At 41.7% G+C, this 54,777-nt stretch carries 65 protein-coding genes (2 of these 65 only partly in view); 40 read left to right on the top strand and 25 right to left on the bottom strand.

The window, feature by feature from the left end; all coding sequences use genetic code 11:
• A protein-coding gene (locus CYL18_RS07470; protein WP_104848869.1) for a 2'-5' RNA ligase family protein crosses the window boundary here: on the bottom strand, positions 1–390 show its 5' portion. Its footprint begins 126 nt before the window's first position; the window shows 390 of its 516 coding nt (coding positions 1–390); the start codon lies at positions 388–390; its stop codon lies beyond the left edge, outside the window.
• 54 nt (positions 391–444) lie between these two features.
• Complete coding sequence (locus CYL18_RS07465) at positions 445–1,461, bottom strand: endonuclease I family protein (RefSeq protein WP_104848868.1); 1,017 nt, start codon at positions 1,459–1,461, stop codon at positions 445–447.
• A 221-nt stretch (positions 1,462–1,682) separates the two neighbouring features.
• Between CYL18_RS07465 and CYL18_RS07460 the strand changes: the two genes are divergently transcribed.
• Both CYL18_RS07460 and CYL18_RS07455 read left to right on the top strand, forming a co-directional pair.
• The gene (locus tag CYL18_RS07460) at positions 1,683–2,090 is read left to right on the top strand and encodes a hypothetical protein (protein WP_104848867.1); all 408 of its coding nucleotides are present in this window, start codon (positions 1,683–1,685) and stop codon (positions 2,088–2,090) included.
• A gap of 265 nt (positions 2,091–2,355) precedes the next feature.
• Positions 2,356–2,844 carry a BsuPI-related putative proteinase inhibitor gene (locus CYL18_RS07455; protein WP_104848866.1) on the top strand — a complete coding sequence of 163 codons (489 nt, stop codon included), beginning with the start codon at positions 2,356–2,358 and terminating at the stop codon, positions 2,842–2,844.
• 49 nt (positions 2,845–2,893) lie between these two features.
• Here the strand turns inward: CYL18_RS07455 and pepT are convergent, their stop codons facing one another.
• Entirely contained in the window at positions 2,894–4,126 is a 1,233-nt protein-coding gene (gene pepT / locus CYL18_RS07450; protein WP_104848865.1) for a peptidase T, read from the bottom strand.
• A gap of 241 nt (positions 4,127–4,367) precedes the next feature.
• Here pepT and CYL18_RS07445 point away from each other — a divergent pair, with 241 nt between their 5' ends.
• Positions 4,368–5,297, top strand: coding sequence for an aromatic acid exporter family protein (locus CYL18_RS07445; protein WP_104848864.1), 930 nt, complete (start codon positions 4,368–4,370; stop codon positions 5,295–5,297).
• Positions 5,298–5,385: 88 nt separating this feature from the next.
• Here the strand turns inward: CYL18_RS07445 and CYL18_RS07440 are convergent, their stop codons facing one another.
• Positions 5,386–5,805, bottom strand: coding sequence for a hypothetical protein (locus CYL18_RS07440; RefSeq protein WP_146102827.1), 420 nt, complete (start codon positions 5,803–5,805; stop codon positions 5,386–5,388).
• A 300-nt stretch (positions 5,806–6,105) separates the two neighbouring features.
• Here CYL18_RS07440 and CYL18_RS07435 point away from each other — a divergent pair, with 300 nt between their 5' ends.
• Positions 6,106–7,593: an aldehyde dehydrogenase family protein gene (locus CYL18_RS07435; protein ID WP_104848862.1), complete on the top strand. Its 1,488-nt coding sequence runs from the start codon at positions 6,106–6,108 to the stop codon at positions 7,591–7,593.
• Between the two features lie 57 nt (positions 7,594–7,650).
• Here CYL18_RS07435 and CYL18_RS07430 read toward each other — a convergent pair whose 3' ends face one another.
• Entirely contained in the window at positions 7,651–8,067 is a 417-nt protein-coding gene (locus CYL18_RS07430; RefSeq protein ID WP_104848861.1) for an organic hydroperoxide resistance protein, read from the bottom strand.
• 117 nt (positions 8,068–8,184) lie between these two features.
• On the opposite strand from CYL18_RS07430, the gene CYL18_RS07425 reads away from it, so the two are divergent.
• From CYL18_RS07425 to CYL18_RS07415, 3 genes are all read left to right on the top strand, one after another.
• The gene (locus CYL18_RS07425) at positions 8,185–8,916 is read left to right on the top strand and encodes an NUDIX hydrolase (protein WP_104848860.1); all 732 of its coding nucleotides are present in this window, start codon (positions 8,185–8,187) and stop codon (positions 8,914–8,916) included.
• Between the two features lie 73 nt (positions 8,917–8,989).
• Entirely contained in the window at positions 8,990–9,271 is a 282-nt protein-coding gene (locus CYL18_RS07420) for a hypothetical protein (protein WP_104848859.1), read from the top strand.
• 48 nt (positions 9,272–9,319) lie between these two features.
• Positions 9,320–9,937, top strand: coding sequence for a pyridoxamine 5'-phosphate oxidase family protein (locus tag CYL18_RS07415; RefSeq protein ID WP_104848858.1), 618 nt, complete (start codon positions 9,320–9,322; stop codon positions 9,935–9,937).
• Positions 9,938–9,994: 57 nt separating this feature from the next.
• On the opposite strand, the gene CYL18_RS07410 is transcribed toward CYL18_RS07415, so the two are convergent.
• The gene (locus tag CYL18_RS07410; protein ID WP_104848857.1) at positions 9,995–10,924 is read right to left on the bottom strand and encodes an ATP-grasp domain-containing protein; all 930 of its coding nucleotides are present in this window, start codon (positions 10,922–10,924) and stop codon (positions 9,995–9,997) included.
• Positions 10,925–11,082: 158 nt separating this feature from the next.
• On the opposite strand from CYL18_RS07410, the gene coaA reads away from it, so the two are divergent.
• From coaA to CYL18_RS07380, 6 genes are all read left to right on the top strand, one after another.
• Positions 11,083–12,018, top strand: a complete 936-nt coding sequence (gene coaA / locus CYL18_RS07405; RefSeq protein WP_236636310.1) for a type I pantothenate kinase — start codon at positions 11,083–11,085, stop codon at positions 12,016–12,018.
• 27 nt (positions 12,019–12,045) lie between these two features.
• Positions 12,046–12,627, top strand: a complete 582-nt coding sequence (locus CYL18_RS07400) for a maltose acetyltransferase domain-containing protein (protein WP_104848855.1) — start codon at positions 12,046–12,048, stop codon at positions 12,625–12,627.
• 153 nt (positions 12,628–12,780) lie between these two features.
• A complete protein-coding gene (gene pssA / locus CYL18_RS07395; protein ID WP_104848854.1) occupies positions 12,781–13,524 on the top strand; it encodes a CDP-diacylglycerol--serine O-phosphatidyltransferase in 744 nt (247 codons plus the stop codon).
• A 187-nt stretch (positions 13,525–13,711) separates the two neighbouring features.
• The gene (locus CYL18_RS07390; RefSeq protein ID WP_104849066.1) at positions 13,712–15,466 is read left to right on the top strand and encodes an ABC transporter ATP-binding protein; all 1,755 of its coding nucleotides are present in this window, start codon (positions 13,712–13,714) and stop codon (positions 15,464–15,466) included.
• A complete protein-coding gene (locus CYL18_RS07385) occupies positions 15,447–17,264 on the top strand; it encodes an ABC transporter ATP-binding protein (RefSeq protein WP_104848853.1) in 1,818 nt (605 codons plus the stop codon). Before CYL18_RS07390 ends, CYL18_RS07385 begins: the two co-directional genes overlap by 20 nt.
• Before the next feature lie 113 nt (positions 17,265–17,377).
• Positions 17,378–17,896 carry an NUDIX hydrolase gene (locus tag CYL18_RS07380; protein WP_104848852.1) on the top strand — a complete coding sequence of 173 codons (519 nt, stop codon included), beginning with the start codon at positions 17,378–17,380 and terminating at the stop codon, positions 17,894–17,896.
• A gap of 117 nt (positions 17,897–18,013) precedes the next feature.
• On the opposite strand, the gene CYL18_RS07375 is transcribed toward CYL18_RS07380, so the two are convergent.
• Positions 18,014–19,342: an MFS transporter gene (locus CYL18_RS07375; RefSeq protein WP_104848851.1), complete on the bottom strand. Its 1,329-nt coding sequence runs from the start codon at positions 19,340–19,342 to the stop codon at positions 18,014–18,016.
• Between the two features lie 95 nt (positions 19,343–19,437).
• A complete protein-coding gene (locus CYL18_RS07370; protein ID WP_104848850.1) occupies positions 19,438–20,580 on the bottom strand; it encodes a winged helix-turn-helix domain-containing protein in 1,143 nt (380 codons plus the stop codon).
• Positions 20,581–20,900: 320 nt separating this feature from the next.
• Here CYL18_RS07370 and CYL18_RS07365 point away from each other — a divergent pair, with 320 nt between their 5' ends.
• The 7 genes from CYL18_RS07365 (at position 20,901) to CYL18_RS07335 (ending at position 25,768) form a co-directional block, all read left to right on the top strand.
• Positions 20,901–21,248 carry a hypothetical protein gene (locus CYL18_RS07365; RefSeq protein WP_104848849.1) on the top strand — a complete coding sequence of 116 codons (348 nt, stop codon included), beginning with the start codon at positions 20,901–20,903 and terminating at the stop codon, positions 21,246–21,248.
• Between the two features lie 381 nt (positions 21,249–21,629).
• Complete coding sequence (locus CYL18_RS07360) at positions 21,630–21,884, top strand: hypothetical protein (RefSeq protein ID WP_104848848.1); 255 nt, start codon at positions 21,630–21,632, stop codon at positions 21,882–21,884.
• A 171-nt stretch (positions 21,885–22,055) separates the two neighbouring features.
• A complete protein-coding gene (locus CYL18_RS07355) occupies positions 22,056–22,274 on the top strand; it encodes a DUF1659 domain-containing protein (RefSeq protein WP_104848847.1) in 219 nt (72 codons plus the stop codon).
• A 41-nt stretch (positions 22,275–22,315) separates the two neighbouring features.
• The gene (locus tag CYL18_RS07350) at positions 22,316–22,534 is read left to right on the top strand and encodes a DUF2922 domain-containing protein (RefSeq protein ID WP_104848846.1); all 219 of its coding nucleotides are present in this window, start codon (positions 22,316–22,318) and stop codon (positions 22,532–22,534) included.
• Positions 22,535–22,611: 77 nt separating this feature from the next.
• The gene (locus CYL18_RS07345; RefSeq protein WP_104848845.1) at positions 22,612–22,761 is read left to right on the top strand and encodes a YvrJ family protein; all 150 of its coding nucleotides are present in this window, start codon (positions 22,612–22,614) and stop codon (positions 22,759–22,761) included.
• Positions 22,762–22,942: 181 nt separating this feature from the next.
• Positions 22,943–25,006 (top strand): catalase, encoded by a 2,064-nt coding sequence (locus CYL18_RS07340; protein WP_104848844.1) that lies wholly within the window; start codon positions 22,943–22,945, stop codon positions 25,004–25,006.
• A 225-nt stretch (positions 25,007–25,231) separates the two neighbouring features.
• Positions 25,232–25,768, top strand: coding sequence for a GNAT family N-acetyltransferase (locus CYL18_RS07335; protein ID WP_104848843.1), 537 nt, complete (start codon positions 25,232–25,234; stop codon positions 25,766–25,768).
• Between the two features lie 33 nt (positions 25,769–25,801).
• On the opposite strand, the gene CYL18_RS07330 is transcribed toward CYL18_RS07335, so the two are convergent.
• Complete coding sequence (locus CYL18_RS07330; protein ID WP_407984523.1) at positions 25,802–27,166, bottom strand: MATE family efflux transporter; 1,365 nt, start codon at positions 27,164–27,166, stop codon at positions 25,802–25,804.
• 185 nt (positions 27,167–27,351) lie between these two features.
• Here CYL18_RS07330 and CYL18_RS07325 point away from each other — a divergent pair, with 185 nt between their 5' ends.
• The 4 genes from CYL18_RS07325 to CYL18_RS07310 all read left to right on the top strand — a co-directional run bounded on the left by CYL18_RS07325 (position 27,352) and on the right by CYL18_RS07310 (position 31,226).
• Positions 27,352–28,314, top strand: a complete 963-nt coding sequence (locus tag CYL18_RS07325) for a DMT family transporter (RefSeq protein ID WP_104848841.1) — start codon at positions 27,352–27,354, stop codon at positions 28,312–28,314.
• A 399-nt stretch (positions 28,315–28,713) separates the two neighbouring features.
• Positions 28,714–29,445, top strand: a complete 732-nt coding sequence (locus tag CYL18_RS07320; RefSeq protein WP_104848840.1) for a glucosamine-6-phosphate deaminase — start codon at positions 28,714–28,716, stop codon at positions 29,443–29,445.
• A 22-nt stretch (positions 29,446–29,467) separates the two neighbouring features.
• Positions 29,468–30,136: an HAD family hydrolase gene (locus CYL18_RS07315; protein WP_104848839.1), complete on the top strand. Its 669-nt coding sequence runs from the start codon at positions 29,468–29,470 to the stop codon at positions 30,134–30,136.
• 127 nt (positions 30,137–30,263) lie between these two features.
• Complete coding sequence (locus CYL18_RS07310; RefSeq protein ID WP_104848838.1) at positions 30,264–31,226, top strand: S8 family peptidase; 963 nt, start codon at positions 30,264–30,266, stop codon at positions 31,224–31,226.
• A 47-nt stretch (positions 31,227–31,273) separates the two neighbouring features.
• On the opposite strand, the gene CYL18_RS07305 is transcribed toward CYL18_RS07310, so the two are convergent.
• Positions 31,274–31,567 carry a hypothetical protein gene (locus CYL18_RS07305; RefSeq protein WP_104848837.1) on the bottom strand — a complete coding sequence of 98 codons (294 nt, stop codon included), beginning with the start codon at positions 31,565–31,567 and terminating at the stop codon, positions 31,274–31,276.
• A 211-nt stretch (positions 31,568–31,778) separates the two neighbouring features.
• Here CYL18_RS07305 and CYL18_RS07300 point away from each other — a divergent pair, with 211 nt between their 5' ends.
• From CYL18_RS07300 to CYL18_RS07285, 3 genes are all read left to right on the top strand, one after another.
• Positions 31,779–32,291, top strand: coding sequence for a hypothetical protein (locus CYL18_RS07300; RefSeq protein WP_104848836.1), 513 nt, complete (start codon positions 31,779–31,781; stop codon positions 32,289–32,291).
• A gap of 436 nt (positions 32,292–32,727) precedes the next feature.
• A complete protein-coding gene (locus CYL18_RS07290) occupies positions 32,728–33,147 on the top strand; it encodes an HIT family protein (protein ID WP_104848834.1) in 420 nt (139 codons plus the stop codon).
• Positions 33,148–33,259: 112 nt separating this feature from the next.
• A complete protein-coding gene (locus CYL18_RS07285) occupies positions 33,260–34,093 on the top strand; it encodes an STAS domain-containing protein (protein ID WP_104848833.1) in 834 nt (277 codons plus the stop codon).
• Between the two features lie 36 nt (positions 34,094–34,129).
• Here the strand turns inward: CYL18_RS07285 and zupT are convergent, their stop codons facing one another.
• From zupT to CYL18_RS07250, 6 genes are all read right to left on the bottom strand, one after another.
• Positions 34,130–34,939: a zinc transporter ZupT gene (gene zupT, locus CYL18_RS07280; RefSeq protein ID WP_104848832.1), complete on the bottom strand. Its 810-nt coding sequence runs from the start codon at positions 34,937–34,939 to the stop codon at positions 34,130–34,132.
• A 242-nt stretch (positions 34,940–35,181) separates the two neighbouring features.
• On the bottom strand, positions 35,182–36,147 hold the full coding sequence (locus tag CYL18_RS07275) for an aldo/keto reductase (protein ID WP_104848831.1): 966 nt from the start codon (positions 36,145–36,147) through the stop codon (positions 35,182–35,184).
• Positions 36,148–36,245: 98 nt separating this feature from the next.
• A complete protein-coding gene (locus CYL18_RS07270; protein WP_104848830.1) occupies positions 36,246–36,731 on the bottom strand; it encodes a MerR family transcriptional regulator in 486 nt (161 codons plus the stop codon).
• Between the two features lie 49 nt (positions 36,732–36,780).
• Positions 36,781–37,842: a MerR family transcriptional regulator gene (locus CYL18_RS07265; RefSeq protein ID WP_104848829.1), complete on the bottom strand. Its 1,062-nt coding sequence runs from the start codon at positions 37,840–37,842 to the stop codon at positions 36,781–36,783.
• Between the two features lie 516 nt (positions 37,843–38,358).
• The gene (locus CYL18_RS07255) at positions 38,359–38,760 is read right to left on the bottom strand and encodes a hypothetical protein (RefSeq protein ID WP_236636304.1); all 402 of its coding nucleotides are present in this window, start codon (positions 38,758–38,760) and stop codon (positions 38,359–38,361) included.
• A gap of 225 nt (positions 38,761–38,985) precedes the next feature.
• Entirely contained in the window at positions 38,986–39,210 is a 225-nt protein-coding gene (locus tag CYL18_RS07250; RefSeq protein WP_104848827.1) for a hypothetical protein, read from the bottom strand.
• A gap of 186 nt (positions 39,211–39,396) precedes the next feature.
• On the opposite strand from CYL18_RS07250, the gene CYL18_RS07245 reads away from it, so the two are divergent.
• The 5 genes from CYL18_RS07245 to CYL18_RS07225 all read left to right on the top strand — a co-directional run bounded on the left by CYL18_RS07245 (position 39,397) and on the right by CYL18_RS07225 (position 42,480).
• Positions 39,397–39,612, top strand: coding sequence for a PLD nuclease N-terminal domain-containing protein (locus tag CYL18_RS07245; RefSeq protein WP_104848826.1), 216 nt, complete (start codon positions 39,397–39,399; stop codon positions 39,610–39,612).
• 1 nt (position 39,613) lies between these two features.
• Complete coding sequence (locus tag CYL18_RS07240; RefSeq protein ID WP_236636301.1) at positions 39,614–40,525, top strand: ABC transporter ATP-binding protein; 912 nt, start codon at positions 39,614–39,616, stop codon at positions 40,523–40,525.
• Positions 40,525–41,292 carry an ABC transporter permease gene (locus CYL18_RS07235; RefSeq protein ID WP_104848825.1) on the top strand — a complete coding sequence of 256 codons (768 nt, stop codon included), beginning with the start codon at positions 40,525–40,527 and terminating at the stop codon, positions 41,290–41,292. Before CYL18_RS07240 ends, CYL18_RS07235 begins: the two co-directional genes overlap by 1 nt.
• A 155-nt stretch (positions 41,293–41,447) precedes the next feature.
• The gene (locus CYL18_RS07230) at positions 41,448–42,167 is read left to right on the top strand and encodes a YebC/PmpR family DNA-binding transcriptional regulator (RefSeq protein WP_104848824.1); all 720 of its coding nucleotides are present in this window, start codon (positions 41,448–41,450) and stop codon (positions 42,165–42,167) included.
• 112 nt (positions 42,168–42,279) lie between these two features.
• On the top strand, positions 42,280–42,480 hold the full coding sequence (locus CYL18_RS07225; protein ID WP_104848823.1) for a ChaB family protein: 201 nt from the start codon (positions 42,280–42,282) through the stop codon (positions 42,478–42,480).
• Between the two features lie 11 nt (positions 42,481–42,491).
• Here CYL18_RS07225 and CYL18_RS07220 read toward each other — a convergent pair whose 3' ends face one another.
• The 3 genes from CYL18_RS07220 to CYL18_RS07210 all read right to left on the bottom strand — a co-directional run bounded on the left by CYL18_RS07220 (position 42,492) and on the right by CYL18_RS07210 (position 44,095).
• The gene (locus CYL18_RS07220) at positions 42,492–42,788 is read right to left on the bottom strand and encodes a hypothetical protein (protein WP_104848822.1); all 297 of its coding nucleotides are present in this window, start codon (positions 42,786–42,788) and stop codon (positions 42,492–42,494) included.
• A 120-nt stretch (positions 42,789–42,908) separates the two neighbouring features.
• Positions 42,909–43,679, bottom strand: a complete 771-nt coding sequence (locus tag CYL18_RS07215) for a C40 family peptidase (protein WP_104848821.1) — start codon at positions 43,677–43,679, stop codon at positions 42,909–42,911.
• A gap of 149 nt (positions 43,680–43,828) precedes the next feature.
• Positions 43,829–44,095: an acylphosphatase gene (locus CYL18_RS07210; RefSeq protein ID WP_104848820.1), complete on the bottom strand. Its 267-nt coding sequence runs from the start codon at positions 44,093–44,095 to the stop codon at positions 43,829–43,831.
• Between the two features lie 117 nt (positions 44,096–44,212).
• Between CYL18_RS07210 and CYL18_RS07205 the strand changes: the two genes are divergently transcribed.
• The 3 genes from CYL18_RS07205 to CYL18_RS07195 all read left to right on the top strand — a co-directional run bounded on the left by CYL18_RS07205 (position 44,213) and on the right by CYL18_RS07195 (position 47,493).
• Complete coding sequence (locus tag CYL18_RS07205) at positions 44,213–44,755, top strand: histidine phosphatase family protein (protein WP_104848819.1); 543 nt, start codon at positions 44,213–44,215, stop codon at positions 44,753–44,755.
• Positions 44,756–45,047: 292 nt separating this feature from the next.
• The gene (locus tag CYL18_RS07200) at positions 45,048–45,986 is read left to right on the top strand and encodes an LCP family glycopolymer transferase (RefSeq protein ID WP_104848818.1); all 939 of its coding nucleotides are present in this window, start codon (positions 45,048–45,050) and stop codon (positions 45,984–45,986) included.
• 16 nt (positions 45,987–46,002) lie between these two features.
• Complete coding sequence (locus tag CYL18_RS07195; RefSeq protein ID WP_104848817.1) at positions 46,003–47,493, top strand: amidase; 1,491 nt, start codon at positions 46,003–46,005, stop codon at positions 47,491–47,493.
• Positions 47,494–47,512: 19 nt separating this feature from the next.
• Here CYL18_RS07195 and CYL18_RS19090 read toward each other — a convergent pair whose 3' ends face one another.
• Positions 47,513–47,737 carry a hypothetical protein gene (locus tag CYL18_RS19090; RefSeq protein WP_146102826.1) on the bottom strand — a complete coding sequence of 75 codons (225 nt, stop codon included), beginning with the start codon at positions 47,735–47,737 and terminating at the stop codon, positions 47,513–47,515.
• 275 nt (positions 47,738–48,012) lie between these two features.
• On the opposite strand from CYL18_RS19090, the gene CYL18_RS07190 reads away from it, so the two are divergent.
• Together CYL18_RS07190 and CYL18_RS07185 are read left to right on the top strand one after the other, a co-directional pair.
• Positions 48,013–48,645 (top strand): ABC transporter permease subunit, encoded by a 633-nt coding sequence (locus tag CYL18_RS07190; RefSeq protein WP_104848816.1) that lies wholly within the window; start codon positions 48,013–48,015, stop codon positions 48,643–48,645.
• On the top strand, positions 48,642–49,643 hold the full coding sequence (locus tag CYL18_RS07185) for an ABC transporter permease subunit (protein WP_146102825.1): 1,002 nt from the start codon (positions 48,642–48,644) through the stop codon (positions 49,641–49,643). Before CYL18_RS07190 ends, CYL18_RS07185 begins: the two co-directional genes overlap by 4 nt.
• 472 nt (positions 49,644–50,115) lie before the next feature.
• Here CYL18_RS07185 and CYL18_RS07180 read toward each other — a convergent pair whose 3' ends face one another.
• The 5 genes from CYL18_RS07180 to CYL18_RS07165 all read right to left on the bottom strand — a co-directional run bounded on the left by CYL18_RS07180 (position 50,116) and on the right by CYL18_RS07165 (position 52,868).
• Positions 50,116–51,192, bottom strand: coding sequence for a DUF3626 domain-containing protein (locus CYL18_RS07180; protein ID WP_104848814.1), 1,077 nt, complete (start codon positions 51,190–51,192; stop codon positions 50,116–50,118).
• Between the two features lie 69 nt (positions 51,193–51,261).
• A complete protein-coding gene (locus tag CYL18_RS07175) occupies positions 51,262–51,690 on the bottom strand; it encodes a DUF402 domain-containing protein (RefSeq protein WP_236636329.1) in 429 nt (142 codons plus the stop codon).
• 125 nt (positions 51,691–51,815) lie between these two features.
• Entirely contained in the window at positions 51,816–51,962 is a 147-nt protein-coding gene (locus CYL18_RS19250) for a hypothetical protein (RefSeq protein ID WP_161497099.1), read from the bottom strand.
• The gene (locus CYL18_RS07170) at positions 51,952–52,287 is read right to left on the bottom strand and encodes a hypothetical protein (protein WP_104848813.1); all 336 of its coding nucleotides are present in this window, start codon (positions 52,285–52,287) and stop codon (positions 51,952–51,954) included. Before CYL18_RS07170 ends, CYL18_RS19250 begins: the two co-directional genes overlap by 11 nt.
• 113 nt (positions 52,288–52,400) lie before the next feature.
• Positions 52,401–52,868, bottom strand: coding sequence for an Lrp/AsnC family transcriptional regulator (locus CYL18_RS07165; protein WP_104848812.1), 468 nt, complete (start codon positions 52,866–52,868; stop codon positions 52,401–52,403).
• Positions 52,869–53,060: 192 nt separating this feature from the next.
• Between CYL18_RS07165 and CYL18_RS07160 the strand changes: the two genes are divergently transcribed.
• The 3 genes in view from CYL18_RS07160 to pdhA are tightly spaced (at most 57 nt apart) and all read left to right on the top strand, a layout consistent with a single transcriptional unit that may run on beyond the window.
• Positions 53,061–53,471 carry a thioesterase family protein gene (locus tag CYL18_RS07160; RefSeq protein WP_104848811.1) on the top strand — a complete coding sequence of 137 codons (411 nt, stop codon included), beginning with the start codon at positions 53,061–53,063 and terminating at the stop codon, positions 53,469–53,471.
• A 57-nt stretch (positions 53,472–53,528) separates the two neighbouring features.
• Positions 53,529–54,668 (top strand): Leu/Phe/Val dehydrogenase, encoded by a 1,140-nt coding sequence (locus CYL18_RS07155; protein WP_104848810.1) that lies wholly within the window; start codon positions 53,529–53,531, stop codon positions 54,666–54,668.
• Positions 54,669–54,691: 23 nt separating this feature from the next.
• Positions 54,692–54,777: the 5' portion of a pyruvate dehydrogenase (acetyl-transferring) E1 component subunit alpha gene (gene pdhA, locus CYL18_RS07150; protein ID WP_104848809.1), read on the top strand. Its footprint extends 982 nt past the window's final position; only the first 86 of its 1,068 coding nucleotides appear in the window; it begins with the start codon at positions 54,692–54,694; its stop codon lies beyond the right edge, outside the window.

Here is a 54,777-nt window from a genome sequence, read left to right as displayed (position 1 = left end):
GTCTTTTGGCATTTGGCTGATCATCGTGCAATGGGGCACCCAGCTGTCAGGCAAGTAAAGCTCGTTTGCGGCAAAGCGGAACCGTTTGAAATGCTCATAATAGTCTATGTGAAATTGCATGAGCTCTTTTGTCATGACGGGAGTTAGAAAACAGGCAGGGTATTCCATGAAAACGCCGATTGATTGAAAATTGAGTGGCAGGCAGGGGAGAGAGGACAAGTAATGGTCCATCATGGTAATATATGTCTCCAAATCAAGCTCACGGTAACCGGCTAAGCTCAAATGAGGTCTGCCGCACGGAACTGCATTGAATTTATCATGCAAATCATTTCGTATGTTTCCTATCATGCTCTCCGTGTCCTTGTCAAATAGCCCTATAAGCCAATACAATTTGAACCACCTCCTGTATTCCGATGGAAAGAACACTGCCTGCCTCGTTCCTGTTCATAGCAGTATATTGGCTGTATCAGGATAATCAATGAACGGGTTTCGATTTCCTTGTAGCTGATGGATGAGCCAATTGCGGCGTTTTTCATAAACGGTAACAGGATTCTCTTGATGCCATTTGTAAAGCATCGCCATATCAATCAATCGAATCCGCTCTTTTGGTAGCTTATCTGGATACCTGATCAGGAAATACATTGTTGCCCGCGCGACAGCTCCCTTGCCATTCTGCGGCTCAAACCTTTCCTCCCCATCACGCTTTCCGCAATCATTGCGGATCATTTCCTTTGCTGCACTTGGATTATAGTCTTCGAAATCGTAATAGGGAATATTGCTCCGGAATGAGTTGCAGTTCATCTCGCATGTGAACAAATGATGCAAGTCTCCAACCATCGGACTTGCTTTATCAAACCAAGACTGGGGGATGACATGTTCAACATTTAAGCTGAGCGCAGCTAAAATGGAATCGAGGGGTGTCATCGTCTGTGCATTCACAGCCCTTAAGGTATCATACTTGGTTAGTTCCTTTCGGACAGCTGCTTCATAGAACAAGTCCTGTGCTATCAGATAATCTCTTTCTAGGCTCTTGCCTGAATAAATGCTTCTCGCTTTTCCATCTTCATGCAGATCGACGCGTGAATGAAGTTCCTTTTTACTCTGCGAATATGGGAGCTGATTCTTGTGAGTATTGGCAACTAAGTGCTTGATATTGCCCAATAATTCATCATTGGTTGCATCAAATGAGATGTTTTGATAATAAGCCGTCTTTAGCTGATTATCCGGTGTTTCATCATAATAGACATCTTGAGTATCCCGAGCAGTTGCCTTAAAAGTCTTAGTCGTCTGTTCAAACATATCTGAAAGGGAAGCGGGCATTAGTTTTTTGTGCTGTGCTGCATAAATGGGCGCATCTTTAGTAAGATTTTGCATGAAATAGGCAATATCGGCTTGAAGCTGCTTCTCCATTGCTCTTATTCGTTGGAGGATATCATTATAAGCTTGCTGATTAGGGTTCATGATTCTTCGCTCCTTTGTTTAAATATGGAAATAAATGTTGCAAGTTCCGTCAGCATAGCAATTCTTTCTTAAATTGTAAATGAGAAGGATGGATTATTAGATGTGTAAATTTAGTGAAAATTTTAAATAGAATTACTTTTTATCAATCTCTAAATCTTCAAAGACACCTGCTAAAAAACGGTATATAATCTTGGTAATGAGAGGAAAAGGAGTTGGAGAGAATGGTTAGTGGCATCAGAGAAGAAGTGGAAAAAGAAATTTTGGCCTTACAGGAAGAGTATGCACAATTGGAAGATACACCTGCGGATTTCTTCACTAATGCACCATATTTGTATCAAAGCAATAATGGAAACGTGTTTGCGGCAATCATCGAAGAAAACTCTGTTTTATTTGCAAAGGATGAGCCTTCTTGGGGGAATAAGATGATTCGCTTCACTAAAAGTCAAGCAGAGTCTGCAATCCTTCAACTGAAGCTAGAAAAAGAGGGAAGGCTAGATCCAGAGTCTATTGATATGAAGAATCCTCTCAATACAATTTTACTAAGCACAGGTGAAACGCTTTTCTTGGCGTCCGTGCTGCAGACGGCTTTAGAGAAATGGAGATGCCCGAATCCTGCACAGAACTTATAAATCTATTGATACCTTTACCATCAGGCTTTTGAAGCTTGGTGGTTTTTTATTGCGCTAGGTATTGTTTTTTCATTGCTGTTATCGGGTATGGAAAGTGAAAAGCGAGCGAGAAGAAGAAGTATGGTAGATGAAGGGAAGAGGGCCCATACTGGAGCAAATGGCAGGCTGTCAATCCTTAAGGATTAAGAAAGAATCGTAAAGAAGGGATTGGCTTAGGTTTTGTTGAACTACAGAAAGAGACAATACTAGAGAAAGGGGAAGGGACATGAAAAAAGTGATGATGTCATTCTTGTGCCTCTTTGTCTTGGCTGCATGCGGGAATGGTCAAAACAATAGCAATAAAGCAATTGAAGGAAATGGGGGAGAACCTGTGAATGTTCAGCCTGATAAAAAGGGTGTAACAGAGGGTAGATTAAAGCCGAGCTTGGTTGAAACAAAACGGGAAGACAATACGTACAACTTTGAATACACCGTCGAGAACCAAACAGACAAATCCATTCATTTGACGTTCAACAGCGGTCAGAAATTCGATTATATTCTAAGGAATGAAGCAGGCGAGATACTTAAACGCGGTTCGGAAGGGAAGTTCTTCACCCAAGCAATCATTGAGCAGGACTTAGAAGCGGGGGCACGGTTAAGCTTTGATATCCAACTGAAGGATTTAGCCCCTGGGAACTATCGTTTGGAGGCATGGCTGACAGCAGGGAGCGAAGAGACTGACTATAAGGAATTACTGAAGTTTACCATTGAGTAATAAAGCGGAGAGGCTCTTTTTCAATAGAGGCCTCTCCGCTTTTTGCCTTTTAAGAACGCTGCTCAAATAACTGGACTAACTCCACGATGACCTCGGATGCTTTTTCCATGCTTTGAACAGAAACATACTCGAATTTGCCGTGGAAGTTCTCACCACCGGCAAAGATGTTAGGTGTTGGAAGTCCCATGAAGGAAAGCTGAGACCCGTCTGTGCCGCCGCGAATTGGCTTTACAATTGGTTTGATTCCAAGGTTAACCATCGCTTGATGAGCGACATCGACAATTTCTTTAACAGGCTCAATTTTCTCGCCCATATTATAATATTGGTCATTAACTTCAAGGATGATATTCTCCTGACCATATTTCTCTTGATATTTTGCGGCAATCTTTAGCATATTTGACTTCTTGGCCTCAAATTTGTCACGATCATGATCGCGAATAATATAGGAAAGATTGGTCTGTTCGACATCACCATTCATGGCAAGCAAATGATAGAAGCCTTCATAGCCTTCGGTGTATTCAGGAGCTTCTTCTTTTGGGAGTTCAGCATGGAAGTCCATGGCGATTTTCATGGAATTGACCATCTTATTCTTTGCTGACCCTGGGTGGACATTAGTGCCTTTTACCGTTAGCTTGGCAGAGGCAGCGTTAAAGCTTTCAAACTCAAGCTCTCCAAGCGGGCCTCCATCCAATGTATAGGCGAAATCAGCATTAAAGCGCTCCACATCAAATTTATGCGGTCCGCGGCCAATTTCCTCATCAGGCGTGAAGGCAACGCGGATTTTCCCATGCTTGATCTCTGGGTGTTGAATTAAGTAATCCATCGCTGTCATGATTTCGGCGATTCCCGCTTTATCATCTGCACCAAGAAGAGTGGTGCCATCCGTTGTAATTAAAGTTTGCCCCTTATATCCGGATAGCTCGGGAAAATCCTTTGGTGAAAGGATGATGTTGAGTGCTTCATTCAGGACAATGTCACCGCCATCATAATTCTCAATCATTTGCGGTTTAACATTCGCTCCAGTGAAATCTGTCGCTGTATCAACATGTGCAAGAAACCCGATTGTCGGCAATGGTTTATCCGTATTCGCCGGCAGGGTCGCAAATAAGTAGCCATTTTCATCTAAGGTTATCTCTTGCATGCCGATTGCGGCAAGTTCGTCCTTTAGCAAATTCAACAGATTAAATTGTTTTTCTGTGGATGGGCAAGATATACTCGCCTCATTTGATTGGGTATCCACCTTTACGTATGTAAGAAATCGTTCAACTAATTTGCTGTTCATTATGTCCATTCATCTCCTTTATGTATTCTATTATAGCGAAAATTTAATTATTTCAGCAAAAACTTGCCCAAAACCTCGCGAGTTTATTTTTCCTTTCTTAAGGACATTTATTTCATGGATTTATTTTAATATAATGATTTGTGAAAAAGAAATGTGGGTATCTGTGGCAATCACCTATAAGGGAACGTCCGAATAGTGTTGAATCAATATATAGTTTCATTGAAAGAAGGGGTTTGTCGATATGTTTACGATTGGAAGCAGGACTGTAAAAACAGCGATAGGAGCCATGATCGCTTTATCCATCGCTCAGCTTATTGGCTTTCAGAATGCGAGCACGGCAGCGGTGATTACTCTCTTGAGCGTACAGAGTACACAACGAAAAAGCATTTTGATTGCTTGGAGGCGGCTGCTTGCTTGTTTAATTGGAATGGGACTGGCTATTTTAATTTTTGAGGGATGCGCCTATACACCGGTCGCAGTAGGGCTGCTTTTGTTTATATATGTGCCTCTTATGGCGAAGTTTGGCTTGCAGGACGGGATTGTCCCGGGATTTGTGATTGTGATGCAGCTATATATGTCCTATTCGATTACGCAGGAGCTTCTCATCAATCAATTATGCATTGTGCTAATCGGCATTCTTGTTGCTTTGCTGTTTAATTTGTATATGCCGAGTGTCGAGGGGGAATTGCAGAAAATTTCGCAAGAGCTCAATCATAATTTTGAGATGATTTTCCTGCAATTCAGCCGATTCATTCGGAAAAGGGAGCGGGTTTGGAATGATGAATATATTATCCGAACGAAAAAGCTGCTCGAGACGGGAATCGATTTAGCGAGAAGGAGCGAGGAGAATTCCTTTTTTAAACGGGAATCATTTTATCTTACTCATTTTACGAAAAGGCAGCAGCAGTTTCAGCTTGTCGAACGGATGGTTCCGCTTATCATAAACCTGCCGACTGCCTTCGAGCAAAATGATATGATTGCTGATTTGGTAGAGGAGTTCGCTGCCAATCTGAAGGAATCGAATCAAATGCTAGAAAAGTTTCATGCGTTAAGACATAAGTTTGAATCCATGGATCTTCCGAAAACGCGTGAAGAATTTGAAACGAGAGCGGCTCTGTTAATTTTACTGAATAAAATTGAACAATTTATCGAGCAGGAACAAGTGCATTGAGTTGCTGCTTGCATGCATAAGAAGTGTGAGTCAGTTTTTGGTGAAATGGGTGCTCCCAATTAAGGAGCGCCCGTTTCGTTTTGGTCCTTTATTTGATTGACACGAGTGAGGGATTCAAACTCTCACAATATTCCCTGAGAAGCTTCCAGCCTGATTCTTCCTTTCTGAAACGCTGGATAAACAATTTGACGACATCCTTCGGAATTCCATCCATCTCAAAAGTGACCCAAAATATGGCGATGACTTCATTTTCCGAAGCTAGAGCAGTCTTTAAAGGATGAAAAGTCCATTTCGGATCATGACCGCAATATTCATCAAACGCCTCTGCCCAGCCGAGGCAAGCTTCCTTATAGCCCCAATCGGATACTGTCCCATCAGCCATGGACCAACGGACGGCAATATCAGGCGAGAGTCGTTCAACCATTTCCTCTGTATGACAGCTGTTCCAAACCCGCTGGAATTCGACAAAAAACTGTTCAAAGTCATCAAGAAGGGTATTCTCCATCATTTGCCTCCTGGAATGAATTTTGATTTCTGCTAATTCTTCAATATTCTCGCTGATGGCAACCATATCCTCTTTCTTGTCATGAAATTGTTAATTATGTAAGAAAAATGGTCTGGGGAGGTTAGTAAGGTATATTTACCCTGAATTAAGAGGTTTTAAGACAAGTATGACAGAAGAAAGAAATAGTATCATAATGTCCTGCTAGAATAGGTAAAAAGATTCTGATAACAAATTGATAAAAGTAAAAATATGTCTTATAATGAAAACGTTTCCAACGAAAATATATAATTTGGAGGGATAGTTATGGCAACCACACTTAGTCCCAACATCAGCCCGAAGCTAGCAAAATTTCTAGAGGGCACAAAACAGTTATATATCAATGGAAAGTTCGTTGACGCAGCAGGAGGAAAGACATTTGATACCATGAATCCGGCAACAGGAGAAGTTCTCGCGAAAGTCGCGGAAGCTGAGGAAGAGGATATCAATCTTGCTGTAAAGGCTGCACGGAAAGCATTTGATGAAGGGCCGTGGAGCAGGATGAGCGCTGCACAAAGAAGCCGGCTTATTTATAAGTTAGCTGATTTAATGGAAGAGAATAAAGTGGAGCTGGCTCAGCTTGAAACTTTAGATAACGGGAAGCCTTATTCGGAAACATCAAATGCCGATGTTCCTCTGGCAGTAGAGCATTTCCGCTATTTCTCCGGCTGGGCAACGAAAATAGTCGGACAAACTATTCCTGTTCAGGGGAATTATTTTAATTATACAAGGCATGAGCCGGTAGGGGTCGTCGGACAGATTATTCCTTGGAACTTCCCGCTCCTTATGGCAGCCTGGAAGCTTGGCGCTGCTCTTGCGACTGGCTGTACGGTAGTCTTAAAACCAGCGGAGAACACACCGCTTTCGGCTCTCTATTTAGCTGAATTAATTCAGGAAGCCGGATTCCCGGACGGGGTAGTTAATATCGTCCCAGGTTATGGGCAAACGGCTGGGCAGCCGCTTGTTGACCATCCTGATGTCGATAAGGTCGCCTTCACTGGCTCGACAAAGGTTGGGAAATCTATCATGCGCTCGGCTGCTGATACGTTAAAAAGGATTACGCTCGAGCTTGGCGGGAAATCCCCGAACATCATTTTGCCTGATGCTGATTTGACGAAGGCTGTACCAGGCGCCTTGATGGGAATTATGTTCAACCAAGGACAGGTTTGCTGTGCGGGCAGCCGTCTTTATGTGCAGAAGAATTTATATGATAATGTAGTCGCTGACCTTGTCTCTAATACGAAGAAGATTAAACAGGGAAATGGCTTGGAAGAGGGCACGACAATGGGACCGCTTATTTCCTCCACTCAGCAATCCCGTGTTAAAGGGTATATTGATAAGGGGATTGAAGAGGGGGCAGAGGTGCTGACTGGCGGGGATATCCCGTTTGAGAAAGGCTATTTTGTCTCGCCGACGATCTTTGCGGATGTTAACCACAGCATGACAATCGCTAAGGAAGAAATCTTTGGCCCGGTTGTTTCGGCCATGCCGTTTGATGATATTGATGATTTAGTCGAAAAGGCTAATGACTCCATGTACGGTCTTGCGGCAGGTGTCTGGACGCAAGATATCAAGAAAGCCCATTATATTGCGCATAAGCTGAAAGCAGGAACTGTTTGGGTCAATACGTACAATACCTTTGATGCGGGTTCACCATTTGGCGGATATAAACAATCAGGTCTTGGTCGTGAAATGGGAAGCTACGCGCTTGATAACTATACAGAAGTGAAGAGTGTATGGATTAACATGAATTAATCAGAAAGCGGTGTACAGTTATACTGTACACCGCTTTTGTCCTGATAGGGATATCTATCACACAGGAATGATTGTTACATCAATATTTCCTCGTGTTGCTTTGGAGTAAGGGCAAACCTGATGGGCTTCCTTCGCATACTTTTCAACATCCTCTTTTGATAAATCGGGAATAGATACATCAAGTCGAACGGCAAGCTTTAATCCATTATCTGCCTCATCCTTACCGATTGTTACATTAGCAGTCACGCTTGTATCAGCCTTGATCCGGTTTTTGCGCAATACAAGATTAAGAGCACCGTCATAGCAAGCAGCAAAGCCGGAAGCGAAAAACAACTCTGGATTCGCTGCTTCCTCCCCAGAACCTCCCAAGGCTTTCGGCTGCCGTACATCTAAGTCAATGATTCCGTCCTCAGATTTGACATGCCCTTCTCTTCCGCCCGTTGCTGAAACAACGGCTGTATATAATGGTTCCATTTCTTCATCCCCTTTTCTAAGCAATTAATAGACTTTTCCCTTCTTCTTGCTTCATAAACTGCTGCGCATGCAAAATTTAAAAAAGGATTCAGTTTGATAGGAGGCTCAAGGGTATAAATGGCCGAATTTTCGGGATGGAATGGATTAGAAAAATCGTATCGTATATGGATTCCTAAGCGCTTCCATGAATATAATAATAGTAAAAGGTATGAGGCGATGAATATGGAAGTTTTAAAGATATTTGATGAACACGGGTCACAAATAGGTACGTCAACACGTAAGGAAGCGCATGAAAAAGGTTATTGGCACGAGACTTTCCAAGTATACTTCATCGATGGCAATCAACGGAATCGGTCCATTTATTTGCAGAAACGCAGTCACCTCAAAAAGGATTTCCCTAATCTGTTTGATATGACGGTCGCAGGCCACTTAATGGAACAAGAAACAGTGCGAGAAGGGGTACGGGAGATTGAAGAGGAAGTTGGGATAGCCGTGAAATATGACGAGCTTACCTATTTAGGAACGTTTCAAAATATCATAGAGATAGATAGGATGATAGATAAGGAGTTCAGCCATGTCTATCTATATGAGTGTGAGAAACCGATGGAGTCCTTTATTCTGCAGCCAGAAGAAGTAGAGGGAATCGTAAAAGTGAGCGTGAAGGATTTGATCAGTTTTTACACTGGTAAATGCAGCCAAATGACAGCAGAAGGATTCATAGTTGATAAAGGCGGGAAAAAAGTAAGTCATAAACAAAGTTTAACGAAGGCTGACTTTGTTCCCCATGCTGAAGACTATTTCCAAGCAGTTGCAAACGCGATAAGCGATTACTTGTCCGAAGAATGTTAGAATACTAATAAGGAAGTAGGTTTCACCGGAAGTAGAGGGGGCACGCGAAAAGATTGAGAGAGTAGGGATAATCATGAAGAAATTTCTAATCTATGGAGTCATCATCGCTTGTATTGATATTTTCATATTCGCTCTATACCGTGATGTACAGCTATTGCCGGTCTTGACAGGTATCACAGGCGGAATGAGCTTGCTTATCGCTTTGCTGATGGTCGGTTCAGAGCCTTCCAAGGAGCTAGCCGATGACTTTGGCAAAATGGCGCATCTAAAGTCTACATGGTCAAATAGCTATCTGCTCATAGCTCTGCCAAGCTTGGCGGTTTGCCTTCTTTCTGCGCTCATCATTTACTTGTGAGGAATATACATAGTCAAAAGTTCCGCAGAAATATTCAAGGGGGAATCCATGTTTAATCGAACCATCCATACGAGGGAAGCGCTACAGGAGCTTGTTGGCACACCGAGCAATCTTGCTGTACATAAGGTAATTGACAGCTTGGATAGGCATTGCGAGGATTTTATCGCTAAATCTCCGCTGCTGCTATTAGCCACGGCGGACAAGTCAGGAAGCTGTGATGTCTCACCACGCGGTGATCAACCTGGTTTTGTATCTATACTTAATCAAAAGCATTTACTGATTCCTGAAAGAAGAGGGAATAAACGAATCGATTCGCTCTATAATATACTCGAGAACCCGCATGTAGGCTTGATTTTTCTGATTCCTGGCTTGAGGGAGACACTAAGGGTAAATGGAAAAGCGTCAATCGTCACGGATGAGGAATTACTTGCACCGCTCGCTGTATCCAATACCATTCCTTTGGCTGGAATCGGGGTTGAAGTTGAGGAATGCTTCCTCCATTGCGGAAAGGCAATGATTCGTTCGAATCTTTGGAATCCGGCCGCTTGGCTCCTTGATCAAGAATTACCAAGAGCTGCCGAAATTCTCGCCGCTCATGCAAAAATAACAACACAGACAGAAATAGAAACTAGCTTAAATGAAGGATATCGGAAAAGATTATATTAGACATGTGAAAAGCCCAATCAATGAATAAATGGCAATCATTGATTGGGCTTTATTCTATTATCCTAGTTTTGAGCCAAGGAATTTAGCTAACTCGAGCATGCCATACTTACCGGCACGACTCTCTGCGTCTGAATTATAATTCGTATTCGTATTTATATCGTACGTATAGATAGTGCCAGCTTCATCCTTGATAAATTCAATACCCGCAACATCAATCTGTGCATCACGCAGGAAGTTTTCATATTGTTCAATGATTGGGTCATGAAAATCTTCTAGGATGACAAATTGAGGTTTTTCTTCAACAGGCTCACCTGTCGGGCAGAAAAGATCATTGATTTGGCATGCATCGGCCGGACATAGCTCAAAGCCGGATGATGTATCCACATTGACAGCATAGAGAAATCTGCCGCCAATAAATTCAGCCCTTGTTATAGCGGAGTCTGGAGATTGTATATATTCTTGAATGAGCGTAATCCCATCAATAGGTTCTTCGAAAGCAGAGCTGTTCACATAAGCTTCCAGTGCTTCGATTGATTGAAATAATTGGACCCCAAGCCCTTTTCCAGCTCGGTTATGCTTTGTAATGAACGGTTTCTTGCCAAGCTTTTTGGCAGCTTCGATAATGTTTGCCTTGCCTGTTGCGGCTATCGTCGCCGGTGTTTTGATGCCTGCTTTTGTGAGAGCGGTATATTGTTTGATCTTACTAATTTCGAATGAAAGAGCTTTTGGCCCGTTGAATACTTTACGGCCATGCTGCTCAAGCCAATCCAGCACACCGGCTGCAAGCTCTGGAGCATATCGATGGCCCCGTGTATGGGAGGAGGCACTCATGCGATTATAAAAAATTCCCTCAGGCGGCTCACTCGTAAGGTCTACGATTCCGTCGCGCATATGCCATTCCTTATAGGGAAGCTCCAATTCTTCGAGCCGTTTTGTCAGATGTCTTGTCCATTCCTCATTTTCATGGATGATATAAATGGAATTCATGTCAACATTCTCCTTTTGTGGAAGATTGATATAATAGTATCATCCGCTCAAGCGGATGGTCAACGTTCGCGAAAATCCATAAAATTGGTTGTTCGGGTGGAAAATCCTTTAATCAAAGTTTATACTGTTGAATGAGAAAGAGAAAAAGGGAGATACCCATGCCAAATTTTTCACCATATCGTTATTTTTCTAAAAAAGAATGGGCTAATTTACGTTTCAATACACCGATGACGCTCACACAAGCAGAGATTGAAGAACTTCAAGGCGTTAACGAAAAATTATCTGTGGAAGAAATTACGACCATATACCTGCCGCTTACACGGCTATTAAACTTATACGTCAATTCCTCTCAAATGCTTCATGCTGTAACAGATACGTTCTTTGGCAATACAACAAGAAAAGTCCCCTATGTCATTGGAGTGGCCGGCAGCGTAGCCGTCGGGAAAAGCACTACGGCAAGGATTATCCAGGCGCTATTATCAAGATGGCCTAACACTCCGAGTGTCGAAATTATCACGACAGATGGTTTCCTCTATCCCAATGAGGTGCTGAATGCAAAGGGAATCATGGATAAGAAAGGGTTCCCGGAAAGTTATAATACAAAAGAATTAATCAAAGTATTATCAAGAATTAAAGCCGGACATCCAAAGGTCAAGGCACCGGTCTATTCCCATCTCTATTATGATATAGTCCCGGGAAAGTACACGGTTATCAAGCAGCCGGATATAGTCATTGTTGAAGGAATTAATGTGCTGCAGACACCAAAGCAGGAGGCGCATTCCCATAGTGTGTATGTATCCGATTTCTTTGATATCTCCATCTATGTCGATGCTGATGATCGGGATATTTACCAATGGTATGTAGAGCGCTTTAAAACATTGAGAAAGACGGCCTTCGCCAATCCGGAATCCTATTTCCATCGATATGCCGATTTAACGGATGAAGAGGCGGACAATGTTGCCACAGATATTTGGAATCGGATAAACAAGATTAACCTAGACCAAAATATTGCCCCGACAAGGAACCGGGCTAATATCATCTTAGAGAAGGATGCAAATCACTCGATTTCGTCCGTACGGCTTCGAAAGATATAACGAAGATCATAAAGAGGGGCGAGCGTCATGACTGAAAAAGACAAAATGATCAATGGCGATATGTACCGTTCAGCAGACCCTGAGCTGGTCGCAGACCGGATGGAAGCAAGGAAATGGACAAGAATGTATAATCAGACAATCGAGACCGATATAAAGGAAAGAGAAGAGATACTGAAAAACCTGTTTGGCTCGACAGGAAAGAATCTTTATGTGGAACCGAACTTCATTTGTGATTATGGTTATAATATTTTTGTTGGAGAGAACTTCTATGCCAATTTCGATTGTCTTATTCTAGATACATGCCCGGTGGAAATCGGGGATAATTGCATGCTTGCACCAGGAGTACATATTTATACGGCGACCCATCCTTTATTGCCTGATCAACGCAATTCGGGCTTGGAATACGGCAAGCCTGTCAAGATTGGCAATAATGTATGGCTTGGAGGAAGATCTGTCATAAATCCAGGAGTGACAATAGGAAATAATGTGGTCGTCGCCTCAGGTGCTGTCGTGACGAAGGATGTACCTGATAATGTTGTTGTTGGAGGAAACCCGGCAAGGATTCTCAAACGGATAGATGAACAGACAACGTCAAATCCAATTATTTAAGAGCAGGGTGGAAAGCAATTAACCCGAATTCCTGAGAACGATGATTTATTATGAGAAAGATAGAACACAAGCAGCAATAATTTTGTTAAAATACAGATATTCAAATAATTGCAATCATATGAATAATGGTGTGACAGATAGAGGATGTGAAGAATGATCAAACAAATACCGAACTTAATAACATTAGGGAATTTATACTGCGGGTATTTATCCATCTCGTATATTATCAGTGGAGATGTGCGCAATGCCACAATCTTGATTTTTATTGCCTTAATGCTAGACATGCTTGACGGGAGAATGGCACGTATACTTGGGGTAGCTAATGACTTAGGCAAGCAGCTTGATTCACTCGCTGACATCGTTTCCTTTGGCGTGGCACCAGCTTTCCTGGCGTCCTATACGTTCTTTTTAGATTTTGGACAATATGGGATTTGGGTTGCCGGTTTATTCCCATTATTCGGATGTTATAGACTGGCAAGGTTTAATATTACCCCGACTGAGGAATCGATGAAGCATTTCCGGGGAATTCCGATTACGTTTGCTGGAGGCATTGTCGCGTTTCTTGTGCTGCTTGAGAATTATATCCACGTTGGACTTTTTGTCGTCTTGTTTTTCGGATTGGCAATCCTGATGGTCAGCACGATTAAAATACCAAGCTTTAAGAAAGTCAAACTAAATTATTATACCGTTATTATTACGTTATTCTTGCTTTATATGTTTTATCTCATAGCGCGCTCTGGCTTCAAAAGTGTGCCGGAATTTTTCTATGTGGCCATTGCCATTTATGTTGTTTTTATCGTTGCGAGATACATAAAGGGGAAAACGCCTAGGTTCAAGCTGAAGAAAAGCAGAACCATCAAGCTGCCCCGCAAACATAAGAGGAAAGCTAACCGTTGAATTCAGGGTGTCATGCCGATTTTTTCTGCAAAGGGAATAAGCATCTTAAATCCTGGTAAACGGTTTGCTAGTTACCTCCCTCAAACGGCAGCAAGAATTCCACGAGAATGGTTAATGAGGCGCGCGGACTTCGTATCGTGCGCCTCTTTCGTGTTTTTAGACAGAGAAAGCAGGATGTGAAATGTTGATGAAATCAGTAGCAGGTTTATTTAAATATTTTCAGCCATACCGTTTTATTGTCTTGCTAGGACCGTTATTTATGTGTTTGGAGGTTGGGATGGATTTAATCCAGCCAACAATCATGCAGAAAATTATTGATAATGGGATAGCTTCAGAGGATAACGGGTATGTGCTCTGGATGGGTTTATTCATGTTTGGGGCCGCATTGCTTGGTCTTATCGGAGGAATCGGAAGCAGTATCTTTTCTACGCGGGCAGCGGTCCATTTTGCAACCGATCTGCGGAAGGATGTTTTTCGGAAAATTGATTATTTTTCAGGGCCTAATATGGACAAGTTTGGGGCGGGTAAGCTCATTACGATCATGACAAATGATATAACGGCCGTACAGCAAGCTGCCATGATGACGTTACGAATATTTGTCCGCGGACCAATTATGTTTATCGGAAGCATCGTTATTGTTTATTTGACGGCAAGAGAGCTGTTTTCCATCCTCTTGGTAATTGTCCCCATCCTGGTCATCCTTATCATTTTGTTCACGATCAAAGCCGGCTCATTATTCGGCCTCGTGCAAAAAGCGATTGACCGCGTGAATACGAAGACACAGGAGCACTTGGCAGGGGTACGAGTCGTCAAGGCTTATGGAACAGAGGAATATGAGATGAAGCAATTCTCTCAGGTTAATGAGAACCTAACAAAGGTAAACATTCGAGCAGATCTCACCATCATGGGACTCATGCCGATTCTCCAGTTCATCGTTAATATGGGAATCGTCTTTGCTGTTTGGCTGGGCGCGATAAAGCTTGATGGAGGCTCGATGGAAGTAGGCGTCATTATTGCCTTTGTCAATTATTTAACCATCATTCTCAACTCCTTAATGACAAGCAGCTCGGTCCTCATGCAAATTACGAGAGCCTTCCCCTCTGCCGGACGTATTAAGGATGTGCTTGATACAAAAGAGGATATGGTTGAAGCGGAAATGCCAGTTTCTATCCCCCGCCGTAAGGGAGAGATTGAATTTAAGAATGTCAGCTTTAGCTACAGCAGAAATGGAGAACATGTCCTATCCAATGTAAGTGTCCATGTCAAAGCAGGTGAAACACTGGGGATTATTGGGGCAACTGGGAGCGGAAAGTCTACATTCGCTAAACTGATTCCGAGGCTTTATGATGTGGAGGAAGGCCAGATACTCCTAAACAGCACAGATATCCGCGAGTTGTCTTTTGAGGAACTGAGAGATTCAATCGGGTTCATTACACAGAAGAATATGCTATTTTCTGGAGCAATACAGAATAATATAAAGATGGGCAAAAGTGACGCGAGTGAGGAAGAAATGCTATCTGCGCTTGCCGACGCACAGGCTTTGCCTTTTGTGAGGAATTTAGATGGAATGCTTGATTATGAGCTCACACAAGGGGCAACGAATCTTTCAGGGGGTCAAAGACAGCGCTTATCGATTGCCAGAGCCTTGGTCAGAAAACCGGCTATCCTCGTTATAGATGATGCGACCTCAGCAGTGGATGCGATATCCGAGGCGAATATACAGGCTGCTTTGAAGAAGCATTACGCTGAATCAACGAAAATCATTATTTCATCGAAAATTTCGTCTGTAAAAGAGGCCAATCAGATTCTTGTTCTTGATGATGGCAAGGAAGCTGGTTTAGGAACGCATAAAGAATTATTAGAGAGCAATGAGCTCTATCAGGAAATTTGCCGCATTCAAGGAATTAAGGAGGGTGAGACTTATGGGTCAGCAAGGAAGTAACCGCCAAGCACCTCCTAACTTTAGGGGTCCCCGCCATCATTTTGGTCCGAAAAGAAAAGCGAAAAATCAAAAGGAAACGATCTTGCGTATCTGGAATCAGCTAAGCAAGCATCGTTTGAAGCTTTGGATTGTCTTGGTCTTTGTCTTTGTTTCGACAGTGCTTGGCCTGCTTGGACCTTATTATTTGGGGGTTACGATTGATTCATACATCCTTAAAAAAGATGTGCCTGGGTCCATTCAAATGGCGGTGCTATTAGCCGCTATCTATCTGGCTGGCTCTTTGTTTACATGGCTTCAGCAGGATATAATGGTGCGCGTCTCACTCACAACCATTCGGACTATCAGGGAAGAATTATTTGCGAAGCTGCAGCAGCTCTCCTTGCGCTTTTTTGACACCCGTTCACAGGGGGACTTAATGAGCCGTGTCACCAATGATATCGATAATTTGAACAATGCATTAAGCCAGAGCTTGGTTCAAATATTCTCATCTGTCCTGACGATAGCAGGAGTCACGATTGCCATGCTCAGCCTAAACTGGATGATGGCAATGGTTTCGTTTCTGATTATACCGGTTATGCTGTTTGTCTCGCGGAAAATCATTGCTGTCTCGAGCCAGAATTTTGCCAAACGGCAAGCCGATCTAGGGCAGTTGAATGGCTATATAGAAGAGGCAATCAGCGGCAAAGAGGTCATTACTTTGTATGGCCAAGAGAAGAAGACCATTCAGGAATTTCATGAAATCAATGAAGAGCTCCGGAAGTCAGCGATGCTCGCTGAGACATTCAGCGGCTTCCTTGGCCCGGTCAATAACTTTATCAATAATCTTGGCTTTGGATTAATCATCGCAACGGGCGCAATTCTTACCTTGAATGATATGGCATCCATCGGGGTTATTGCTGCCTTTGTGACCTATTCCAAGCTATTCTTCCGACCTATCAATCAATTAACGAATCTATGGAATACGATCCAATCAGCCATTGCTGGAGCGGAGCGCGTATTTGAAGTCATGGATGAGGTGCCGGATTTACAAGATAGTCCGAATGCAGCACCAGTCGTATCCTTTGAAGGGGACATTGAATTCCGGAATGTGTCGTTTGGCTATGAGAAAGATCACCAGATTCTTAAGAATATCTCCTTAAAGGCGAGCCCTGGTGAAACAATTGCGCTCGTCGGCCCGACCGGTTCAGGAAAAACGACCATCATCAATTTGCTATCGCGTTTCTATGACCGTTCCTCAGGTGAATTATTCATTGACGACAAGCCAATTGAAGCGTATAAGATGGCAGACTTGAGGAAAAGGATTGGGATTGTCCTTCAGGAAACCTATTTGTTCTCGGGGACATTGATGGAAAATATCCGCTATGGCAGGCTGGATGCGACAGATGAGGAAGTCATTGAGGCAGCAAAAATTGCGGCTGCCCATCAATTCATCAAGCATCTGCCGGAAAGATATGAGACCAAAATCACCTCAGGCGGAACAAATCTTAGCCAAGGCCAGCGGCAATTGCTCGCCATTGCGAGGGCCATCCTTGCTGATTCGGATATTCTAATCCTAGATGAAGCAACATCCAGCATCGATACAAGGACTGAAATTGCCATTCAGGAAGGCTTGAAAAACCTGACAAAGGGCAAAACAACCTTCGTCATCGCTCATCGGCTGAAGACAATCGAAAAAGCGGACCGTATCTATGTCATAGACCATGGTCAAATAAGAGAAAGCGGCACACATGATGAGCTTCTAGCTTCAGAAGGGTTTTATTATCAATTATATACACAGCAATTTAAGCAAACCGTATAAAGCTAGGACGAGGTAGAGGCTGCCCCAAATGCTCTGTTAAGCGAGTTCGGGGGCGGCCTTTTGTCAATCAGGTTTAATAATATGAAGGTAAGACGACATTAAGGAGCTTAGTGATGGAAAAATTAGATTTATATGATAAGCATCGTAATAAAATAGGCAAACAGATAACTCGTGGAGATGATATGACACCAGATGAGTTTCATTTAGTCATACACGTTTGTATATTTAACTCTAAAGGAGAAATGCTCATTCAACAACGACAGTTCTCTAAGCAAGGCTGGCCAAATCTTTGGGACATCAGCTGTGGGGGATGTGCTGTGGCAGGCGATACCAGTCAGCAAGCTGCTTCAAGAGAGTTATTCGAGGAGTTGGGTGTTCGTTATAACTTTGAAGAGATACGTCCGCAATTTACCATTAACTTTGCACGCGGATTTGATGATTATTATTTAATTGAATATGATTTAGATTTGAAAGATTTGATATTACAGACAGATGAGGTGCAAGCAGTGAGATGGGCTTCAAAAGATGAAATTTTAGAGCTTATCGAATTAAAAAAATTTATACCTTATTATGAGAGTATCATTGCGTTTCTTTTTGAGAGTCGAAGGCATTATGGCTCTATTCGTTTTTAAATGAAACCGTGCAAGGAATGAAACATAAGCCTTCATACAAGTGATTATTATTGATTTTCTTATGGAAGTAAAGGGGCAGATTAGCGGAAGAAAATTAATATAAGATAGTCTGCAACATTAAGAAGGGGTTGCAGACTTTGATTTTTTTTGTTTGTCTTTAACATATTCTTTTAGAGTTTCAACATCTTTATCTTGTTCATATTGTATTATATCCTTTGTTGCTGGTTGGTTTCGATTCCAAATTAGTTTTTGCAGTAGTATCCCTGTCAAACCTATAATGGTCAGACCCAAACCGATTGTTTGAAAGGCTTTCAGTACGCCTAACTGTTTTATCATTAGACCGCCAAGGAGTGGTCCAGCGATAAAAAGGATACTCAATATGGAATCAATAATGCTTGAAATCCTGCCAATGGCTTCTTTTGGGGGTTCGGTTTGAACAAGGTAATTTATAGTAGTAAGAGTAATCCCATTTCCTATTCCACCGATAAAAGCAAGAATGATGGCTAATAATATGATGTTGTATTCCTGTAGATATCCAAAACCACCAGTCATTATCCCAATCAAAAGACCACCAGTCCCAAAGAACCAGCCATATTTTTGTATTTTTTCAAGATGATTTAGGAGTAATACAATAAGTAGAGAGCCAATGCCGATAGCTGAGATTGCCCAACCTGTAACCTCTGGAACATTAGGAAACACCACACTAAACAAAGTAACCATTTGTACATCAATCATTTGAATGGTGAGGGTACTAAAAATCCCGAATATGATACTTGCCAGAAGAATTTTGCTATTGAAAACTATAGACCAGCCTTCCTTCCACAAGCTTAAAAAAACATATTGTTCTTTGACTCCTGAATTCCCTTTTTTTGCTTGATCTTTTATTTGGAGTCGGCTAAGGATTAATCCAGAAATCACGAAAGATATCGTGTTTAGTATAATTGAGAATTCCGGTGAAAATATACTTACAAATGAACCTCCAATAAGTGGGCCAATCACCTTTGCCAGCTGAGAAATACTTCCGTTAATAGTGACTGCTTTCATTATGTCTTTATCCTCTACAATCTTACTAATCAGTCCTTGTTGAGCGGGCAGGCTTATTACTCCTACTGTACTTCGTAACAAGAGGATTGGCAAGGCGATAAAGAGAGAGGGGGAAAAAGCAAGGAACAAAGTCAATAGTGCTCTGGCCCAATCGGAATAGATAAGTATTTTTCTTTTATTTCTTTGGTCTGCGAATACTCCTGCGAATTGTCCTAAAACAATACTTGGAATGGCATACATAATAGGTATAAGAGCGATCAGAATTGGATCGGCGTTCCACGAATAACGAAATAATATTAGCACTCCAACATAATCAAACCAATTTCCTAAGTTAGCCAAAGCATTAGCAGAAATAAATTTTATAAAGTTCCCATTCCGTCTAATTGCTGTTTCCTTCATCATTATAACCTCCACGTGATTTATCTTGACACTATCATAACGAGACAATATCAGAGGAATATCAGAGGAGTGATGAAATTTCTTTATTTATTCATTTGTCATCTTAAATAAGAATTTAACTCAAATTCTATTCTATTTTTTAGACCTAACAATTTGTATTCTTCAGTATACTTTTCCCACAACTCTTGGTAATGAGTGTATAAGCTATCTTTCATTTTTAGCTCCTTAAGAAAGAACAGGATAATATTCATATTGATTAATACACCTGGTATATATTTAGCTTCACGAAACAGTTGGAATCCATCGTTAAAGCAATGTTCAGCTTTATCTTCATTATTCTTAGCAAGATAGTAGATGCCTTCTAAAACTGAATAACTTGCCTTTTCTCTTAAATAAGGATATTTCAGGAGAATTTTTTTTATTTCATCGAGAGATTCCTCTATCAGTCGAATATCTCCTTGTATAAAGGCAAGATAGCCCTCTGTAATAGATAAAATGGGTATAAAGCTATCAATCTTTTTTGTGTATATCACCTTTTTAGATTGGATAAGAAGGTTTATGGCATCGTCGATTTGCTTTGTGAATATCAATAAGGATAGGCGATTCAGTAGCGTGATTTCTAACCGATGATATTCGGGAAGCTCTTTTGCTGCTATGGCATAAGTAAAGTAATCAAGGCATTTTTTCTTGTCTAATTCAATAAATGAATAGATATGGAGATAGTAATAGCATTTCTCCCAGAAAGGGATATCTTTTTGCTCAAGAAACCAACTAAAATCGCCCTTCATAAAATGGAGATACAGAAGGATAGGTAAATCAACTTTAAATCCAAGCATAGCTTGATGTTCATCCAGTAGTTTAAGTGCATTACCTTGTCCATAAAGATGGTACTTCTTAAAGAGGTTAATAACACTGGATGATACCTCTTGATCTTTTATCAAGGGATTCTCCTGTACCTCGTTAATCGATAATAGATAACCTTGTCCCCTTACTGTAGCAATGCTAATAACTGAAGCGAGGGGTTTAAGTTTTTTTCTAACTCTATAAATATGATCGTCAATAGTTCTATCAATAGGTGTTTCCATTGGCCAAACAGCATCTAAGAGTTCATCTCTCGTAAAAACCCTTGACGGATTATGATACAAAAATTTAAATAGCTGAAATTCCTTCGGTAAAAAAATGATTTCTTCAGAGCGATATTCCACCTTATAATCCTTAGTGGAAAATTTAATTTTTTCCATCCTGATATCCTCATCCTATTTGGAATTTATTTGGTATATTTAATTATAACAATCATTATGTAACAATTCCTCCATTCAATAAACTAACCTTTCATGGAACAAAGAGAAAGTAAGAGTTGCCTCACTATTTTTAATCCAATAGCAAAAATGTTTAGTAAGAGAGCTTATTTTGAATATTAGGGATTGGGTTAAGAAATATATACCAATTGCAAAAGCGTAAAATCAGGTTTTACCAGAATAAACATTATGATAATATTACTTTTACTATGTATCGTATAAGAGTAGTACAAGAAATTTAGTAATGTGTTGGAGGACCAGGTTTGAATAGTTTGATCATAGATTGGGATAAGGCAATAGAATCACGTAATTTTAAAAGCACGATTTATTTGATTCAAACAGAATTGAATGAAATCTATAAAGAGCTAGAATCACCAAATAAAATTATTTTAGACATAATAGGCAAAATTGAAATTCACTTATTGATTGACTTTGTTCCGCATAAAGGAGTTATGAAGGAATGGGTAGAATCGGGAATCGTTCACAACATTCCACGTACTCTTGAATGGATCAATCTTGATTTAAAAGAAGTTCAAAATTTAGATAAAGCTAATAAGAAGCTAAATGAATTGATTGTGAAAATCGATGCTGCCATTAAACAAACTAAATAGAAATAGTTATTATAATAGGCTGCATTTTGCTGTAACGGGCTCTCTTTAATTCTAGTCTATTATAGATATGATAATAAGCTCCGTAACCCAGTGATTTTACATAATCTTTTTTGCAAGATCAGTTAGATGCTAGAAATGGATGATAATCAAAACCGACTCAGATTTATAGTTCGAGTCGGTTTTTATATTATCTTCACCTAAATTTCTTTTCTTCACAAACTCTCTTAACTCATTGGGCTCTGTTTGAATTAAGCATAAACAGAATCCAGAATATGAACCATGTGTTTTTTTCAAAACGATAAGGAGACTAATCTGTTTTCCTGTTGGTTATCTAAAAAGGTATAATGGAAAAAAGAGGTTTATATACATAGAGGAGACTATATGAAACTAAATCTATTGACGGCTATTTTTATTGGCATGGTTCTTGGCATTATAATCGTATTTTTAGATCCGGTTTATGGGTTGATACTCGGGTTTGGCATTGTTGCGGGCTGTTTATTCCGCGCCTTGTATTTACTTGAAGAGATACATAAAAGAGTATCAAAGGGGTATGTTAAGCCAACACGAGTTCAAAAAGCCATGGAAGATTATTTGAGAGAAAGAGATAAGAATCAAACAATTGTCCCAAAAGATTGAACAAAGGCAGAAATGTTGATATACCAACGTTTCTGCCTTTTTTTAGTTTTTAGTTATGAATCAGTAAGAGACTGATTGACCCATTTCTTAAAAGAATAATAGAAAATTAGCCACACATGGTCCCTTTTATGCGGGTGGATTGTATATAACGGGTGAAAGGGAGGTGAGAACATGAATGAACAATTCTTGGAAGTGACGAAATTGCAAATTGAGTTCGCGGTCGGAATCGATGCACTTGGCAAGCCGATCACGAAGAAGAAAACCTTTTCCAACATGAACAATGGGGTTGGCGGCAGTGCCTTGAAGCGGTGCGCAGATGCAATTGTATCACTGCAAAAGCACTCGGCAATCGGTGTCAAGAGGCTCGATACCTGGGGTCTTGAATCTTAAGCAAAAAGCAGTGAACAAAACAATTGAAAGGAGTGGAGTAAATGGATAAGGTACTAGAATTATACTTTGTCACGGCTGATGAAAAGACAGCGAAAATACAGATTGAAGATCCTATTGAGCCTGTAAATGAGGCTGCCGTACGTGCTGCAATGAATGAAATCATTGCCTCACAGGCCTTTAAAAATAATGCAGGTCCATATGTAGCTGCTAAAGAAGCACGATTGGTTGAAACGACTAAAACAAGCTATTTATTTTCTTGATGGCAGTAGGGGAAGCTAATCCAATTTGGGGTTAGCTTCTCTTTTTCCAACGAGGGATAGGAAAGGAGGCTACTTCAGTGGACGAATTATTGCTGTTTATAAAGGATGTTGGCTTTCCAATCGTTGTCACTATTTATTTATTATACAGGATAGAAGGCAAGCTTGAAGCGCTCAATATGTCTATTCAGTCATTACCAGTGCTGTTAAGTGAGTTAATGAAGAAATAACGATTGATTGGCAGGGAGCATCCCAATAACAGGATGCTCTTTTTCTATACCCAGATGATAAAATGCTAGGCCGTTTGGCACAGTTTAACAAAAATAGGCAAGGGTACATCAAAGTAGAGAGAAAACTATATACCGAAAGTTCTTACATAGTTCTAGTTTTCGATAATATCATAATGGAAGGATGATGAACGTGGCAGACAATAAAAAGGATGAGCAATTAGAGGAATATCGCATTAATAATGACGGGAAAAAGCTGACGACGAATCATGGTGTCCGAGTGTCTGAGGATGAGCATTCCTTAAAGGCTGGAGAACGAGGGCCAACATTGATGGAAGATTTTCATTTCAGGGAAAAGATGACGCATTTCGATCATGAGCGAATTCCAGAAAGGATTGTCCATGCCAGAGGCTTTGGCGCTCATGGATACTTCCAAGTTTATGAATCGATGGCTAAATGGACGAAGGCAGATTTCCTGCAAGAACCGTCTAAGAAAACGCCTGTCTTTGTCCGCTTCTCCACTGTGGCTGGTTCAAGGGGTTCTGCTGATTCTGTTCGGGATGCGCGCGGGTTTGCGACGAAATTCTATACAGATGAGGGGAACTTTGATTTAGTCGGAAATAACATCCCGGTATTCTTCATCCAGGATGCAATCAAATTCCCGGATCTTGTCCATTCCTTCAAGCCGGAGCCGCATAATGAAATGCCTCAGGCAGCAACTGCTCATGATACCTTTTATGATTTCATCGTGAATAATACGGAGTCGGCCCATATGGTGTTATGGACCAATTCAGACAGGGGTATTCCTCGCAGCTATCGGATGATGGAGGGATTCGGTGTCCATACTTTCCGATTGGTTAATGCAGAGGGAATTGCCCATTTCGTGAAATTCCATTGGAAGCCCCTCCTAGGTGTTCATTCCCTTGTCTGGGATGAAGCACAGAAGATTGCGGGGAAGGACCCGGATTTCCATCGTCGTGACTTATATGAAGCGATTGAACTTGGGAATTACCCGGAATATGAATTAGGCATTCAAATCATCAAGGAAGAGGATGAATTCAACTTTGACTTTGATGTGCTAGACCCGACAAAGATTTGGCCGGAGGAGCTTGTTCCAGTGCATCGCATTGGGAAAATGACCCTAGATAAGAATGTGGATAATGTTTTTGCCGAAACGGAGCAGGCTGCCTTCCATATTGGCCATGTCGTTCCTGGTATTGACTTCACGAATGACCCATTATTGCAGGGACGTTTATTCTCCTATACGGATACACAGCTCCTTCGTCTTGGCGGTCCGAACTTCCAGCAGATTCCGATCAACCGCCCGGTATCTCCAGTGCATAATCATCAGCGTGATGGATACCATCAGATGAGAATTGACCAAGGGCAGGTCAGCTATCATAAGAATGGGCTCGCTAATAATTCACCGGCACCGGCATCCCCGGAGGAAGGCGGATATACTCATTACCAAGAAAAAGTAGAAGGACATAAGGTGAGAAAGCGCAGTGACAGCTTTATGGATCATTATAGCCAAGCTAAACTATTCTGGAACAGTATGTCTATGCCAGAGAAGCAGCATATTATTGAAGCCTTCCAGTTCGAGCTTGGCAAATGTCTTAACAAGGAAATCCAGCAGCAAGTCGTGGATATGTATGCGAATGTTGATCACTTCCTTGCCGAGCAAATAGCGATAGGGCTAGGGCTTGAAGTTCCAGAGAAGGAAAAAGAATCAACGGTCACTGACCAGTCTCCGGCTCTTAGCCAGCTTAATACACCAATGAGTGCGCAAACGAGAAAGGTGGCTATCTTGGTTCATAACGGCTTTGATGGCGAAGATCTGATGAACGTCTTAAAGGCCTTTGAACAAGCAGGAATGATGGCGGAAATCGTGAGTGAACACCAAGGGAAGATCAAGAGTGCAAATGGAGCTGAATTGAAGGTCGACCAAACCTTCCTGACAGCTGATTCTGTTCTCTATGATGCAGTTTATATCGCAACCGGCCAAGAAAGCGTAGATGCATTGAAGAAGAACAAAAAGGTTAATGAGTTCTTGATGAATGCATTCAATCACTATAAGGCTATTGGAGCGCCAAAGGAAGGAGCAGCTCTAATGCAGGCATTCCTTATGGAATCAGAGAAGGCAGCTGCAGGTGTGATTACTTCTGACAATACGGTTAACATCGATGATTCGATAGAAGCCTTCATCCAAGCTGTTGCCAAGCATCGCCACTGGGAAAGACAAATATAAGGAATATACGCACTAGTCCTTTCACAACGGACTAGTGCGTTTTTATTTTTCTGGAAGATGTACAGGAGAATACGGCGAAAAAGGAGAAATAGTATTTGGAGATAAGGAATAGTATCAAGAAGTGCGGCGGCTGATTATTCCTATTTTATCAGAAAGAGGATGGGGGACATTATCTCACTAGAGTTCACCTGAAAGTGATAGAAGAAATATAAGGGGGTGTTCCGCATGTTTCCGCAATTAGAAACAGAGCGGCTAAGGTTAAGAGAATTGACAGTCAATGATGCAGAACGAGTCCTTGCATGCTTTTCAAATGAGCTGGTTATCCGCTATTACGGCCAGGACAAAATGACAAGGGTGGAGGAAGCGAAGGATATCATTCATTTCTTCGCTCGAAATTTCCATGAGAAAAGAGGTGTGAGATGGGGCATTGAAAGAAAGGAGACAAATGAGTTAATAGGAACGATTGGCTTGAATGCTTTAGTGATGAAGCATAAGCGGGCAGAGGTAGGCTATGAGCTCCACCCGGATTATTGGGGACTAGGATATGCTTCAGAATCTCTCGCTTCCGTTCTGTCGTATGGATTTAAACAGCAGCTCGAGCTCACGCGCATTGGAGCGGTTGTATATTTGGAAAATGAGGCCTCGAGCCGTTTATTGTTAAACCAGGGCTTTCAACGAGAAGGGATTCTAAGGAGCTATATGTGCCAAAATGGGAAACCGCATGATGCCTATTTGTATTCGTTAATAAATGGGAATGGATAAAAGAAATAACACGGAAGCAAGAAAGGAATCCATTCAGGATGTCTTCATTTTCACATTGAATTTGCTGGCAAACTTCCGTTCCCATGGACGGCTGTTCCATCTCTTTACCGCAAATAATGCCCTGAACCACTCATCAACACCTTGAGCCATCCATACACCTAATAAGCCAAGACCGAATGTGAGGCCTAATACATAACCGAATGCGACGGAGATAAGCCACATGGAGAAGATGCCGATGATGACCGGGAATCTGACGTCTCCGGCAGATTTCAATGAGCTCATTAACACGATATTGATCGCTCTTCCTGGTTCAACAAAAGCAATGGCCCACAAAACTGGAACCGCAATGGCCACAATGGCAGCATCGGAACTGAACATGTCGATCAGCGGCTCTCCGATTAGAGCCAGGGTCAGCGAAACAGATGTTGAGGCAAAGACAGCAAGTTTAACTGTTTTAAGTCCGCGCTTCCATGCCTTGGTGAATTCTCCTGCCCCAATATAGCGCGCGACAAGCAGCTGTGTACCTTCTCCAATGGCGATGCTGAATAAATAGCAGAGCATGTTAATATTCATTAAATAGACCCTTGCCGTTAATGAAGCATCGCCAAATGTCGCAATAATGCCAGTGACAATGAGTTGAGAGAAGTTATAAGAAAGATTTTCGCCGGCAGAAGGAACGCCGATCTCAAATAAGCGCTTCGTATCTTGCATGTCAATGCGGATGAGGTCAACCCATTTGAATCTTATTGAAAGCTCCTTTGCCACAATCAAAAAGAGAGCGGCAACCGCGATTGCCCGAGCAATGATAATGGTCCATGATACACCGGCTACACCTGTAACTGGAAGGCCAAAGAGACCAAAAATACAAATCACATAACCGATTGTGCTGATCAAATTCATCAGCAAGGAAACATACATCGGCTCCTTCGTATGGCCATGACTGCGAAGTATGGCACCAAGAACGAGCGATATACTTTCCAGGCATAAGGAAAGACCGACAATCTTGATGAAAAGGGACGCATACGTAAAAACCTGATCACTGACATCAAATAAACGCAGAAGATAGTTCCCGAATAAAAGCATAAGGATAGATAAGATGATACCAAGCCAGAAATTAATCGCTAATGCAGAACGAGCCAGCTGATGTGCTTGTTTATATTCTAAAGCGCCGATTCGATGGCCAATTAAGATCATGGCTCCAATGGCGGTCATATTAAATAGGAGAATGAACATGCTCATGAGCTGGTTTGCCACACCAACGCCTGCCGCTGCATAATCTGAGTAAAATCCGAGCATCAAGGTTGCCAGAAAACCCATGCCCATATGCAGGGACAGTTCAATAAATAGCGGCCAGGAAATAGAATATAAGGATTGTTGATGTAGTTTATCAGTTTTCAAGATGAAAGTCTCCTCTATAGGATTTAGTATTTAGTCCAATTCATTCTAGCTTTAAAGGGAGTCTTTGAGAAGAAAAAGAGTTTTACGATATGAATAGATAGGATATAAATAGTTTACTTGCAAACAATAATAAAAGTTCTTATGTAAATCTGCCCTGTACGTAAAGAAGAAAGGAGTGATGATGAATGCGCGCAATCTTATTAGGTGTTTGTTCGGCATTCTTTTTTGCGTTCACATTTGTATTAAACCGTTCGATGGAATTAGGCGGAGGAAGCTGGTTATGGAGCGCATCTTTACGCTATTTCTTCATGATTCCTTTTCTGTTAATCATCGTATGCATGAACAGGCAGCTGAAGGATTTATGGCAGGTAATGAAGGAAAATCCAAAAGCATGGCTGCTATGGAGCTTAGTTGGTTTTGGTTTATTCTATGCCCCTTTATGCTTTGCTACAATTTATTCTCCGGGCTGGCTGATTGCTGGTTCATGGCAAATGACAATCATTGCAGGGACATTGCTGGTACCGATTTTCATGAGATCGAATGATCCGTTTAAAGAAAGGCAAGGGATACCGTTTAAAGAATTGGGCTTCTCCCTCATTATATTAGTGGGTGTGTTCATTATGCAGGCTGATGCGATGAATGGACTGCCAATGCATGAGTTCTTGCTTGGCTTCCTGCCAATAATGGTTGCGGCATTCGCGTATCCGCTAGGCAATCGCAAGATGATGGAACTGACAAACGGACGATTGAATGCTTTTCAGCGTGTATTGGGAATGACCATTGCCAGTATGCCTCTTTGGCTGTTATTAGCTCTTATTGCGCTGATGACTGAGGGAAGACCGAGCGGAATGCAGAGCTTGCAATCCTTGACGGTCGCCATCACTTCCGGCATTATAGCAACTGTTTTATTTTTTAAGGCAACCGATTTGATTCGCAAAGATTTGAAGAAGCTTGCCGCCGTGGAAGCGACTCAATCGATGGAGCTCATCTTCGCCCTTGGAGGAGAAGTGATCTTCCTTTCGGCTGCTTTTCCTTCTCTTATTTCGCTTTTTGGAATCGCCGTAGTTATGGCAGGAATGGCGTTACATAGCTATGGAACACTTGCTGTGAAAACCAATAGGAATAAAATGGAGGAGGAAGGTTTCTAAATACCTAGGAAGCTTTTGTACGATAAAAGCGTATATTGCTGCAAAGTATGGAGATTCATGTATGAATAGGCTGTTTAACATCATTTCTTGTATAGGGGGAAAACATTCTCTCCTATATTATCTGAAAACAAGCGAATATTTACCTAAAATTTCAGATAATTCACTTGCTTAATGTGGAAAAGTCATTGTATTATGGGAAAAGGAGTTTTATCTACTGAATGAATTATCATTCAGAAATTCTTGTTCATGCTCATTTTACTTATCTTCTCTCTTTCTTTGCTCTTCTGTCATACTCCATGTTTTTTCTCACCTACCAGATTTGGCTCCAATTGAAATTTAAACCGTTGTTCATTCATTAGGAAAACTAAAGGTCAAGGTCGGAAGGAGTACTAAGAAGGAATGAACTATGCCATCTTTCAAAATTATGAAGAAATGTCTTACTCAGCCGCTGAAATTATTGTGCAGGAGGTTCATGAAAAACCGGACTTGTTTATTTGTCTTCCAATGGGTTATACACATGTAAGATTATTAGAAATTCTTGTAGACTATGCTAAGGAAGGACGAGTGGATTTCTCTCGTTGTCGGTTTGTTGGTCTATTTGAATGGGTGGGGGCTCATCCTGCTAAACGTGAAAGCTGTCAGTACTTTTTATACAATGCTTTCTTGTCAAAGATAAAGGTGCCAAATCGGCAAGTATATTTATTTAACGGGAAATCCTCCAATCCATACGAAGAATGCCAAAAAATGGACGAATTCATTTTTGAGCAGGGAGGCCTTGATTTAGTGATTCTCGGTATTGGGACGAATGGTCATATAGGCATTAATGAACCAGGCAGTTCGTTTGCAGCCTATTCGCATATATCCGAGCTTGGCGCAAATACCAGGTTATTTGGACAAAGGCTTGTGAGAAAGGACGGACCTTTAACAAAAGCATATACATTAGGCATCAAGCATTTATTGGGTGCACGGGAAATCTTTATTCTGGCCAACGGTTTGGACAAGGCAAAGATTATCAGGAGAACCGTGAATGAGAGCTTTGACCCGCAGATGCCGGCGAATGCCTTAAAGCTTCACCGAAACACAACATTCTTGCTAGACCGTGAGGCAGGCAGCCTGTTGCGGATATTTTAACTTTCATGCGGGGGAATAGAATATGAGGTATAAAGTAATCCTATTTGATTTAGACGGAACGCTCACCGACCCGTTCTGGGGAATAAGTCAGTCTGTTCAGTATGCACTCAGCAAGATGGGATTTGAGTCGCCAAGTCTTCATCAACTAAGAGCATTTATCGGCCCGCCTCTTCAGGAATCCTTCGAGCAAATGTTTCATATGAATAAACTGGACGCCCAAAGGGCAATCACTTACTATCGTGAGCGGTATACAGACCAAGGAATCTATGAAAATGAACTATATCCTGGGATAAGACAACTACTGAGCCTGTTAATCAATAAAGGCTATATTCTTGTTATCGCTACTTCCAAGCCGACCATCTTTGCTGAACGAATTATGACCCATTTTGGATTAGATCACTATTTTGACCGGATCATAGGAAGTCACTTGAATGGTGACCGTTCCAATAAGGCTGAAATCATCGGACATATCATAAACATCTATCCTCAAGTATTGCCCTCTGATTTCATTATGGTGGGGGACCGTATGCATGATATCATTGGTGCTCAAAAAGCTGGCATTGATTCAATTGCCGTCCTATACGGATATGGTTCTGAAGCGGAACTAAAGCATTCAAAGCCTTGTTTTCTGGCTAAGTCAACTGATGAGCTGTCTCTATTATTCGAGAGCTTCTCATGTGTAAGTACATAAATGGATGCAAAAAAATCACTCTTTAAATAAAAATCAGTGCTAATGTATCTTTTATCTGATGGTAAAAATTGTTAAAATATGGTTATCTCCATTGCTTTATGATGTTAATCCAATAGGAGGGAAGAGCATGAATCGAGAAATGCGAGTTATACCATACCAGGTAATTGAAGAAGTCGAGGCTGCCAATGAAATGCCGAAAGGAATCGAGATAATCAAGGCACCTGAAATCTGGAAACAGACCAAGGGAACAGGCATCAAGGTGGCCATCTTGGATACGGGCGCTGATACTGACCATCCTGATTTGCAGGGGCGTATCATAGGCGGAAGGAACTTCACTACCGATGATAATGCAGACCCGGATAAATACGAGGACTATAATGGTCATGGAACGCACGTGGCAGGAACCATTGCTGCCATTGATGATGGTAAGGGGGTCGTTGGCGTAGCGCCAGAAGCCAGCCTGCTCATCATCAAGGTTCTTGATAAGAATGGATCTGGACAATATGAGTGGATTATTAATGGCATTAATTATGCGGTTGAACAGAAAGTTGACGTTATTTCCATGTCATTAGGCGGCCCGGAGGATGTTCCAGAGCTGCACCAAGCTATTCAAAATGCGCTGAAGAACAATATCCTCGTGGTTTGCGCGGCCGGAAATGATGGAGACGGAGATGATGCAACTGACGAATTAGGATACCCAGGCTGCTATAATGAAGTCATCTGCGTCGGGGCAATTGACTTGGACCGGAATTCATCTCCTTTTACGAATTCCAATAATGAAGTTGATCTAGTAGCACCAGGCGAGAAAATTATCTCCACCTATCTGAACGGGAAATATGCCACTTTGTCAGGCACATCCATGGCTACCCCGCACGTATCAGGCGCCATGGCTTTAATCAAGGTTTTGGCCAATAAAAGCTTTGAGCGTGAATTAAAGGAGCCGGAGCTTTATGCCCAGCTAATCAAGCGGACAATCCCGTTAGGAAACTCTCCTAAACTAGTGGGAAATGGGCTATTGTATTTAACCGTTCCTGATTATCTCGCAAAATTAGTTGAAGAAAAAATATTAAGCAATATCACTCAAATATAATATTTTTAAGACCGAGGACAAGCCTATGTCTTCGGTCTTTTTATGCCTCATTCATGCTTGTGATTGCTATTGCTGGTATGCAGGAACTGCCATCCTTTAAAAGAGAGGCAAAGCACAAAGCTTGCCATAACCGTTGCGGCAAACCAAACCTCCATATGCTCGGGAATATGAGAGAAGACAGAGAGGGTGATGCTAGATTTCTCTAAATACTTGGACAGGAGGAAAATGAAAAGGCCAAGAATGGTTAATTCCTTGCATAAGGAGATGATGGTTAGCTTTTTCTGGTCCCATCGGATAAGGAATACGGCGATAGCGAGTGCTCCGAACAGATTCCAATCCATTTATAACACCACCTTTGAGAGTTCTAGTGAACAGGTGAGCGCGTAAGCAAAGCCTTTGTTTCATTAATTGTATGGAGGGGCAGGAATCGAGTTTACAGATGTAGAAAAGAAATGGATAAACACATTTGTGAATGACAGGGAGCTTTTGATTCTGAATCAATACCGCCAAGTGTAGCGAAGAAGGAGTCAATTATATGGAGAAAGGGGAGTTATGGTGAACTATTCACAATTATATTTTTCGGACAGTTTCTTTTCCACCGGGCAAAAGGATATTTATACAAAGAACAAAGAAGTTGTCGGAAAGCTTGATTTAAAAAGCGCATTTACCTCGACAATTGATGTGCTTGATTTGCAGGGCAATATCCTGATTAGCGGGAAATTCCCTATCTTCAGCAACAAATGGATCGTGACCAATCAAGCGGGAGAGGAACTTGGCTTTCTGAGAGCTAGATTTAGTTTCTTTACGAAGAAATATGAATATACCGCTCATAATAGAGGAATCTACCGCGTCGAAAGCGAACCATTCTCTAAGACATATGAAATCTTTACTGAGAAAGGCAAACGGGTCGGACAATTTAAGAAGGTGAACTCCATCTTCAGCACACCTGCCTTTGAGATGAGCCAGGAAAAACAGGACATAGAGATAGGTGAAATGATTGCTGTTGTAATGGGTGTCAATGCGATTCAAAAGCGGAGTCACTCTGCAGCCAATAGCACGGTCTAATGATAGAAGAATATAAGACGCACTAATATAAATACAAGAATCATACTATGGCCTAATAATATAAAAATACTATGAATTGATGCAGGATAATGGGTCTTTGCCAGCATAAGAATTCCTAATAAGCTGATAACCGGGCATAGGATATAAGCAAGGCCTGAAAAGGAAATCGCTAAGGATGGATTGTGTGTTTCAAATATTAATGGCAGCAGAATGAATATGTTTAATAACAATAATCCATATCGTTTGTTCGTGTTAATCATACATCTCCTCCGCATAACAGGAAATAGAGTAATAATATGTATATGTTGGATGAGGCTGGAATATGATTTCACCGGTTTATTCTAGGGTTCAATTCGAGTAGGAATTGGACTCTTTTATTATTTTCGAGGTAAAATTAGTTAATGGGCATTTGCGCAAAGAAGAAGGAGGTAGCTCGATGATTTGTTTTGGGTGCCAATTAGCAAATCAGCAAGAACCCGTGCATGTTGTATGGGAAAATGAGGATGTATGCTGCATCCTGGACCACGCTCCTTTCAACGAAGGACATGTTCTTGTGATGCCTAAGAAACATATTCGCTATTTTGATGAAATGGATAAACGTACGGCAAGCTCGGTCATGGAAGCGGCAGGAATTGTATCAAGAGCGCTAAAGGAAGTGTTTCATCCAGACGGTATTACTGTATGCCAAAATGGCGGAATATTTGATGAATTAACTCACTTTCATCTGCATATTATCCCAAGATATGAGGGGCAGAATTTTGCAGATTTTTATGTAGAAGATGAAGAAAATCAGTGCCTTGAAGCTCATCAGTTACAAGAAACAAAAAGGAAGCTTACTAGAGTCATGGAGAGCTAGAGATGTGTGCATATAAATAACTGCATCAAATAGGCAAACTGTTTTACCATTTAGATCGTTGTTTGCTAAAATCTTTTTGATTATCATAATAAAATTCGAGGAGGTAGAGGGAATGCAGGCAGCCTTTGAGACAAGTACATTTATAAAAGAATATTTTCAGGAGAATCGAGATTATTTTCAGGAACAATTACTTTCAGAGGCGGTTAATGTTCGTGATAAGATTGAGGAGATTCTGCTGATTGGCAATATCGACTTATTGAACAACGCCCAAAAACTAGTTGTCTATGTTATGGACCAAAGTGACAAGGATGTACGTGCTTTTGCCAAACAAGAGGGAATTGCATGGGCGACACATTCTCTGACATTGACGTTCAAGCTTGAATGGGTGCAGGCAATCAGAAGAACATTGTGGAAGCTTTTGAATAAATTTGTCGACGAGCAGGATCTAGAATATGACGCGTCTGATTTCTTCACGCTAGAAAAGCAAATTAACGATCAATTGGATCAATTCTTAAATACTTTCTTTATTTGCTACTCTGATTATAAGGACCAATTGCTTGAACACCAAAAGCAGCTGGTCGAGAACTTATCTGTTCCAATTATTCCGATTACCTCAGATATGTGTATTTTACCGCTGATTGGTGTGCTGGATGACCATCGTGCCAGAATCATTGAAGAGAAGGTCTTTACCGCTATTGATGAATTACATATCGAGACCTTAATTATTGATCTATCTGGTATTGCCGAAATGGATGGGGCTGTGATTGATCAATTCCTAAAGATGATTGATGGAACGACTATGATGGGATGTAAGCCTGTCATAACGGGATTAAGGCCCGAAATCGTGCGTCATATGGTTTCCCTTGGAATCACATTTGAAGACAGGGCGATTACATCAGGTACCCTGCAGGCAGCGGTGAAAAGGTATACATCACTTGATAAATAAAAAACGATGCCCTACTAAAAAGAGGGCATCGTTTTTTTAAATGAATAGCAGGAGACTGATTGCCATAAGGGCCATACCCGCGATGAGTCCATATATGGCATGATGACTTTCATCATATTTCTTCGCTGCGGGCAAAAGTTCATCAAGTGAGATGAAAACCATGATTCCAGCAACGGCAGCAAAGATGAAGCCGAACATTAAATCATTTAAGAACGGCATGAGAATCAAATAGGCAAACAGCGCACCGACAGGCTCTGCAAGACCTGATAGGAAGGATAGCTTGAAGGCCTTCTTTTTGTTGCCTGTCGCAAAATAAATGGGAACAGCAACCGCAATGCCCTCCGGAATATTGTGAATCGCGATGGCAACTGCTATGGCGATACCAAGACCTGGGTCTTGGAGAGCTGAAGTAAAGGTTGCGATGCCTTCAGGGAAGTTATGAATGCCAATCGCAAGGGCGGTAAATACCCCCATCTTCATTAGCGCCTGGTTTTGTATCTCGCTGGCTGGTTTGTTCATATCTTCTACCTTCTGAGGTTCATGAGGATTCCCTTGCTTTGGGATAACCCGGTCAATAATGGCTATCAGCAGAATTCCGAAGAAAAATCCGATTACGGTCATTGTGTAACCACGTTCATAACCGAGTTCACCGACAAGGGCATCCTTCGCTTTTACAAAAATCTCAACCATCGATACATATATCATGACACCAGCAGAGAAACCGAGAGATATAGAGAGGAAGGCTTTGTTAGTACGTGTCGTCAAGAAGGCAATTAAGCTTCCTATCCCTGTTGCCAAACCAGCCATCAAGGTTAATGAAAATGCTAATAATAAATTTGAATCCAAATGGGATTCACCTCACAGTCTTTCTATAAATTTATAATATTGATAAACGTCATCTCTATAACTATTAATCATAAAGGCTAAGGCTATCTTTCGTCAAAAAGAAGATAATGTCATGCTTATGAATGAATCTTAATTATATATATGTAAAAGTGAAACTCTCATGCAGGTCCAAACAGAGATTTTAGAATAGGAATGTGGCGGAAGAAAAAAAGCCCCCTTCGATGGAAGGGGGCAGATTCATTTTATCCTATATGGGAATGAGATAAAATGCTGTCCAGTTCAGTTAATTCCTCTGAAGTCAATGGAGGCTGGCTTAGGACTTGCATATTTTCTTCAATTTGGCTAACATGGCTAGCCCCGATGATGGCAGAGGTTACACCGCCTTCACGCAAAACCCAGGAAAGGGCAAGCTGTGACAAGGTTTGTCCGCGATTGCCCGCAAAATTCGAAAGCTCAGTAAAGAGCCTTAATTCAGATGAGCGGCTCTCTTCAGCCTCGAGCTTCAGGACATATTTATTCGTAAGTCTGCCGCGGCCAAGCGGACTGAATGCAATGGAGCCGACTCCCTCTTCATGAAGCAAGTCTAACAGCCCATCCTCAATCCAGCGGTCGATCATGGAATAGCGCGGCTGATGAACCAAGCAAGGGGTACCGAGCCTTCTCAGAATGGAGATAGCCTCCTTTGCTTCCTCGGGTCTGTAATTCGATATGCCTGCATAAAGCGCTTTTCCGGAACGGACCGCATAATCGAGTGCTCCCATCGTTTCCTCAAGCGGGGTGTGCGGGTCTGGACGATGCGAATAGAAGATATCGACATACTCTAGTCCCATCCGTTTTAAGCTTTGGTCTAGACTGGCAATCAAGTATTTTCTCGAACCCCAATTGCCGTATGGTCCCGGCCACATATCATAGCCTGCTTTGGTCGAAATGAGCAGCTCATCCCGATAAGGGAGCAAATCCTTCTTCAAGATATGACCGAATGTTTCCTCGGCTGAACCATATGGCGGTCCATAATTATTGGCCAAGTCGAAATGAGTGATACCAAGATCAAATGCTCTTAATACCATTTTGCGTGATTGTTCAAACGGTACCTCTCCGCCGAAGTTCTTCCATAGACCGAGTGAAATAGCCGGCAATAGCACCCCGCTTTTGCCAGATCGCCTGTATGACATTGATTCATAACGTGCGCTGTTTGCTTGGTAGTTCATCGCATTCCCTTCTTTCCCTATAGCAGTCTTTTCCATCATAACAGATGAATGACAAGCTGGGCATAAGAAAAGCCGGGGGTATCCCCAGCTTTCTTAATCTATAATCCAAACATCATGCCCATGATTTTACGCTTGCGCTTCCTCTTTGAGGTAAGGGGACCATCAAGTGAGATTGGCTCCACTTTAGCAGGCGGTTTTTTTGATTTGTTCATCTGCATCTCAAGTTGCTCAATCCGTTCCTCGAGCTTTTCAACTACTTCGAGCAAATCTTCTATCTCGCGGCGATGGTTAAGAAGCTGGACAGAGGTAACGCCATCTGCCTTTTTATAGAGCTGCAGCTGTAATTGCTGAACTTTGTCTTCAAGCTTATGCACTTGTTCATCCTTTTCAGGCGGAAGGAATGTCAGCGGGTTCTCTTGTTTTAGCTGGTCCTGATGGAAGGTGTACAGCTGGTCAAATTCACTCTGTGTGTAGATAAAATGGCCCTTAGCATTCCGGCTTGGCTCAATCCCTAATTGTTTTACCCAGCGTTTGACGGTGCTTGAGGAAACGCCTAATGAATTGGCGATATCATTTGTATTCATTTTATATTCACCTTTCTTTTTAGAATTAATTTTTCATGGGACTAATCGGTCATTTACTTTTTCTTCGGAAATTCCACCACTTTTTTTCTTCCGGGGCAGCCTCTTGCACAGGAGCCTTCTTGGCCGGTTTCGTTTGGACTGTTTTCAGCTTATCCTTATTTTTTTCCTTCTTATGTTCTTTGAGCTTGATCGTTTTTGGTTTTTCCTTCTCTTTTTCTTTTTCCTTTGTTGGGGCCGCATCACGGAAGCTCGTGACCATTTGCTGGAAGGCTTCCTCGCGTTGTCTGATGTCGTGCCTGTATTGCTCAAGCTCCTTATTCATCGTCTCAAAGTATTGCTCGCGGTCCTGGTATATGGCCTCCGTTACGCTCTTGATCTCGCTTTGCGCTTCAGACACGGAAGAGGAGAGGTCAGAGAGCAGGTCACGATAGCCTTCGGCTGCTGCCTCAGATATTCGTTTGGAAAACGATTCAAAGGCGCCTTCTGAGGACTTCGCAATGCTCCTAGTCAAGGTTTCGACTGTTTCAGAGGTACGCTCTGAAGACCTCGAAACGTTTTGAGATAATTGTTTGAGCTCGCTGTTTGTTTTTAGAGTTGATCGCTGAATCGACTTTGATAAGCCTTTGATGGTATCAATGGAGCCTTGTGAGATTTCCTTTTTGACCTCTTCAATCATTAGATGCCGGTTATTGCGCATCTCATTGCTCATTTCCTTCATGAATTGCGTCTTATAGGCATCCATCGCATGCAGGAATTCCTCAACCTCAAGCTTCGGCTCTTGCGGCTTCTCGATGACCGCCACAGAGGTTGCGGTCAATTCGGAAGGGAGCTTTGAATCTGGTTTCTTAGCCAAGTTCTGGCCATCTTTCAGATGCTTCTGAAGCATCTCCTTAATGATATCCTTGCTTAAATTTTTATCTCGCATTTCCTTGATCCTTTTCAGAATCGCGATTTCCACTTCAGTATAAAAGCGGGAGCCTTGCTTAGAACGGGGAATGGCCAGCACACCATTTAAATCTTTTTCCCATTGGCGAATGGTCCCAGCCGGAACATTGATTTTGCGTGAAACCTCTTTAATTGAATATGCTCTTAAGATTTGATTGTCTTTCATATTTAAACAGTCCCTTCAACTTGTTATAGGTTTTATTTTTCTCTTGTGTACATGTATTCTTCATGCGTGGCGAGCTTTTCCTGCCTCATGACAAAAGCTCTCAAAACAAGTTGTTATTCATCAGAGGAGTCTGTTTTCTAGCGGAATTCGCCTAAAAAAACGAATGAAACCGAAAATGATGGAGAATTACCATGAGGGTCAGGCAAAGAAAGAGGAAGAGGGAGGTGAATTGGAGAAGGATGGAGGTTTTTCTTTTAGGTGAATGGAGGATGTCAGTTCATGCGGAGTGCCAAGATGTTTGATAAGATCGGGAGTGGAATAGGTAGCAGGACTAAATATAGAAATTTAATCAAAAGATTATCCGGGACAAAGGATTATTTCAATTGTTTAATGCTTGTTTTTGATATGAAAATAGCCACCTCCAAAAAGGAAGTGGCTGCACTTGTTATTGGACTATCGCCCCTGTTACTTTAAGTACATAATTTCACAAATATGATTATCCTTATGAGATGGCTATTACCCTTCGACTAAAGCTAAATAATACTTTTCTTCGCCGTTGTATTCAACAATTAAAATGCCATTTGTGTTTGTTGAATAAATTTTTGCTCCTATTGGTAATTTGTTTGCCATACCGTTTTTAAATAATTTGGCGTCTCCGTTTGTAAATAATCCAGTAATCTCGCCAACCGATCCTTTTTTGATAAGTTCTAATTCATTTACCCATTCAATATCAGTCTCATATATTAATCCTTCCCATTGGAGAATATTTGCATTTTCATTCAGACTTAATACCTCTTTTGCATCTGGATGTGTCTCAACGGAGGTTTTAGTTTCAGAATCAAAACAACCTGATAAATAGAATATAGATACAGTCATCATTATTCCTAATATAAGTTTATTCACCATTTTGACCTCCATATAAGTAGCTCTCCTAAATATAAAGATTCTTATATATATTTTTTTAAGTATACTAAATCCTTCTTCCGCTAAACTCCCCTTTTGTTCAAGAAGGTGCTCTCCACTCAATTGTACCGCAAGATGGATAGAAGCTTCCCTGTTTATACAAAAGCAACAAACGTTACGAAAACGGCCAAACAAAAAAACCGCAGTCTCATGGTGAGACTGCGGGAACCTTATTATTTATTAAGCGTGTTCTTTCACGATGTGGTAAAGGGAATAGGTTAAAATAGCCATACCGATGAAGAATAAGACTCCCCCTAAAAGGACACCGTTTGAAATGTTTGCTAAGACAGAAGGGTTTGTATAAATTTCAATACCGTTTGGCTGTACACTAGTAGATACTTTAAAATGTCCGATTATAGCGAAAATAATAGATACAGTTAATAATGCGTAATGTTTAATTTTCATGTAATCCCATCCTTTTCAGGAAATATTTAATAATATTGTTACAATTATCGTAACATATTGTGACTAAATTGTGAAATTAAAAAGAATTCTGCAAGTAATATTTTTATTCTTTTTAAGAAAAAAATCCACTATACTATAATTAAGTCTTTACTTAAATACTTAATAATAAAAATTGAGGTGAGTTATATGAGTCAGCAATTGCAAATAATCCTTCCGCTTATACTCATGGAATTTGTCCTAAAGATTATTGCTTTAGTCGATTTGGCCAAAAGGGATAAAAGGGGAGTCAAGGGAGAGAAGAAGTTCGTTTGGGTGATTGTCATCCTGTTGTTCTCGACGATTGGCCCTGTTCTATATTTGGTCGCAGGCAAGAAGGACTTCATACAAGAAGAGGACAATTAAGATGATAAGATGCGAAAAATTGACCAAATCCTATCAAGGCTTTCCCGCGTTGAAGGGAATAAGCTTTTCCATTGACGGGCCGGGGTGCTATGGGTTCATTGGAAGCAACGGCTCTGGAAAAACAACCGCCATCCGAATCATGGCTGGTCTAGCTAAGGCGACTTCAGGACGGATACAAATTGAAGGGTATGATGTAGAGAGGGACCAGAAGAATATAGCCAAACTGATTGGCTATTTGCCTCAAAACCCAGCCTATTATGATTATATGACGGGTGAGGAGTGGATGATGTTATCTGGTAAGCTATTCGGGCTGAGCAAAACGGAGATTAAGCTTCGCACTGAGCGTCTGTTAAAGAGATGCGGCATATGGGAGGCCAGGAAGCGGAAGATTGGCGGCTATAGCGGCGGGATGAAACAGCGGCTTGGTCTTGCACAGGCGCTTATTAATGAGCCGAAGCTGCTGCTTTTGGATGAGCCTGTTTCAGCTCTCGATCCTATGGGCCGTCATCAGGTTCTCGAGCTGATTGAGGAGCTGAAGAGAGACCATATGATTTTCATGTCCAGCCATATCCTCGATGATGTGGAGAAAACGGCTGATCATATCCTCATTTTGCATAAAGGGCAATTATTATTATCTTCCGCTAAGCAAGATTTGCTAAAGGAATATGCCGGCTCCGCCATCAAATTCCAGCTTCTCGCTCCAAATCAAACAATCGTCGAGGCTGTCACAAGTCAGACTTGGGCAGAGCGTATCGAAGCATCAAACACATCCTATCGTGTTGTGGTGAATGATTTGGAGAAGGCAAAGGCTCAGCTGCCTTTGATTATTCAAGAGGAGGCAGGCGTCATTACGGATTACCGGATAGAGGCTTTGTCTCTGCAGGATATTTTCTTCAAGGTGGTGAATGCGTAATGGCGATATTTGGAGCAATGCTCTGGAAGGAATGGCTGGAACTGAAACGGTCTTATAAGCTGATCATCGTCCCATTTGCGTTTGCCATCATTATGGTGACACTCCCGATAACGATGAAGCTTCTTCCAAGCCTGATTGAGCAGGATCTTCCAGAAGGAACAGTGATTGTGGTCCCTGAGAGCACGGCGAGTGATATTCTTGCCGGGATATTTGCTAACTTTGAGCAGCTTGGCTTAATCGTGCTCATTCTCGTCATGATGGGGACCGTGGCCTCAGAGCGGGAGAAAGGGAGCTCAGCGCTCGTATTATCCAAATCAACTGGCCGAAGCGGCTATTTATTGGCCAAATGGGCGGCCTATTCAATGCTATCGGTTGTTTCTTTCTTGTTCGGGATGCTGTTGACCGTCTATTATACGAGGGTTCTCTTTGACGGGAAAATGGACTGGGGAGCAATCGTCCAAGGAACCCTGCCGTACCTCATCTTAATCCTGCTGTGTGTAACACTGACGCTCCTGTTTTCTTCTATTATGAAGAGCGCGGTTTTTGCGGGATTTATCAGCTATGGAAGCTATCTTGCTTTAACGAAGCTTGGTCAGTATTTTCCTGCTGGGATAGAGAAATATACACCCTCAGCACTGATTGATAACGCTGGCAAGGTCATGATTGGACAGGATGGGCCAATCATGGCTCCTATGCTTGTTCTGATGGCATTGATAGCGGTTTTGCTAATCTTAGCAATCAAATTATTTAAAAGGCAGGAACTATAGGATTGTGATACAATAAGTAAAAAGTTGGTAAAGCTGTGTAGTAAGCAGAATATTACTTTTAATAAAAGGGACAAAATTTCAAAAGGTATTGAAGTGGTTGCCTGTTTCGTATTACTATTCTTGAGTAGATATATTAGAAAGAGAGTGTTTATTACATGGGACGTAAATGGAATAACATTAAAGAAAAGAAAGCGGCCAAAGATAAGAACACAAGCCGCATTTATGCGAAATTCGGCCGTGAGATTTATGTGGCAGCCAAGCAGGGTGAGCCAAATCCAGAATCAAACCAAGCTTTGAAAATGGTGCTTGAGCGCGCGAAAACATACAGTGTACCAAAGCATATCATTGACCGTGCAATTGAAAAAGCAAAAGGCGGTTCAGAGGAAAGCTATGATGAGCTTCGTTATGAAGGCTTCGGACCAAGCGGTTCAATGGTCATCGTAGACGCCTTGACAAACAATGTGAATCGTACAGCTTCTGATGTTCGTGCCGCTTTCGGGAAGAATGGCGGTAACATGGGTGTGAGCGGTTCTGTCTCTTACATGTTTGATGCGACAGCGGTTTTCGGTATTGAAGGGAAAAACGCTGATGAAGTATTGGAAATGATGATGGAAGCAGATGTCGATGTACGTGACATTCTTGAAGAAGATGAAGCGGTCATCGTATATGCGGAGCCAGATCAATTCCATGCTGTACAAGAAGCTTTCAAGAATGCCGGCATTACAGAGTTCACTGTGGCAGAATTGACAATGCTTGCTCAAAACGACATCACGCTTGATGCAGAAGCACAAGCTCAATTTGAGAAGATGATTGATGCGATTGAAGACCTTGAGGATGTCCAACAGGTATATCATAATGTTGATTTAGGCGAATAATGCTTATTGAATAAGCTGCTCTCAAAGCCAGAAGGCATAGAGGGCAGCTTTTTTAATGGGTTTAAGGATGCGGGAGAGAGGAAATATAGGGAGAAAAAGGAGTGGTGGATAGATGCCATATGATTCCAAAAAGGATCTGCCTGAAGCTGTAAAAGATTCTCTGCCAAGTCATGCACAGGAAATATTTAAAGAAGCCTTTAATTCAGCCTCCGAGGAATATGATGAAGAAGAAACAGCCTTTAAGGTGGCATGGAGTGCTGTTAAAAAGAAATATGAGAAAAATGATGACGGTGATTGGGTTGAGAAAGAGTAAGTGACTTTAGCTTATTGCGGCCTCGTTCTTTTTAAATACAGGTCTTTAAGCTCTTTAAAGCTTGGCTGCTCTAATAAGGTAAGATTGCCCGCTTGGAGAATCTCATTTAGTGCCTCATCCTTGGTGATGAGGTAGCCAATGCTTTCCTGCTCAACCCACTTTCTCTGCTCAATAATCATGTAAGTGCCGTCTTCAAGGATGGTCAGTCCTTTTTGACAATTTATGGACGGGTGAGGATGGGCCCAATAATCTGCTTCTGTATGCCCTGGGATAGCCGTATACAATACATGAAAATGGTTCTTTCCCAATCGTTTTTCCTCCTTGCCATCCGGTTTACGAATAGAATGTGCAATAGCGAAAAGTCTATTCATGTGGATGGGCATAAAAAATACCCGAATGAGTGTGTCGCTCATTCGGGTATCCTATCATTATAGACTGCGTGCGCCTAGGTATCTTGAAGACCAGTATGAAGTGTCAAGGCTCGCTTCCTTAACACCGCTGGAGCCTGCGTGGATAAATTTATTGTTGCCAATATAAATACCCATATGGGAAGCGCCAGACGTGTAGGTTTCAAAGAAGACGAAATCGCCGACAGCCGGGCTGCTGACTTTTTTCATGGATGAGTAATAGCCAGCCACATTCGTGCGCGTGAAATCACTGCGCTCCTTCTTCACAATATAATAGATGAAGCCGCTGCAATCAAAGCCGCTAGGCGTAGTGCCGCCCCAAACGTATGGTGAGCCAATCAAGCTTTTCGCTGTAGCGACCATGCGTTGTGCTTCAGTTGAAGTAGAAGTGCTTGAGCCAGACCCAGTTGAGCCGGATTTGCTCACGATTAGTACTTGACCTGGATAAATGGTATCACTCTTCAAATTATTCCAAGACTTAAGGTTGGAAACAGTTGTATTGTATTTAGTAGCGATTTTCCATAAAGAATCCCCGGACTTCACTGTGTACTTTTGAGTAGAAGCAGAAGCTGAAGATGATTCGCCGATATTCAATGTCTGACCTATGTAAATCATGTCAGATGTCAGGTTATTCTCTTTTTTGATAGCTGATACAGTTGTATTATATTTAACGGCTAATTGGGACAATGTATCTCCTTTAACAACCGTCACAACAGCGGCAGAAGCGGAATTGGCAAAAAGAACGGAAGACAATACAGCCGTTGCCGTAACAGATAATACTTTCTTTTTCATGGTGACCCCCTACAAAGTTAGTAATTTGTATTGAAAATACTAGCTAAGTTTAGACCAATTGACATAAAATTACTAGATTTGTAGGCGAAATGTAACAGAAAGGAAAGTTTACTGTAATAAAAGAGAGTATTCTGTCGTTTTGTAAATTTTTACTTAATCTTAAAAGCTGTGAAATTTTCGGGCGGCTGTTCGTGGATTTTTACATCATCCACACGGCTGAATCCTGGACTGTTCTTAACCTCCTTTATAAATGCTAATAAAGCGCTTTCAGTTCCTTGAGCAACGATCTCGACCGTGTCATCGGGCAGATTTCTAACCCAGCCCTTTATTTGCATAGATAAGGCAATTCGTTCTGTATAATACCTGAAGCCGACTCCTTGAACAAGGCCGGATACGATTAAATGATATTGCTTCATATTAAATGCTCCTTCCTTTTTTCTTTCTTCTATTATAGCGATACAGCTTACTGGATGGATAGCATTTGATATAATAGAATAATCCAGAAAAAGGAATGGTTGATAGGGGGAAATGGGATGAAGCATATTTATTTGATGAGGCATTGCCAGGCAGAGGGGCAGGATGCTGCGTGCCGGCTGACAGTTAAGGGGAAGAAACAGTCCATAGAATTGGCACGTTTTTTTCGAGGAATCCCTCTTGATCGCTTAATATCAAGTCCTTATAAACGGGCACTGGACTCCTGCCGTCAAATTGCTGAGGAGAAGCAAATTGTCTTAGAAGAGGACATACGTCTTTCTGAACGAGTTCTTGCAGGTCAAGACCTGCCGAATTGGCTTCAGCTTCTTGAAGAATCCTTTCTTGACCTCGATAAAAAGCTTGAAGGCGGGGAATCAGGGGCAGAGGCAGGCGCTAGGGGGCTTGAGGTCATTGAAGAGGCGCTAAGCGGTCCAGGCACTCATATCGGCATCATGACACATGGGAACCTGCTGACCTTAATGCTTCAGCAATTGAACCCTGAATATGGCTTTTCCGCATGGAAAAGCATGACAAACCCGGATGTCTATCATGTGAGAATCAATCAAGGGCAATGTCAAATTGACCGTATATGGAATGTATGAGTAACTGTGAGGCAAAACTTTCCTTGGGATAAAGTAAAGTTTTGCCTTTCTTTTTGCAGATAGTGAGTCATTTATATTACAGAAAGATGTTATTTATTTTACATTTAAAGAGTTTATATGACACGTGTTTACAAATTTCGATATTGTTTTATGTTTTTTCTAAGAAAGTGGTATAGTATTTCTAGTGCTTTCCAACATTACCAATCTCCTTCTGTTTAGGATTAGGATGACAGTCGGGGCGTTTTGTGGAATCCAAAAAAATGAACCATAAGAATAGAGAAGGTGTAATTTAATGAAGAAGAGAAGGAGAAAGAGAAAGAAGAATTGGAAGCGAATCATAGGTGTGCTGATGCTCCTGATGATCATGGCAGGATGCACCTATGGTGTTTCATTCTATCAATCTATAACTGGTGCGGTAGATACGATGTATGAAGAAAAAGAACAGACAGACATGCGTGAGGAAGAAATCTCTCTTGAGGAGCTTGAACCATTCTCCGTTTTATTATTGGGCGTTGATGAAAGGCAAGGCGATACTGGGCGTTCTGATAGCATCATGGTTCTCGCGGTCAATCCAGAGAAGGAATCCGTTGAAATGGTTAGTATTCCAAGGGATACCCGGACCGAGATTGCAGGCAAGGGCATCACCTCAAAGATCAATCATGCTTATGCCTATGGCGGTGTGGAAACAGCTACGGATACCGTTGAGCAATTTCTTGATATTCCAATTGATTATTTCGTCCAAATCAATATGGAGAGCTTCAAGGGAATTGTTGATGCCCTTGGCGGCGTAACGGTCATGAACTATGAGGAATTTACGCATGGAGGAACCCATTTTGCTGAAGGAGAAATCAAGTTAAACGGCAAGGAGGCCTTGGCTTTCTCGAGGATGAGATATGAGGATGCCCGCGGTGATTTTGGCCGTCAAACAAGGCAGAGAGAAGTGCTTGAGGCCATTATCGATAAAGGTGCCAGCTTCTCTACATTGACGAAGTATCGAGATATACTTGAGACCCTTGGCGATAATATTAGAACGAATTTGACCTTTAACCAAATGCTTGATATTCAGAAAAACTATCGCTCAGCGGCCCAAGCCATCGAGCAAATCGAGATGGAAAGTACGAGTGAAAAAATATATGATGAACAATATGGAAAAGAATTGTACTTTGAGATAATATCAGATGAAGAAAAATTAAAGGTACAGGAGAAGCTCAAGGAACAATTAGAATTGTAGCAATAGAGGTGGCTTTATGCATGTAACTGATTTTTCCCATTATGATGGGTTGGGATTGGCTGAGCTGGTGAAAACGAAACAGGTCAGCGCAAAGGAATTACTGGAGGATGTCCAGGAACTGTCAAATCGATTGAATCCGGATTTAAATGCCATCATTCGAACGAGGTTCGAACGCGCTTTTGATGAAGCAAGTGAGATAAAGGGCTTGGAGAAGCCCTTTAGTGGCGTTCCCATTCTCTTGAAGGATCTTTCCCAAGCGATTGCGGGAGAGAAAATCACGGCGGGAACTAGAATGTTGAAGGACCGGCAAGCTTTAATGGATTCTCATTTTGTCGCGAAAATTCGTGAGGCTGGATTTTTAATTGCCGGCCAAACAAGCTCTCCGGAATTCGGTTTGAAGAATGTCACAGAACCCTCCCTGTACGGGCCTGCCCGCAATCCTTGGAATTTGGCTCATTCGCCAGGAGGCTCAAGCGGTGGCGCATCGGCTGTAGTTGCTGCCGGTATTGTCCCGATTGCTGGGGCGAGTGATGGAGGAGGCTCGATACGGATTCCCGCTTCCTTCACTGGGCTGGTTGGTTTGAAGCCGACAAGAGGCCGGACCCCGGTAGGACCAGGGGTTGGCCGGCAATGGCATGGAGCAGCAGGGGATTTCGTGCTCACCAAAACCGTCAGGGACAGTGCGGCCATGCTTGATGCTCTGCAAGTCATTCAGCCGGAAGCGGCCTTTAATGTCCCGCTATTTGAGGGAAGTTATTTAACAGACGCTATACATCATCAACGGAAATTCCGGATTGCTTACTCCGTGCAATCACCTGTTGGAACCCCAGTTTCAGCTGATGCAGCGCAAGCCGTTCATAAATTGGTAAAATGGCTGGAGGAACAAGGACATTATATAGAAGAAAAAGTGCCTGAAATAGATGGAATTAGGCTGATGGAGAATTACTACATCATGAATTGCGGGGAAATGGCCTCAGACATTCAATCGATTGAGGAATCAATCGGCCGGAAAGTAACTAGCGAGGACATTGAGCTTGTCTCCTGGGTACTGAAGACTGCGGGAGAGCAGGTATCAGCCATTCAGTTTACAAGAAGCATCGCTGAATGGGACATGGCGGCCGCCCAGATGGCTCACTTTAACCGGACATATGACTTGTACATTACCCCGGCCACAGCCTATACCGCACCACGGGTAGGTGAATTGACGCACACGGCAAAAGAGGAAGTCGAATTACGGCATATTCATGAAGTGTCACCAGCAGAACAGCTGAAAATGGTCTATGATATGTTTCTTCCAAGCCTGACCTACACACCATTCACCCAATGGGCCAACATCATTGGGCAGCCGGCAATCAGCCTGCCCGTTCACCTGGCAGACGATGGCCTGCCACTCGGTGTCCAGATTATGGCGCCAAAAGGAAGAGAAGATTGGCTATTGGGATTAGCCGCACAGCTGGAACAGTCGCCGCTTTGGGTAGGACTGAACGCATTACAGCAGAATAGTTGATCAGAAGAGGATAGGATGCTTAATAGGAGCATTTATCCTCTTTTTTTTGTCCAGATGGTTTCATTGCACCAGGAAAAGCGGGCTGAATTAGAGAGGAAAAACGAGTGTGCTCAAAAGAAGGATTAATGACCGATTTGTTGAATAAAAAAGAGAGGGGGTGGTCTCCAGGTCTTGCTGTTGGTCTCTTGTTGTAAGCATTGTTGCTAATGTCATAAGAAAAAGACAGCAATTTTGCTGTCTCCATTCATACTCTTAAATAAAGAAAGGGATATAGAATACATAATGAGGCGATTTCTCTATAATAAATGCGTAGAATTGGCTATTAGTTTGTTTGTCATTTTTTTTATTTGTTACTTACCTTTTACAATGGACAAGACAGCAACAGATTCGGGATTTACTTACACACTAAAAAACACGATTTCTCAACTATTAAACCCGAATCAGATGATGTATTTTTCTAGAAATACGAATGCAGAACGACCTTTATTTCCGGCCATATGGGAGAAATACATCTATACAATGGAGTTATTAGCAATAGGTTTTTTCATTGCATTGGCAGCTGCGGTTGGTTTGGTGTTTTTATATACCATCCTGTCGGCAAAAATGCAAAGAGTGGTCAAAGCTATCCTGAAAATGATGGAGTCATTTCCAGATGTCATGATTGTCCTTATTCTTCAATTGACGGTCATACACATTTATAGACTGACAGGGTTCGAGATAACGAATTTATATGCACTTGGTGATGAACGTGTGTATGTTATTCCGCTGGTCAGTCTTACCGTTATTCCAGCAATCATGATTTATAAAATGATGATCTTGTCTTTAGATGAAGAATTTGAGGAAATGTATGTTGAGTATGCTCGTGCAAAAGGAATAGGAATGCGGACAATTTTGTTCAAACATATGTTCAGAAATATTTTTTTCAATATTTTGAATCACGGTAAAACCATTTTATTGTTTATGTTGTCTACTTTATTTGTTGTTGAAGGGCTTTCTAATATTAATGGCTTTATGATGTTCATTATAAATGATGCGATAATTGAGCCAGGTATCTTGATTTTGTGGGCGCTCATGTTGTTCATTCCCTTTTATATCATTTTTACAATATCCGAATTATACATAGCCAAAACAACGGGGGTATTCACCTCATGAGACCAAAGATATGGAAATCAAAGCGGTTGTTGGCTGGAATGTTCTTTTTTATTTCTTTGATGATTGGCAGCTTCATTTATACGATATACGGTGACCAAACCATTCATACGTCGGATCTTCTGATGTATGATGAAAAAGGTGAATTAGTAGGAAAAGCACCTTTTTCACCAATCGAGAAACCACCTTTTGGATCAGATCGTTCAGGTGTATCTTTAGGAGAAAAAGTTTTGGATGGTGCGAAATATACGCTGATTATCGTCTTTGTTACGGTTACCATGCAAATGGTTATTTCATCTATCATTGGCTTAATATTAGCGCTATTTGTACCTGGGCTATCAGCCTGGATTAGAAAAAGTTTTGCGGTATTTTACTACATACCACCGATTATTTGGGTTTTTGTATTTTCTTACCCTTTATTTACGAACATAGAGTTATTTGAAGGAAACATGATAAAGGCAGTTTTTTATCAAATGTTAGTCTTAGTGATTGTCTTTTTACCAATGTTATCGATGTATCTTTGTGAAGAGGTTCGCTTATTTTTAAAGAAAGACTATATCGTTAGCGCCAAAGTGTTAGGGGCATCTAAATGGCACTTGATCCATAAACATGTCTTTCCTTATATGAAACGAAAATTGGTCTTATTGTTTATCCAACAATCATCTCAGTTGATGATGCTACTCGTTCAAATGGGCTTTTTCTCTCTAATTATTGGGGGAAGAATAGAGAGTTATGATAGTTTGACTGATACGACAAAAATCATTTCCTTAAGCAATGAATGGTCAGGATTAATCGGAATAGATCGAAATGAACTTTGGACAGCTCCTTGGATCATTTTAGCTCCAGTAGTTATGTTTACTTTGTCTATTTTCGTATTAAACATGATGAGAGATGGCATTGATAAACAAATTATTATGGAGAACAATCGTGGGCTGCAATATAAAAAGACTACCAGCAAGACAAAGGTGGATTTACCAAAAAAACAAGTTTTTATAAAATAGGCGACAGGATTTAGCGATGACTATCAGGGGAAAAAGCGGAGGGACAAGAGGTGCTAGTATGTTAAAAAAGCCAGTAACTATTCTCTTCATAATTATCTTAGGAGTGAATGGTATCTAATTGGTAAGTGGCTTCTGATAGACCAATGGTATGAAGCTGATTCAGAAGAAAGGATTAGTTTAAGTGAAATGGTTCAAAAAACCATAAGCAGTGAAGAGGCTCGCTTTCCGCGGGGAGGAAGGCTTTAGCCTCCTCGTCTACACCTGCTGGGTCTCAGCCTTTCCTCGACGATCCGCATGAGTCGAGCGGATTTTAGCTCCAGTTCACTATTTATTCATAATGGTATGCAGAATGAACAAACCTATTGAACATAAATAAAAACCAGAAACCTAATAGGTCGAGTTTAGCATTGACTGAAATACTTATGTGCCAGCCCCTTTTTGGCTGGTTTATTATTTATCCTGTTCTATTCAACTAGTATGAGCCATATCTAACAAGCACATGCCATAATAGCTTGAAATCCTGAACGATCTCTTTCATCGTTCCATAATCAGACCATTGATCAGGATGTAAGTACATTTCTTTCATGGCAGAGCCAATGATTCGCGCATTAATATATTTCCTTTCGGCAATACGATGTGCTAAAACAGGCATTTTAGCTCCTCTAAAATCAGAAGGTACATCCTGTACTTTAAGATTAAACCCTCTGCGCCAATATAGTTTAATGGAAAACTTAGAGCATAGTTGCTCCATTATTTCTCCTATATCTGTTCCTTTAAAAGAACTGTCTGCTACTAATATCTCAACATCGTCTTTAAGTGATAGACTTCCATGAATTTGGGCTTCAATGTATTGGTCAAGATTACGATGGACTTTTTCCTCAATGAGAAATTTTTGAGGTTTTGAAAGAGTTGTTAATAAATGATTGACTAGCCTAGGAGGTTGCAGGTCACTTTCTCCCAGTGCAAATTCTCTTGAAAATGAATCCTCCAGAAGTGCTGCGAGAATTAAATCAAATTCCTTATATGTTCCTTTTTCCTTTATTTCTAGATGAGAATCTAAATAGGTAAATGAAGAACGATGAGAGACTGCTGGATAAAGGAGGAAGTAGCATGAACCAAAGCGAGGGGCAGGTCCATCTGAAGGTAACATCAAATTCAGTGCACCATACTTAGGACGTTCGCTAATGGCTGCACCCCCAATATGATAGGCTCCTCCAAACATCCTTTTCTCCCAAAGGTCCCGTTCGCCGCCAGGAACAGCAGATACACTTCCGCTTGAGATCAAGGTTTCAAATTGACTTTTATATTCCCCCTGCATGAATAATGATTCGGCAATGCTGTTTAAGCTGGAATCGAGCCGATCTGGATGAAAATGCAAGCTAATTCTGGCATTTGTCTTTATGGCATCAACGGCTTTTTCGAAGGTATCTGTTGATATGTTTGACATTTCTAAAATATGATTAATGGTTAATCTTGCTTCATGTTTATGCTGCTTTGCCCAAGCTTCAATATGCTCAATAGCAAATCTCTGCGCCTTTGATAAGTGCATGGATGTTAGACACCCCTTTACGTTATAGTATCAACATAGATTAACAAACTAGATGATATCTCTGAATAATCATTTTAGAAGGCCCATTAGCTGGGTTTTATGCTCTGAGGCTAATCGAACTAAAGGAAAATCCCCGGCGCATAGCATTCTATTTACTCTGTTCACTTCCTTCCAAGCAAGATCATACAGCTCTTTATGAATGATTCCGCTTTTATAGGCATCTTCCAGCTCATCCGTATCTTTTATGATGATTTTTCCTGTTGGAAAGAGAATGATATCTAAATATAAATCATCCATCCACGGCTTGCCATCCTCACAACCGTTGCTGAGGCATATATCGATATACCACTGAATAATATTTCCTTCTTCGTCAAACATGGTCGTTACGGAGTGGTGCTTATCAGCTGGAAATTGCTGAAGCCAAGAATACCCTTCATTGGCTATGCAGACTTCCTTCTTATCATATTGAACGATTAAGGGTTCAGTTAGTTGAACCATGTGCAGCAAGGTTATATACCCTTTAAATTCGTCTGTCTCAAGATAGGTTTGTGCATACTTTTTTTGTTAAATGCGGCTCCAGTCTGGACGCTCGCCATATTTTCGTTTAAGCATGATTCTCTCCTTTATAAAAGCTTGAAAATATCGCTTGCTCCAAAGAGAATAGGCAGCTTCTTATCGTCAATGACCTTGTAATAGCCTTTTATCCTCTGCGGTGATTGTGTAAATGCTCGTCTGCTGCCTCGAGTGGAGTACAAAAAACTAACTGACATAATGAATAGCCATCTGAGACAAGGCTATACAAAGTCCTAGAATAGAAGCTTTCATTTTAGATGGATGGTTTCTTTTACTGCCCTTCAAGTAAATAAAAACGATGATAAAGCCTAAAGGTATCCATAACTCAATGACACCTTCGTTTGTACCGCTGATATAGATGGGAGTAATATAAGCGCTTATCAAAAAATAAACGAAAATCGTGAAACGTCTTGTTTCTAATTGCTTGCTCCACCTTACAAGGAGGACAATGACGATTATTGCGATAATCGTTATGGGTAAAGAAGGGAGCATAATAGTCATGTCTCCAAAATTGAATTCCACGCTTGAATCCTCCTCTTGAATGTAGTCTCACTCGTATAACGTCTATATAAAGACTTCAATAAACACAAAGGATGGGAAGGTGTCCGCAGATCACCTTCCCTCCTTAAGGTTGTTCAGTTAATGGGACGGGATTTCAATTCTTCCTGAACAGGGGTAATGGGGCTGAAGGACAATGGGGAAGACAGGACGATTGATGTGTTGACATTGCCATATGGGTTCAGCTTTTCAATTAGCTGGTTGAGCTGCTCCATCCCAGGCACGGCGGCCTTCAGAAGATAGCTGACAGAGCCGGTCAGGCGGTGAATTTCGATGATATCGGGATCATCGAGGATTTTCTTTTCGAATTCGGCGTAGGAAGCGGTCTTGAAGTCGCTTAATTGGATAAAGACAACAATATTCCGGCCGACTGAACGCGGGCACACCCTGGCGCTGAATCCTTCGATAACGCCCTTTTCCCTGAGCCGGTTTAATCGTTCGGTCACGCTTGGTCTGCTTAAGGCTAATTGCTTGGATAGATCGCTTATCGTTATGCGCCCATCCTTTTGTAAAATACTTAGAAGGCGAAAGTCTAATTGATCCATAATCCATTCCTCGTTTTAAAATGAAGTTTATTCATAGAAAACTTATGCAAAATAAATATTTACATTTGGAAATTTATACATTTTGTTATGTTACTGAATTTTATTATAGCGTATTCTAAGTGATATAAACATAATTTTCTAAATTTTTAATGAAATTTGTGTAAGAACGCTGGCTGATGTGAGGAGGATTAGATGAAAACAGGCTTAAAAGTTGGAGCTGAGGCAGTGGTGACGGCCATGGTGACCGAAGAGATGTTTGCTCAATTTGAAGGGAATATTGTCCATCGTGCGTATTCGACTGTAGCGATGGTTTATCACATGGAATGGGCCTCACGAAAGATTATCCTGCCCTATCTGGAAGAGCATGAGGAGGGGGTGGGCGGAGCTGTATCTGTAAAGCATATTGCCCCAACCGCTGAGGGGACGATGGTTTATGTGAAAGCTGTTGTGACTAAATTGACACCGAATGTAATCGTGACGGCCGTTGAGATACGCAATGAGTCAGGATTGATCGGGATTGGCGAGGTTAAGCAGGGCATCGTTTTGAAGGAGACGATGGAGTCCCGGTTAAAGCAATCCATGACAACGCAAGAATCCAATTAATGAACAGTGATTTGTAAGCGCTTTCTATATAGAGATAAATAATGGAGGGAATGGCGAATGAACGCGGTCAATCAAACAGTGCAGATGAATGAAATGATATTAGAGAATATGCAGGAGCATGAGCAGGTAATATTCTGCAACGATCCATCCACTGGCCTTAAGGCCATTATTGCCATTCACAATACGGCGCTTGGTCCGGCTCTGGGGGGATGCCGGATGCAGCCATACAGAGGAATGGCGGATGCCCTTCAGGATGCATTGCGCCTCTCAAAAGGGATGACGTATAAATGTGCGGCAGCAGATGTGGATTTTGGCGGGGGAAAGGCAGTCATCATTGGGGACCCGTTAAAGGATAAAACGCCTCATATGTTTCGAGCCTTCGGGCGCTTTGTAGATTCGTTGAATGGAAGGTTCTATACCGGAACAGATATGGGAACGAATATGGAGGATTTCATTCATGCATCACGAGAAACGAGCTGCATAACGGGGATTCCGGAGGCTTATGGAGGCGGCGGGGATTCATCCGTCCCAACCGCATTAGGTGTCATCTATGGGTTGCAGGCTACTAATAAGGTGACATTCGGGACAGATGAGCTTGCTGGCAGAACATATGCAATTCAAGGCCTTGGAAAGGTTGGGCTAAAGGTAGCTGAACAGCTTCTCATCAGAGGGGCAGACCTTTATGTGACGGATATTAACGATGAAGCTGTAGAGAAAGTGAAGGAACTGGCGAGGAATCATGGAGGAATGGTCAAGAGCGTGGATAGCAAGGAGATTTATGCGGCGGAGGCCGATGTGTTCGTCCCGTGTGCAGGCGGAGGAGTCATCAATGATGAGACGCTCTCTGTCATGAAGGTGAAGGCCATAGCAGGTTCGGCCAATAACCAGCTCCTGCATGACCGGCACGGGGAGAAAGTGAAGGAGAAGGGGATTCTCTATGCGCCTGACTATATGATCAATTGCGGAGGCCTTATTCAGGTGGCTGATGAGTTATATGGGGCGAATAAGGAACGCGTATTGACCAAAACAAAAACCATTTATCATTCCTTGCTTGAAGTATATAGGCAGGCTGAGCTAGATAATATGACAACAGCCGAGGCAGCGGATCGCTTGTGTGAAAAGAGAATCGAGGACCGAAAGAGACTCAATCATTTCTTTTCTCATAGCAAGCCGCCTAAATGGGATGTACGAAACTAAATAGAAAATAATGAGGTGATCGGATGACGATTGAATTTCCAATCTATCAAATGATGAATGAAAATGGGCAGCTTGTAAGAGAGGGCGATAAAGAAAGACTAACCGATGA

The organism is Pradoshia eiseniae (assembly GCF_002946355.1).
In the GTDB taxonomy this organism is placed as follows: domain Bacteria; phylum Bacillota; class Bacilli; order Bacillales; family Pradoshiaceae; genus Pradoshia; species Pradoshia eiseniae.
The sequence above is the reverse complement of the archived record's forward strand: the minus strand, read 5'-3'. Positions and strand labels throughout refer to the sequence as shown.

Excerpts from the sequence above, each read along its gene's own strand:
- CYL18_RS07465 (WP_104848868.1), bottom strand. The coding sequence starts at position 1,461 with ATGAACCCTAATCAGCAAGCTTATAATGATATCCTCCAACGAATAAGA.
- CYL18_RS07460 (WP_104848867.1), top strand. The coding sequence starts at position 1,683 with ATGGTTAGTGGCATCAGAGAAGAAGTGGAAAAAGAAATTTTGGCCTTA.
- CYL18_RS07455 (WP_104848866.1), top strand. The coding sequence starts at position 2,356 with ATGAAAAAAGTGATGATGTCATTCTTGTGCCTCTTTGTCTTGGCTGCA.
- pepT (WP_104848865.1), bottom strand. The coding sequence starts at position 4,126 with ATGAACAGCAAATTAGTTGAACGATTTCTTACATACGTAAAGGTGGAT.
- CYL18_RS07445 (WP_104848864.1), top strand. The coding sequence starts at position 4,368 with ATGTTTACGATTGGAAGCAGGACTGTAAAAACAGCGATAGGAGCCATG.
- CYL18_RS07440 (WP_146102827.1), bottom strand. The coding sequence starts at position 5,805 with ATGATGGAGAATACCCTTCTTGATGACTTTGAACAGTTTTTTGTCGAA.
- CYL18_RS07435 (WP_104848862.1), top strand. The coding sequence starts at position 6,106 with ATGGCAACCACACTTAGTCCCAACATCAGCCCGAAGCTAGCAAAATTT.
- CYL18_RS07430 (WP_104848861.1), bottom strand. The coding sequence starts at position 8,067 with ATGGAACCATTATATACAGCCGTTGTTTCAGCAACGGGCGGAAGAGAA.
- CYL18_RS07425 (WP_104848860.1), top strand. The coding sequence starts at position 8,185 with ATGGCCGAATTTTCGGGATGGAATGGATTAGAAAAATCGTATCGTATA.
- CYL18_RS07420 (WP_104848859.1), top strand. The coding sequence starts at position 8,990 with ATGAAGAAATTTCTAATCTATGGAGTCATCATCGCTTGTATTGATATT.
- CYL18_RS07415 (WP_104848858.1), top strand. The coding sequence starts at position 9,320 with ATGTTTAATCGAACCATCCATACGAGGGAAGCGCTACAGGAGCTTGTT.
- CYL18_RS07410 (WP_104848857.1), bottom strand. The coding sequence starts at position 10,924 with ATGAATTCCATTTATATCATCCATGAAAATGAGGAATGGACAAGACAT.
- coaA (WP_236636310.1), top strand. The coding sequence starts at position 11,083 with ATGCCAAATTTTTCACCATATCGTTATTTTTCTAAAAAAGAATGGGCT.
- CYL18_RS07400 (WP_104848855.1), top strand. The coding sequence starts at position 12,046 with ATGACTGAAAAAGACAAAATGATCAATGGCGATATGTACCGTTCAGCA.
- pssA (WP_104848854.1), top strand. The coding sequence starts at position 12,781 with ATGATCAAACAAATACCGAACTTAATAACATTAGGGAATTTATACTGC.
- CYL18_RS07390 (WP_104849066.1), top strand. The coding sequence starts at position 13,712 with ATGAAATCAGTAGCAGGTTTATTTAAATATTTTCAGCCATACCGTTTT.
- CYL18_RS07385 (WP_104848853.1), top strand. The coding sequence starts at position 15,447 with ATGGGTCAGCAAGGAAGTAACCGCCAAGCACCTCCTAACTTTAGGGGT.
- CYL18_RS07380 (WP_104848852.1), top strand. The coding sequence starts at position 17,378 with ATGGAAAAATTAGATTTATATGATAAGCATCGTAATAAAATAGGCAAA.
- CYL18_RS07375 (WP_104848851.1), bottom strand. The coding sequence starts at position 19,342 with ATGATGAAGGAAACAGCAATTAGACGGAATGGGAACTTTATAAAATTT.
- CYL18_RS07370 (WP_104848850.1), bottom strand. The coding sequence starts at position 20,580 with ATGGAAAAAATTAAATTTTCCACTAAGGATTATAAGGTGGAATATCGC.
- CYL18_RS07360 (WP_104848848.1), top strand. The coding sequence starts at position 21,630 with ATGAAACTAAATCTATTGACGGCTATTTTTATTGGCATGGTTCTTGGC.
- CYL18_RS07355 (WP_104848847.1), top strand. The coding sequence starts at position 22,056 with ATGAATGAACAATTCTTGGAAGTGACGAAATTGCAAATTGAGTTCGCG.
- CYL18_RS07350 (WP_104848846.1), top strand. The coding sequence starts at position 22,316 with ATGGATAAGGTACTAGAATTATACTTTGTCACGGCTGATGAAAAGACA.
- CYL18_RS07340 (WP_104848844.1), top strand. The coding sequence starts at position 22,943 with ATGATGAACGTGGCAGACAATAAAAAGGATGAGCAATTAGAGGAATAT.
- CYL18_RS07335 (WP_104848843.1), top strand. The coding sequence starts at position 25,232 with ATGTTTCCGCAATTAGAAACAGAGCGGCTAAGGTTAAGAGAATTGACA.
- CYL18_RS07325 (WP_104848841.1), top strand. The coding sequence starts at position 27,352 with ATGCGCGCAATCTTATTAGGTGTTTGTTCGGCATTCTTTTTTGCGTTC.
- CYL18_RS07320 (WP_104848840.1), top strand. The coding sequence starts at position 28,714 with ATGAACTATGCCATCTTTCAAAATTATGAAGAAATGTCTTACTCAGCC.
- CYL18_RS07315 (WP_104848839.1), top strand. The coding sequence starts at position 29,468 with ATGAGGTATAAAGTAATCCTATTTGATTTAGACGGAACGCTCACCGAC.
- CYL18_RS07310 (WP_104848838.1), top strand. The coding sequence starts at position 30,264 with ATGAATCGAGAAATGCGAGTTATACCATACCAGGTAATTGAAGAAGTC.
- CYL18_RS07305 (WP_104848837.1), bottom strand. The coding sequence starts at position 31,567 with ATGGATTGGAATCTGTTCGGAGCACTCGCTATCGCCGTATTCCTTATC.
- CYL18_RS07300 (WP_104848836.1), top strand. The coding sequence starts at position 31,779 with ATGGTGAACTATTCACAATTATATTTTTCGGACAGTTTCTTTTCCACC.
- CYL18_RS07290 (WP_104848834.1), top strand. The coding sequence starts at position 32,728 with ATGATTTGTTTTGGGTGCCAATTAGCAAATCAGCAAGAACCCGTGCAT.
- CYL18_RS07285 (WP_104848833.1), top strand. The coding sequence starts at position 33,260 with ATGCAGGCAGCCTTTGAGACAAGTACATTTATAAAAGAATATTTTCAG.
- CYL18_RS07275 (WP_104848831.1), bottom strand. The coding sequence starts at position 36,147 with ATGAACTACCAAGCAAACAGCGCACGTTATGAATCAATGTCATACAGG.
- CYL18_RS07270 (WP_104848830.1), bottom strand. The coding sequence starts at position 36,731 with ATGAATACAAATGATATCGCCAATTCATTAGGCGTTTCCTCAAGCACC.
- CYL18_RS07265 (WP_104848829.1), bottom strand. The coding sequence starts at position 37,842 with ATGAAAGACAATCAAATCTTAAGAGCATATTCAATTAAAGAGGTTTCA.
- CYL18_RS07255 (WP_236636304.1), bottom strand. The coding sequence starts at position 38,760 with ATGGAGGTCAAAATGGTGAATAAACTTATATTAGGAATAATGATGACT.
- CYL18_RS07250 (WP_104848827.1), bottom strand. The coding sequence starts at position 39,210 with ATGAAAATTAAACATTACGCATTATTAACTGTATCTATTATTTTCGCT.
- CYL18_RS07245 (WP_104848826.1), top strand. The coding sequence starts at position 39,397 with ATGAGTCAGCAATTGCAAATAATCCTTCCGCTTATACTCATGGAATTT.
- CYL18_RS07240 (WP_236636301.1), top strand. The coding sequence starts at position 39,614 with ATGATAAGATGCGAAAAATTGACCAAATCCTATCAAGGCTTTCCCGCG.
- CYL18_RS07235 (WP_104848825.1), top strand. The coding sequence starts at position 40,525 with ATGGCGATATTTGGAGCAATGCTCTGGAAGGAATGGCTGGAACTGAAA.
- CYL18_RS07230 (WP_104848824.1), top strand. The coding sequence starts at position 41,448 with ATGGGACGTAAATGGAATAACATTAAAGAAAAGAAAGCGGCCAAAGAT.
- CYL18_RS07225 (WP_104848823.1), top strand. The coding sequence starts at position 42,280 with ATGCCATATGATTCCAAAAAGGATCTGCCTGAAGCTGTAAAAGATTCT.
- CYL18_RS07215 (WP_104848821.1), bottom strand. The coding sequence starts at position 43,679 with ATGAAAAAGAAAGTATTATCTGTTACGGCAACGGCTGTATTGTCTTCC.
- CYL18_RS07210 (WP_104848820.1), bottom strand. The coding sequence starts at position 44,095 with ATGAAGCAATATCATTTAATCGTATCCGGCCTTGTTCAAGGAGTCGGC.
- CYL18_RS07205 (WP_104848819.1), top strand. The coding sequence starts at position 44,213 with ATGAAGCATATTTATTTGATGAGGCATTGCCAGGCAGAGGGGCAGGAT.
- CYL18_RS07200 (WP_104848818.1), top strand. The coding sequence starts at position 45,048 with ATGAAGAAGAGAAGGAGAAAGAGAAAGAAGAATTGGAAGCGAATCATA.
- CYL18_RS07195 (WP_104848817.1), top strand. The coding sequence starts at position 46,003 with ATGCATGTAACTGATTTTTCCCATTATGATGGGTTGGGATTGGCTGAG.
- CYL18_RS19090 (WP_146102826.1), bottom strand. The coding sequence starts at position 47,737 with ATGGAGACAGCAAAATTGCTGTCTTTTTCTTATGACATTAGCAACAAT.
- CYL18_RS07190 (WP_104848816.1), top strand. The coding sequence starts at position 48,013 with ATGGAGTTATTAGCAATAGGTTTTTTCATTGCATTGGCAGCTGCGGTT.
- CYL18_RS07185 (WP_146102825.1), top strand. The coding sequence starts at position 48,642 with ATGAGACCAAAGATATGGAAATCAAAGCGGTTGTTGGCTGGAATGTTC.
- CYL18_RS07180 (WP_104848814.1), bottom strand. The coding sequence starts at position 51,192 with ATGCACTTATCAAAGGCGCAGAGATTTGCTATTGAGCATATTGAAGCT.
- CYL18_RS07175 (WP_236636329.1), bottom strand. The coding sequence starts at position 51,690 with ATGGTTCAACTAACTGAACCCTTAATCGTTCAATATGATAAGAAGGAA.
- CYL18_RS19250 (WP_161497099.1), bottom strand. The coding sequence starts at position 51,962 with ATGTCAGTTAGTTTTTTGTACTCCACTCGAGGCAGCAGACGAGCATTT.
- CYL18_RS07165 (WP_104848812.1), bottom strand. The coding sequence starts at position 52,868 with ATGGATCAATTAGACTTTCGCCTTCTAAGTATTTTACAAAAGGATGGG.
- CYL18_RS07160 (WP_104848811.1), top strand. The coding sequence starts at position 53,061 with ATGAAAACAGGCTTAAAAGTTGGAGCTGAGGCAGTGGTGACGGCCATG.
- CYL18_RS07155 (WP_104848810.1), top strand. The coding sequence starts at position 53,529 with ATGAACGCGGTCAATCAAACAGTGCAGATGAATGAAATGATATTAGAG.